42 protein-coding genes and 1 pseudogene (1 of these 43 cut by a window edge) are annotated in these 48,393 nt (G+C 66.8%); 22 read left to right on the top strand and 21 right to left on the bottom strand.

The features are described 5' to 3' along the window. The 5 genes and pseudogenes from HPC46_RS01925 to rfbA all read left to right on the top strand — a co-directional run. Positions 1-600: pseudogene (locus HPC46_RS01925) on the top strand (DUF7159 family protein); the annotation flags it as partial. 84 nt (positions 601-684) lie between these two features. Beyond that, positions 685-2,013, top strand: a complete 1,329-nt coding sequence (locus HPC46_RS01920) for a UDP-glucose dehydrogenase family protein (RefSeq protein ID WP_179466509.1) — start codon at positions 685-687, stop codon at positions 2,011-2,013. A gap of 10 nt (positions 2,014-2,023) precedes the next feature. After that, positions 2,024-2,788: a maleylpyruvate isomerase family mycothiol-dependent enzyme gene (locus HPC46_RS01915; protein WP_179466508.1), complete on the top strand. Its 765-nt coding sequence runs from the start codon at positions 2,024-2,026 to the stop codon at positions 2,786-2,788. Positions 2,789-2,806: 18 nt separating this feature from the next. Next, the gene (locus tag HPC46_RS01910; RefSeq protein ID WP_179466507.1) at positions 2,807-3,160 is read left to right on the top strand and encodes a nuclear transport factor 2 family protein; all 354 of its coding nucleotides are present in this window, start codon (positions 2,807-2,809) and stop codon (positions 3,158-3,160) included. Between the two features lie 5 nt (positions 3,161-3,165). After that, positions 3,166-4,032, top strand: coding sequence for a glucose-1-phosphate thymidylyltransferase RfbA (gene rfbA, locus HPC46_RS01905; RefSeq protein ID WP_179466506.1), 867 nt, complete (start codon positions 3,166-3,168; stop codon positions 4,030-4,032). Here the strand turns inward: rfbA and HPC46_RS01900 are convergent. Further along, a complete protein-coding gene (locus tag HPC46_RS01900; RefSeq protein WP_218893530.1) occupies positions 3,983-5,251 on the bottom strand; it encodes a YibE/F family protein in 1,269 nt (422 codons plus the stop codon). The two genes, rfbA and HPC46_RS01900, sit on opposite strands and share 50 nt — an antisense overlap. A gap of 115 nt (positions 5,252-5,366) precedes the next feature. Here HPC46_RS01900 and HPC46_RS01895 point away from each other — a divergent pair, with 115 nt between their 5' ends. After that, positions 5,367-6,752: an FAD-dependent oxidoreductase gene (locus tag HPC46_RS01895; RefSeq protein WP_179466504.1), complete on the top strand. Its 1,386-nt coding sequence runs from the start codon at positions 5,367-5,369 to the stop codon at positions 6,750-6,752. On the opposite strand, the gene HPC46_RS01890 is transcribed toward HPC46_RS01895, so the two are convergent. Next, complete coding sequence (locus HPC46_RS01890; RefSeq protein WP_005143074.1) at positions 6,720-8,012, bottom strand: pyridoxal phosphate-dependent aminotransferase; 1,293 nt, start codon at positions 8,010-8,012, stop codon at positions 6,720-6,722. The two genes, HPC46_RS01895 and HPC46_RS01890, sit on opposite strands and share 33 nt — an antisense overlap. Positions 8,013-8,180: 168 nt before the next feature. On the opposite strand from HPC46_RS01890, the gene HPC46_RS01885 reads away from it, so the two are divergent. The 3 genes from HPC46_RS01885 to HPC46_RS01875 all read left to right on the top strand — a co-directional run bounded on the left by HPC46_RS01885 (position 8,181) and on the right by HPC46_RS01875 (position 10,782). Beyond that, the gene (locus tag HPC46_RS01885; protein WP_325096536.1) at positions 8,181-8,597 is read left to right on the top strand and encodes a hypothetical protein; all 417 of its coding nucleotides are present in this window, start codon (positions 8,181-8,183) and stop codon (positions 8,595-8,597) included. A gap of 366 nt (positions 8,598-8,963) precedes the next feature. Next, a complete protein-coding gene (locus HPC46_RS01880; RefSeq protein WP_179466502.1) occupies positions 8,964-9,473 on the top strand; it encodes a hypothetical protein in 510 nt (169 codons plus the stop codon). Between the two features lie 400 nt (positions 9,474-9,873). Next, positions 9,874-10,782, top strand: a complete 909-nt coding sequence (locus HPC46_RS01875) for an acyl-ACP desaturase (protein ID WP_179466501.1) — start codon at positions 9,874-9,876, stop codon at positions 10,780-10,782. Between the two features lie 40 nt (positions 10,783-10,822). On the opposite strand, the gene HPC46_RS01870 is transcribed toward HPC46_RS01875, so the two are convergent. The 4 genes from HPC46_RS01870 to HPC46_RS01855 all read right to left on the bottom strand — a co-directional run bounded on the left by HPC46_RS01870 (position 10,823) and on the right by HPC46_RS01855 (position 19,690). Further along, positions 10,823-12,076 (bottom strand): IS30 family transposase, encoded by a 1,254-nt coding sequence (locus HPC46_RS01870; protein WP_218893529.1) that lies wholly within the window; start codon positions 12,074-12,076, stop codon positions 10,823-10,825. Positions 12,077-12,165: 89 nt separating this feature from the next. Next, positions 12,166-15,135 (bottom strand): (Fe-S)-binding protein, encoded by a 2,970-nt coding sequence (locus tag HPC46_RS01865; RefSeq protein WP_179466499.1) that lies wholly within the window; start codon positions 15,133-15,135, stop codon positions 12,166-12,168. 148 nt (positions 15,136-15,283) lie between these two features. After that, the gene (gene iniR / locus HPC46_RS01860) at positions 15,284-17,776 is read right to left on the bottom strand and encodes an isoniazid response ATPase/transcriptional regulator IniR (protein ID WP_179466498.1); all 2,493 of its coding nucleotides are present in this window, start codon (positions 17,774-17,776) and stop codon (positions 15,284-15,286) included. 6 nt (positions 17,777-17,782) lie between these two features. Beyond that, the gene (locus HPC46_RS01855) at positions 17,783-19,690 is read right to left on the bottom strand and encodes an Hsp70 family protein (protein ID WP_179466497.1); all 1,908 of its coding nucleotides are present in this window, start codon (positions 19,688-19,690) and stop codon (positions 17,783-17,785) included. 204 nt (positions 19,691-19,894) lie between these two features. Between HPC46_RS01855 and HPC46_RS01850 the strand changes: the two genes are divergently transcribed. The 3 genes from HPC46_RS01850 (at position 19,895) to HPC46_RS01840 (ending at position 23,572) form a co-directional block, all read left to right on the top strand. Continuing rightward, positions 19,895-20,440, top strand: a complete 546-nt coding sequence (locus HPC46_RS01850) for an Rv0340 family IniB-related protein (protein ID WP_179466496.1) — start codon at positions 19,895-19,897, stop codon at positions 20,438-20,440. 225 nt (positions 20,441-20,665) lie between these two features. After that, on the top strand, positions 20,666-21,646 hold the full coding sequence (locus HPC46_RS01845) for an IniB N-terminal domain-containing protein (protein WP_179466495.1): 981 nt from the start codon (positions 20,666-20,668) through the stop codon (positions 21,644-21,646). Between the two features lie 90 nt (positions 21,647-21,736). After that, entirely contained in the window at positions 21,737-23,572 is a 1,836-nt protein-coding gene (locus HPC46_RS01840; protein ID WP_179466494.1) for a dynamin family protein, read from the top strand. Here the strand turns inward: HPC46_RS01840 and HPC46_RS01835 are convergent. Further along, positions 23,562-23,972 carry a hypothetical protein gene (locus HPC46_RS01835; RefSeq protein WP_179466493.1) on the bottom strand — a complete coding sequence of 137 codons (411 nt, stop codon included), beginning with the start codon at positions 23,970-23,972 and terminating at the stop codon, positions 23,562-23,564. The two genes, HPC46_RS01840 and HPC46_RS01835, sit on opposite strands and share 11 nt — an antisense overlap. A gap of 57 nt (positions 23,973-24,029) precedes the next feature. Between HPC46_RS01835 and HPC46_RS01830 the strand changes: the two genes are divergently transcribed. After that, a complete protein-coding gene (locus HPC46_RS01830; protein ID WP_179466492.1) occupies positions 24,030-25,508 on the top strand; it encodes a dynamin family protein in 1,479 nt (492 codons plus the stop codon). Here HPC46_RS01830 and HPC46_RS01825 read toward each other — a convergent pair. The 4 genes from HPC46_RS01825 to HPC46_RS01810 are packed head-to-tail and all read right to left on the bottom strand — an operon-like array spanning position 25,505 to position 28,265. After that, positions 25,505-26,095 carry a hypothetical protein gene (locus HPC46_RS01825; RefSeq protein ID WP_179466491.1) on the bottom strand — a complete coding sequence of 197 codons (591 nt, stop codon included), beginning with the start codon at positions 26,093-26,095 and terminating at the stop codon, positions 25,505-25,507. The two genes, HPC46_RS01830 and HPC46_RS01825, sit on opposite strands and share 4 nt — an antisense overlap. An 18-nt stretch (positions 26,096-26,113) precedes the next feature. Further along, complete coding sequence (locus tag HPC46_RS01820) at positions 26,114-26,731, bottom strand: hypothetical protein (protein ID WP_179466490.1); 618 nt, start codon at positions 26,729-26,731, stop codon at positions 26,114-26,116. Between the two features lie 48 nt (positions 26,732-26,779). Beyond that, complete coding sequence (locus tag HPC46_RS01815) at positions 26,780-27,712, bottom strand: LLM class F420-dependent oxidoreductase (RefSeq protein WP_179466489.1); 933 nt, start codon at positions 27,710-27,712, stop codon at positions 26,780-26,782. 10 nt (positions 27,713-27,722) lie between these two features. Continuing rightward, complete coding sequence (locus HPC46_RS01810; protein ID WP_179466534.1) at positions 27,723-28,265, bottom strand: hypothetical protein; 543 nt, start codon at positions 28,263-28,265, stop codon at positions 27,723-27,725. 173 nt (positions 28,266-28,438) lie between these two features. Here HPC46_RS01810 and HPC46_RS01805 point away from each other — a divergent pair, with 173 nt between their 5' ends. After that, positions 28,439-30,178, top strand: a complete 1,740-nt coding sequence (locus HPC46_RS01805; RefSeq protein ID WP_179466488.1) for an acyl-CoA dehydrogenase family protein — start codon at positions 28,439-28,441, stop codon at positions 30,176-30,178. Here the strand turns inward: HPC46_RS01805 and HPC46_RS01800 are convergent. The 3 genes from HPC46_RS01800 to HPC46_RS01790 are packed head-to-tail and all read right to left on the bottom strand — an operon-like array spanning position 30,175 to position 33,129. Beyond that, complete coding sequence (locus HPC46_RS01800) at positions 30,175-30,600, bottom strand: protease inhibitor I42 family protein (RefSeq protein WP_179466487.1); 426 nt, start codon at positions 30,598-30,600, stop codon at positions 30,175-30,177. The two genes, HPC46_RS01805 and HPC46_RS01800, sit on opposite strands and share 4 nt — an antisense overlap. Then, positions 30,597-31,454 (bottom strand): SDR family oxidoreductase, encoded by an 858-nt coding sequence (locus HPC46_RS01795; protein WP_179466486.1) that lies wholly within the window; start codon positions 31,452-31,454, stop codon positions 30,597-30,599. The genes HPC46_RS01800 and HPC46_RS01795 overlap by 4 nt, the downstream gene beginning before the upstream one ends. A 31-nt stretch (positions 31,455-31,485) precedes the next feature. Continuing rightward, on the bottom strand, positions 31,486-33,129 hold the full coding sequence (locus HPC46_RS01790; RefSeq protein WP_179466485.1) for an alkaline phosphatase family protein: 1,644 nt from the start codon (positions 33,127-33,129) through the stop codon (positions 31,486-31,488). Positions 33,130-33,235: 106 nt separating this feature from the next. On the opposite strand from HPC46_RS01790, the gene HPC46_RS01785 reads away from it, so the two are divergent. From HPC46_RS01785 to HPC46_RS01775, 3 genes are read left to right on the top strand one after another with little or no spacing between them, the layout of a single operon-like run. Next, positions 33,236-34,261, top strand: a complete 1,026-nt coding sequence (locus HPC46_RS01785) for a TIGR03617 family F420-dependent LLM class oxidoreductase (protein WP_179466484.1) — start codon at positions 33,236-33,238, stop codon at positions 34,259-34,261. Continuing rightward, positions 34,194-35,060, top strand: coding sequence for a GAP family protein (locus HPC46_RS01780; RefSeq protein WP_325096535.1), 867 nt, complete (start codon positions 34,194-34,196; stop codon positions 35,058-35,060). The genes HPC46_RS01785 and HPC46_RS01780 overlap by 68 nt, the downstream gene beginning before the upstream one ends. A 5-nt stretch (positions 35,061-35,065) precedes the next feature. Further along, positions 35,066-36,283: an MFS transporter gene (locus HPC46_RS01775; RefSeq protein WP_179466482.1), complete on the top strand. Its 1,218-nt coding sequence runs from the start codon at positions 35,066-35,068 to the stop codon at positions 36,281-36,283. On the opposite strand, the gene HPC46_RS01770 is transcribed toward HPC46_RS01775, so the two are convergent. Further along, entirely contained in the window at positions 36,280-38,145 is a 1,866-nt protein-coding gene (locus tag HPC46_RS01770; protein ID WP_325096534.1) for a S15 peptidase family protein, read from the bottom strand. The two genes, HPC46_RS01775 and HPC46_RS01770, sit on opposite strands and share 4 nt — an antisense overlap. A gap of 407 nt (positions 38,146-38,552) precedes the next feature. Here HPC46_RS01770 and HPC46_RS01765 point away from each other — a divergent pair, with 407 nt between their 5' ends. After that, a complete protein-coding gene (locus HPC46_RS01765) occupies positions 38,553-38,873 on the top strand; it encodes a WXG100 family type VII secretion target (protein WP_179466480.1) in 321 nt (106 codons plus the stop codon). Between the two features lie 4 nt (positions 38,874-38,877). On the opposite strand, the gene HPC46_RS01760 is transcribed toward HPC46_RS01765, so the two are convergent. Together HPC46_RS01760 and HPC46_RS01755 are read right to left on the bottom strand one after the other, a co-directional pair. Further along, entirely contained in the window at positions 38,878-39,150 is a 273-nt protein-coding gene (locus tag HPC46_RS01760) for a hypothetical protein (RefSeq protein ID WP_179466479.1), read from the bottom strand. 436 nt (positions 39,151-39,586) lie between these two features. Beyond that, positions 39,587-41,062: a WXG100 family type VII secretion target gene (locus HPC46_RS01755; RefSeq protein WP_179466478.1), complete on the bottom strand. Its 1,476-nt coding sequence runs from the start codon at positions 41,060-41,062 to the stop codon at positions 39,587-39,589. 280 nt (positions 41,063-41,342) lie between these two features. On the opposite strand from HPC46_RS01755, the gene dnaK reads away from it, so the two are divergent. From dnaK to HPC46_RS01735, 4 genes are read left to right on the top strand one after another with little or no spacing between them, the layout of a single operon-like run. Further along, positions 41,343-43,190, top strand: coding sequence for a molecular chaperone DnaK (gene dnaK / locus HPC46_RS01750; RefSeq protein ID WP_005143114.1), 1,848 nt, complete (start codon positions 41,343-41,345; stop codon positions 43,188-43,190). Continuing rightward, the gene (grpE, locus tag HPC46_RS01745) at positions 43,187-43,858 is read left to right on the top strand and encodes a nucleotide exchange factor GrpE (RefSeq protein WP_179466477.1); all 672 of its coding nucleotides are present in this window, start codon (positions 43,187-43,189) and stop codon (positions 43,856-43,858) included. Before dnaK ends, grpE begins: the two co-directional genes overlap by 4 nt. 35 nt (positions 43,859-43,893) lie before the next feature. Then, positions 43,894-45,072 (top strand): molecular chaperone DnaJ, encoded by a 1,179-nt coding sequence (gene dnaJ / locus HPC46_RS01740; protein ID WP_179466476.1) that lies wholly within the window; start codon positions 43,894-43,896, stop codon positions 45,070-45,072. Beyond that, the gene (locus tag HPC46_RS01735; RefSeq protein ID WP_179466475.1) at positions 45,072-45,443 is read left to right on the top strand and encodes a heat shock protein transcriptional repressor HspR; all 372 of its coding nucleotides are present in this window, start codon (positions 45,072-45,074) and stop codon (positions 45,441-45,443) included. Before dnaJ ends, HPC46_RS01735 begins: the two co-directional genes overlap by 1 nt. A 72-nt stretch (positions 45,444-45,515) precedes the next feature. Here the strand turns inward: HPC46_RS01735 and HPC46_RS01730 are convergent, their stop codons facing one another. The 4 genes in view from HPC46_RS01730 to HPC46_RS01715 are tightly spaced (at most 12 nt apart) and all read right to left on the bottom strand, a layout consistent with a single transcriptional unit that may run on beyond the window. Continuing rightward, positions 45,516-46,418 carry an aldose 1-epimerase gene (locus HPC46_RS01730; RefSeq protein ID WP_179466474.1) on the bottom strand — a complete coding sequence of 301 codons (903 nt, stop codon included), beginning with the start codon at positions 46,416-46,418 and terminating at the stop codon, positions 45,516-45,518. Between the two features lie 9 nt (positions 46,419-46,427). Then, complete coding sequence (locus HPC46_RS01725; protein ID WP_179466473.1) at positions 46,428-46,670, bottom strand: acyl carrier protein; 243 nt, start codon at positions 46,668-46,670, stop codon at positions 46,428-46,430. 12 nt (positions 46,671-46,682) lie between these two features. Then, on the bottom strand, positions 46,683-47,909 hold the full coding sequence (locus HPC46_RS01720) for a dihydrolipoamide acetyltransferase family protein (RefSeq protein WP_179466472.1): 1,227 nt from the start codon (positions 47,907-47,909) through the stop codon (positions 46,683-46,685). Next, a protein-coding gene (locus HPC46_RS01715; protein WP_179466471.1) for an alpha-ketoacid dehydrogenase subunit beta crosses the window boundary here: on the bottom strand, positions 47,906-48,393 show its final stretch. It continues 493 nt past the right edge of the window; only the last 488 of its 981 coding nucleotides appear in the window; the start codon falls outside the window, past its right edge; its stop codon occupies positions 47,906-47,908. Before HPC46_RS01715 ends, HPC46_RS01720 begins: the two co-directional genes overlap by 4 nt.

The following is a 48,393-nucleotide window of genomic DNA, read 5'->3' as shown; positions in this document are numbered from 1 at the left end:
CCGCGGACCGTCTTCGTGACGCCCGCCCCGCAGGCTCCCGCGCCCGCCGCGCCCGCGCCTGCCGCCCCCGCGCCCGCCCCGGAGGCTCCGCCACCCGCCCCGGCGCCGGTCGCGCCGGTGATCCCGGCTCCGATCATCGCGCCGCCGGTGATCGTCCTGCCGCCGATCCTGCCGCCGTTCATCCGGCCGCCGCGGGCTCCGCACTACCCGACGTACCCGTCGTCGCCGAGCTATCCCACGCAGCCGTCCACGCCGACCCAACCGTCGACGCCCACCCAGCCCACGACACCGTCGACGCCGTCGGTGCCGCAAGAGCCGTCGTACCCCACCCAGTCCCCGCAACAGCCGTCGTCGCCGGTCATCACCGAGGTCCCACAGAGTCCCCCTAGCGCGGCCGCCGGTTCGGGCGGTTACGGCTCGGGTTCCGGCGGCTACGGCGGTGGCGGCTATGGATCGGGCGGTTCGAGCTCGAGCTCAGGGGGTTCGGGATCCTCAGGGTCTGAGGGCGGCTCGCGTTCGAGCGGATCCGGCGGATCGCGCAGCTCCGGCGGCAGTTCGGGCAGCAGCCCGTTGTGGCCCTGGCCTGGTATGGGGCACTGAACGAGGTCCGAGTTCACCGGGAGTTAGCCTCGCGCTAAGTGTCGCGATGCGGTCAGATCATCGTGGCTGCCTATAGAGGGCAGTATGCGATGCACAGTCTTTGGCACCGGTTATCTCGGCGCAACCCACGCCGCCGGGATGGCCGAGCTGGGTCATGAGGTGGTCGGGATCGATATCGATCCCGGCAAGATCGCCAAACTGTCCTCCGGCGACATCCCGTTCTACGAGCCCGGTCTGGCAAAGATGTTGCAGGACAATCTCTCTGCCGGTCGTCTGCAGTTCACCACCGACTACGACGCGGCCGCAGATTTCGCCGATGTACATTTCCTCGGCGTCGGAACCCCGCAGAAAAAGGGCGAATACGGCGCGGATCTGCGCCACGTCAACGCCGTGATCGACGAGCTGGTGCCCCGGTTGACCAGGCCCGCCGTGATCGTCGGCAAGTCGACGGTTCCGGTGGGCACTGCCGCCGAACTGGGCCGGCGGGCGAAATCGCTGGCACGTGATGGTGTGGATGTCGAAATCGCCTGGAATCCGGAGTTTCTCCGCGAGGGATTCGCCGTGCAGGACACCCTGCACCCGGACCGGATCGTCGTTGGCGTGCAGCCCGATTCGAGCCGCGCCGAGGCGGTGCTGCGGGAGATGTACGCCCCGCTGCTGGCCGAGGACATCCCGTTCCTGCTGACCGACCTGCAGACCGCCGAGCTCGTCAAGGTGTCGGCCAATGCCTTTCTGGCCACCAAGATCTCGTTCATCAACGCCATCTCCGAGGTGTGCGAGGCCGCCGGCGCGGACGTCCGCATGCTGGCCGACGCGCTGGGTCACGACCCGCGCATCGGGCGCCGATTCCTCAACGCGGGACTGGGTTTCGGCGGCGGCTGCCTGCCCAAAGACATTCGTGCCTTCATGGCCCGTGCCGGTGAGCTGGGCGCCAACCACGCGCTGACCTTCTTGCGCGAGGTCGACAGCATCAACATGCGCAGGCGCACCCGGATGGTCGAATTGGCCACCACCGCATGCGGTGGCTCGCTCCTGGGGGCCAACGTGGCGGTGCTCGGTGCGGCGTTCAAACCCGAGTCCGACGACGTACGGGATTCCCCGGCGCTCAACGTCGCCGGGCTGTTGCAGCTCAACGGCGCCACCGTGAACGTCTACGACCCCAAGGCGATGGAGAACTCGCAGCGCCTCTTCCCGACGCTGACCTACTCGACCTCTGCCCTGGAGGCCTGCGACCGCGCCGACGCCGTGCTGGTGGCCACCGAATGGCAGGAGTTCGTCGACCTCGACCCGGAGGAACTGGCGCAGCACGTTCGGACCAGAGTCATTGTGGACGGCCGCAATTGCCTCGACCTCGCGCGCTGGGCCGCGGCGGGATGGAACGTTTACGCCTTGGGTCGCCCGGTTCTGACGTAGGTTCTCCTTCGTGGACTTCACAACCGCACTGATCGCTGAAAACGCCGCATTCGCTGACCTTCTGCGCGACGCCGACCTCTCCACGCTGGTGCCGACCTGCCCGGAGTGGACGCTCGAACAATTGATGCGCCACGTCGGGCGCGGCGACCGGTGGTGCGCCCAGATCGTCGCCGAGCAGTCGATGGAGTTCATCGATCCGCGCACGGTCGCAGGCGGCAAGCCGCCGGAGGGCCGGGACAACGAGATCGAGTGGCTGCTCGACGGTCCGCGCAAGCTGATCGACGCCGTCGCGCAGACCGGCGCCGACACCGAGGTGTGGACGTTCCTGGGCCCGCGTCCTGCCACCTGGTGGATCCGGCGCCGCCTGCACGAGGTCGTCGTCCATCGCGCCGACGCCGCCATCGCGTTGGGTCGGTCGTTCGAGGTGGACCCCGCGGTGGCCGCCGACGCCGTCACCGAGTGGTTGGAGCGGGTGGTCATCCAGGCCGACGAGGAAGGTCCCGCCGGCGGTGACCGCCCGCTGGGTGACGGCCAGTCGCTGCACTTGCACGCCACCGAGCCCGACCTCGGCGAGGCCGGCGAGTGGACGATCTTGGGGCGTCCCGACGGCATCGCCCTCGACCACGAACACGGCAAGGCCACCACCGCGCTGAAGGGCCCGGCGCGCAGCCTGCTGTTGGCCGTCGTGCGCCGGAGCACTGCCGCGGGCGAGGGCCTGGAGGTATTCGGCGACGCGGGAGTCTGGGACACCTGGTTGGCCCGCACGCCCTTCTAGACCGGTAGTTTTAGCGAAATGAGCACTTCGGAGATCGCCACCGTCCTGGCCTGGCATGACGCGCTGAGCACCGCGGACCTCGACACCCTGGTCTCGCTGTCCAGCGACGACATCGAGATCGGCGATGCCGACGGCGCCGCTCAAGGTCATGCCGCGCTGCGGGACTGGGCGCAGCGTTCTGCGGGACCTGTCGAAGTCGGCGAGATCTACTACCGCGACGGCGTTGTCGTCGTCGAAGAGCGACGGCCCGCGGGTACCGCGGCGGCAGCCTTCCGAGTGGTGCACGATCACGTCACCTCGGCGTTCCGTCACGACGACCTGGCCGCGGCGCTGGCGGCCACCGACATGTCCGACGAAGACCTGCAGGCCTGACCGACTTGCGCGGAATCATCCTGGCGGGGGGGTCAGGCACGCGGCTGTATCCGATCACGATGGGGCCCAGCAAGCAGCTGCTGCCCGTGTTCGACAAGCCGATGATCTACTACCCGCTGTGCACGCTCATGATGGCGGGCATCCGAGACATCCTGGTGATCACCACCGGTCGCGACGCACCCGCCTTTCATCGACTGCTCGGTGACGGCTCGCGCCTGGGCATCAACCTCAGCTATGCGGTCCAGGATCGGCCCGATGGGCTGGCACAGGCGTTCCTGATCGGGGCCGACCACATCGGCACCGGTCCCGTCGCACTTGTGTTGGGCGACAACATCTTCTACGGACCTGGTGTCGGCACCAGCCTAAGCCGGTTCCGAAATATCCAGGGTGCGGCCATCTTCGCCTACCGGGTCGCCGATCCGTCGGCCTACGGTGTGATCGAGTTCGCCGCCGACGGCACCGCGCTGTCACTCGAGGAGAAGCCGGCGCGGCCGAAGTCGAACTACGCCGTGCCGGGGCTGTACTTCTACGACAACGACGTCATCGAGATCGCCCGCGGGCTGCGGCCCTCGTCGCGCGGCGAGCTGGAGATCACCGAAGTCAACCAGACCTATCTCGACCAGGGCCGACTGGTGGTCGAGGTGCTGCCGCGCGGAAGCGCCTGGCTGGACACCGGAACCTTCGACTCCCTCTTGGATGCAAGCGATTTCGTACGCACCATCGAATACCGCCAAGGGCTCAAGGTGTCCTGCCCGGAAGAGGTGGCCTGGCGGATGGGTTTCATCGACGACGAGCAACTGGCCCGCTGCGGCGCCGAACTGGTCAAGTCAGGCTATGGCGGTTACCTGTTGAAGCTGCTGGACCAGGGGTAGCCAAGACCGCGGCGATCGCGGTGGTCAGCGGTACCGACAAGGCCAGCGCGATACCACCCACCGCGGACCGGGCGATCTCGATGGCCACGCCCTCACTGGTCAGCACATCGAACAGCGAACGGTTGGCCACACTGAACAACAGCAGCAGCGGCAGCGAGCTGCCCGCATAGGCCAGCACCAGGGTGTACACCGTGCTGGCGATGTGATCGCTGCCGATGCGCATGGCGCGCAGGAAGATCTGGCGACGCGACCCGTGTCCGACGTTCGCGAGTTCGAACACCGCCGAGGCCTGGGTGATGGTCACGTCGTTGAGCACGCCCAGTGAGCCGATGATGAATCCGGCCAGCAGGAGGCCCTGGATCGACACGTGGCCCATGTACGCGGCGACCTCGTTGTTCTGGTCTTCGGACAGGCCGGTGAGATGAACGAGATCGATTGCCGCCCAGGACAGTCCCGCCGCGAACAGCATTGCGGTCAAGGTGCCCAGCAGGGCCGCGCTGGTACGCAGACTGACACCGTGCGCCAGATAGATGACGGCAAAGAGGATGACCGACGAGGCCACCAGTGCCGCGGGAACCGCCGGGGAGCCGTCGCGCAACGACGGGAGCAGGAAGACAACCAGCACCACGAAGGCCACGATGATCCCGACCAGCGCCCGCAGTCCACGCCAACGCGCCACTGCCACAATGACGATCGCGAACACTGCGGCCAGTGCGATCAGCGGCCAGGTGCGCTCGTAATCGTAGAACGCATAGCTGGTCGCACCCTGCTGGTCGACCTGTCGGAAGATGCGAATCGTGTCGCCCGCCGACAGATTCGGCTGACCTGGGCCGGGGGAGAACTCCAGCATCGTCGACGCACCCTGGTTCGGTCCGCTGTCGATCGCCACCATGGTCTGCACGCAGGTGCCGCTGCCGGACATGCCGGGGGCCGGTGATGCGGTGAGCACCTGGCCGGCCGACGGGCTGCCGCAGTCCGCCAGGCTACTCGAGGTCACATGCCCGCCCTCGGTGGTGACCGCACCGCCTGCACCGTTCTGGAACGGCAGCGGAATGTCGACCTTGGAGCCGCTCGGCCACAGCAGGACCGCCGCGATGACGGTTGCCAGCGCGATCACGCCCAGTGCGATGACCACGATCCGGGCCGCCAGTGGGCTCAGTGGAGCCGGCCCAGTGTGTGAATGCGAATGCGTCACCCGGACAGGGTAGAGCCGTTGCATGGGCGAAGGCTGGCGGGTGTGAGTCGCCACGGGCTGAAGAGTTAGGTAGTCGGCTACTCAACCACGCCTGCTGAAGTGCCCTCATTCTGACGTCAGCGAGCGTCAGGAGGAGCCGGTGGCCATAGTCGGGGACCATGCGATTGTGCTCGGGGCCAGCATGAGTGGTCTGCTGGCCGCGAGAGTGCTCAGCGAGTTCTACCGAACCGTCACGGTGGTAGAACGCGACGTACCGCCCGAGGGGCCACTGAATCGGCGCGGCGTACCCCAGGGCCGCCACGTGCATGCCCTGCTCGGTCGCGGTGGCCAGGTCATCGACGAGCTGTTTCCGGGTTTCCTGCGGGAACTCGCCGACGACGGTGCCGTCACGCTCGACGACGGCGATTTCTCCAAGATCTACATCTCCTTCGGTGGCCATGTGCTGGCCCGGTCGGGGTTTGCGCAACGAACCGACGCGCCGATGTACCTGTCGAGCAGGCCGTTCCTGGAATATCACGTTCGATGTCGCCTGCGGGCTGTCCCCAACGTGACGATCCTCGACGGGCACGATGTCGTCGACCTGATTGCGACCCCCGATCGGGCGCGGGTTGCCGGGGTGCTGGTGGCGAGTCGGGCCGGTGATTCCGAGCGGCGGTTGACCGGGGACCTGATCGTCGACGCGATGGGTCGAGGATCACGGACCCCTGCGTTCTTGGCGGGTGCCGGGTACGAACGTCCCGTCGAAGACCACGTCGTCGTGCGCACGACGTATGCCAGCCAGCTGATGCGGATACCCTCGGCAACCGTGGAACGCATGGTCGTGATCGGCGCCGCACCGGGGAGGCCGCGGGGACTGTTCCTGTCGAGCTACGAGAACGACCAGTGGATGTTCACCGTGTGGGGGATGTTGGGAAACGAGCCGCCCGGCGAGCTGGCCGGGATGCTGGATTTCGCAGCGGATTACGCGCCTGCCCACGTGTTGGCGGCGGCGCGGGCCGGCACACCGCTGGGCGAGGTGGTGCGCCATCGGATGCCGTCCAGCCAGTGGCGGCGGTACGACAAGCTGCGCCGGTTCCCGGACGGCCTCGTGGTGTGCGGGGATGCGATCTGCAGCTTCAATCCTGTTTACGGACAAGGGATGACGGTCGCGGCGCTGGATGCTCTTGCGCTGCGGGAGTGTCTACGCTCAGGCGGCCTAAACGATCTGCCACGGCGGTACTTCCGCAAGGCGGCGAAATCGATTGCCGTGGCATGGCAAATGGCGGCAGGCAATGACCTGGCTTTCCCCGAGGTCGAGGGGCGGCGTTCGATCGCGACGCGGGTGGCGAACCGGTGCTCGGACTGGGTGCTCGGAGTGTGTTCATACGACATCGTCGTCGCCGAGAAATTCTTCCGGGTCAACAACTTTCTCGACTCGCCATTGCGGCTTGCGCACCCGGCGTTCATCTTTCGGCTGGCGACGGCCAAGCTACGCCGGCGGCGCCGGGATGAGCTACTGCCGGTAGCTGGCCAGAAAGTTGCCTAGCCGTTCGATCGCCCTGGTCAGATCGCGCGACCACGGCAGCGTGACGATCCGCAGGTGATCAGGTGCCGGCCAGTTGAAGCCGGTGCCCTGGGTTACCAGGATCTTCTCTTGCAGAAGCAGATCCAACACCAGCTGCTCGTCGTCGCGGATGTCGTGCACCTCGGGGTCCAACCGCGGGAACGCATACAGCGCCCCGGCGGGCTTGACGCACGACACCCCGGGGATCTCGTTGAGCCTGCTCCAGGCGACGTCGCGCTGCTCGAGCAGCCGGCCACCCGGCAGGACGAGATCGTCGATGCTCTGGTGTCCACCCAACGCGACCTGAATGGCATGTTGCGCAGGCACATTCGGGCACAGCCGCATATTGGCCAACAGGCTGATGCCCTCGATGAAACTGCTGGCGTGTTCCTTGGGGCCGGTGATGACCAGCCAGCCCGAGCGATAGCCGGCCACCCGGTAGGCCTTGGACAGCCCGTTGAACGTCAGGGTCAGCAGGTCCGGCGCCAGCGAAGCCAGGCTGATGTGCTTGGCGTCGTCGTAGAGGATCTTGTCGTAGATCTCGTCGGCCAGCAGCAACAGTTGATGCTTGCGCGCCAATTCGACCATCTGCTGCAGGATTTCGCGGCTGTACACCGCGCCGGTCGGGTTGTTCGGGTTGATCACCACGAGCGCCTTGGTGCGGTCGGTGATCTTGGATTCCAGGTCGGCGACGTCGGGCATCCAGCCGTTGGTCTCGTCGCACAGGTAGTGCACCGGGGTGCCGCCGGCCAGCGCGGTCGATGCGGTCCACAGCGGATAGTCCGGCGCGGGGATGAGCACCTGGTCGCCGTTGTCGAGCAACGCCTGCAGGGTCATCGTGATGAGCTCGGAGACACCGTTGCCGAGGTAGACGTCGTCGATGTCGAAGCGGGGGAAGTTCTCGACCAGCTCGTAGCGGGTGAAGACCGCGCGGCGGGCGCTGACGATGCCCTTGGAGTCGGAGTAGCCCTGTGCGTCGGGCAACGCGGCGATCATGTCGCGCATGATCACGTCGGGCGCTTCGAAGCCGAACGGCGCGGGGTTGCCGATGTTCAGCTTGAGGATGCGGTGACCCTCGTTCTCCAGCCGGTTGGCGTGCTCGTGGATCGGCCCGCGGATCTCGTAGAGCACGTCCTGCAGCTTGGTCGACTGCGTGAACGTGCGCGGACGAGGATGCTGGCTCGTGCCGTGCCACGGTAACTGGTGAGTAGTCACGCCGATGATTGTCCCATTCTTTGGCAACCGGGTTTTCTCCGTGACCGATTGTGGCTTTGCTGCGCTGCGCGGAAGTCACGATTGAGGGACACCTCGGATACAACTGTGACTCTGCTGTGTAGTCGCGCTGGTTGGCGGTGAAATGACTGCTAGCTTGAGCCGTTACCACCGGCCCGACGGCGCAAAGGGATGACCGTGAAGATCACACGCTTGTTGACGACTGCTGCCGCGACGGCAGCCGCGCTGAGCTTTGCTGCTTCCGCATCTGCCGATCCAGCACTGATCAACGGCACCTACGCCGTCAAGGGTGGTGACGACGGGGCGGTGGTGACCGCGACGTCCACCTGCCCCGTGGCGGTCAACGGCTGCACCGCCAACCTGACCAGCACCGTTGGCTGGACCAGCGTGGCCACCTTTACCGACGGCCGCTGGAACTTCACCGTCACCAAGCCTGACGGGATCGTCTGTGACAACGGCAGCTACGCCCCAGTCCGGATCGCCTACTCGGTCGATGCCGCCACCATGACCGGGACCATCACCGCGGACTCCAACGGCGACTGCCCGGGCGGCCAGATCACGCAGGCGCCGTTCCAGCTCACCAAGGTCGGCTGACAGCTAATTTCTGGCTTGACATTCGATGTAATTTCTCGAAGCGCTGGACGTGCCCGGCTGCTTCCGGGCAGAGTTGCGAGCAACGAAACTGTGACATTGCTGTGAGGTGCGTTACCCGCATCGGATGATGTGATAAGCCGCTACGCTGGGCGAGTGATTGGTCACTCCAGTGTCTTTCAGCCCCTCCTCCGCTCGGCTGTCATCGGCGTGCTGACGGCGGCAATCCTAAGCCTCACCGCCTGCGGTTCATCGACGCCCTCTCAGTCGGGGGCCTCTTCGACACCAACGCCTTCTGACCAGACTCAGGCTTCTCCGTCGCCGGGAGCCCCAACGACTCCGCCACCGCCTGGGCCTCCAAAAGTCACAGTGCAGGGCGCTGTCGCCGCGATCGCCCAAAACAACGTCACGGTGACGACGAAGACTGGCCCCAGCAAGGTAGATATCCTGCCTACGACCAAGGTGTTGCAAGACACCCCAGGCCAACTCAGTGACATCACCAGCGGCAGCTGCGTCGCGATCAAGCGCGCGGCCGCCGCGCCTGGCGGACCGCCAGGGCCTGCCGCAAACGTCACCATCAGTGCCGCCCCGACGAACGGAAAGTGCTGGCAATCCAGCGACCCTAAAGCGTCGTCGGGTGCCGTGACCGCAGTTAATGGTCAGACTGTCTTGGTGGCTGACACCACCGGCGCGCCGACCGCGATTCCCGTCAACGATAAGACGAGGTACGTCAAGCGCGCCACCACCACTGCGTTGGCTATCACGCAGGGGTCGTGCATGATTGCGAGTGGAACTCAGGTCAACGCCGACGTCTTACAGGCGATCTCCGTTACGGTGAGCGCCGCTCCAGTCGCCGGGGTGTGCCCGGGCGTTAAGTAGCGAGCCCGGAGCTCTGATAACGCACCTTCAACATTCGCGCAACGAGTGCAACCTAGCGCTTGTGTGGTTGGCGCATGCTGTTTGCAATGCCATGACCAATAACCGGTAGTTCATCGGCATTGACTCCTCGGCGTTCGGCCGAGGCGCCGCGACGGGGTTCAGGTGCTACTGCAGGGTGCGTGCTGTAGGTGCGGCTCCGACACGAGTGGGTAACGCAGCTGGAGTCTGCGTGACACCGGGCGTCGGCGGCGATACTGGGACGCCCGGGCGGCCAGATCACGCAGGCGCCGTTCCAGCTCACCAAGGTCGGCTGACCTGACCTGGCCGCAACTCTCTTGTTGCACCCGGCAACCTACGGTACCGTAACCTACGGAACCGTAGGTTACCGGGAGGGCTACCCATGGACGCACAAGCGGCTGTGTTGCATGAATTGGAACCCGTCGTCGCGCAGAACATCGACCGCCATCTGTCGGTCGCGCGGGAATGGTTCCCGCACGACTATGTCCCGTGGGGCCGTGGACGTGATTTCGCATTTCTGGGCGGGGAGGACTGGCGGCCGGAGGATTCGCCCCTCGATCCCGTCGCCAAGGTCGCCATGACGGTGAATCTTCTCACCGAGGACAACCTGCCGTCCTATCACCGCGAGATCGCCACCCGGTTCACCCGCGACGGCGCATGGGGCACCTGGGTCGGGCAGTGGACCGCGGAGGAAGGTCGCCACAGCATCGCCCTGCGCGACTATCTGGTGGTCACTCGGGGCGTCGATCCCGTTGTGCTGGAACGCCTTCGGATGGAGCACACCGTCGCGGGCTACGACGCGGGCGACAAGTCGCCGTTGGCCGTGCTGGCCTACGTATCGTTCCAGGAGTTGGCCACCCGCATCTCGCACCGCAACACCGGCCGGGCATCAGGTTGCCCGCTCGCCGACCAGCTGCTGGCCCGCATCGCGGCCGACGAGAACCTGCACATGGTCTTCTACCGCAACCTGATGGGCGCCGCCCTCGATATCGATCCCGACGCCGCGATGGTGGCCATCCGCGACGAGGCGATCAATTTCGCAATGCCCGGCCAAGGTCTGACCGACTTCGCCAAGAACGCCGTCACCATCGCCAAAGCGGGGATCTACGACCTGCGCATCCATCACGACGACGTGCTGGTGCCGGTCCTGCGCTTCTGGAACGTGTTCGACCGCAACGACTTTGGCCCAGTTGGAGAAAAGGCCCGCGAGGAACTGATCGGGTTCTTGGGCCTGGTCGACGAACGCGCGCGGTACTACGAGGAGAAGGCCGAGCGCCGCGTTTCGGCGTAGCGCCGAAGCTGTAGTTATCGACGAAAAGTCCGAGGCGGATTCAAGGTTTGGTTGCAACAGTAGATTCTGTCGGCGGTGAGAGTAGTCGGTTGAGGACTTCGGCGGGGCTGTCCCAGTCGAAGCGTTTGCGTGGTCGTTCGTTGAGTTCGTCGGCGACCTCGGCAAGGTAGGCCGCAGAGTGCACTGATAGGTCGGTGCCTTTCGGAAAGTATTGGCGTGCCAAGCCATTGGTGTTTTCGTTGCTGCCGCGTTGCCACGGGGAATGTGGATCGCAGAAGAATACGTCGATGTCGGCGTCGATGCTGACCCGGCTGTGCTGGTGCATTTTGATGCCCTGATCCCACGTCAGCGACCGACGTAGCGCTTCGGGCAGGGTTTGGATGATCTGGGTCAAGGCGTCGGCGACGGTGGCGGCGTCGCGGCGTTGGGGTAGGTGCACGAACTGGACGAATCCGCTAGAGCGCTCCACGAGGGTGCCGATCTGGGAGGCTTGGTCCTTGCCAATAATCAGGTCGCCTTCCCAGTGCCCGGGCACGGCGCGGTCGTTGGCTTCGGCGGGACGCTCACTGATGTTGACCATGCCCTGGATGTGTCCACGGCCATCGGCCTGGCGGCGGTTGCGGGGTTTGCGCAGTGTGCGCCCGGTCCGCAGACATTTGGTCAGCTCGCGTCGTAGTTCGCCGCGTCCTTGCACGTAGAGGGCCTTATAGATGGTTTCGTGGGACACCAGCATCTCCGGGCGATCGGGATAGGTCTTGGCTAACCGTCCCGCGATCTGAGCAGGGCTGAACTTCTTGGTCAACAGCCTTTGTACTTCATCACTCAACGCCGGGCAGCGGCCGATCTTGCCGGTCTTGGGCCGGCGGGCTCGCGCTTCGCTGCGTTGTTGGGCCAGCACCGCTGAATACCCCGACTTGGCGTCCCAGCCGCCGCGGTTGGCGCCGAAGCGATGCAACGCCCGGTATCGGCCCGTCAAACCCCGCGCGCTGCCGTTGCGTTCGATCTCGCGCATGATCGTCGCCGGGGCGCGCCCCAACCGGCGCGCGATCGAGCGAATCGACTCTCCGGCCGACGTGCCGATCATGATCTGCTCACGCTCAGCGTGTGTCAGCCTTGGGCGTTTGACCCCGCGGGGTTGCTGCAACTGTGGATTCACACCGCCACATTGGCGAAACCACAAACCTCCAGTGCCTGCCGACACGCCCACCGTGATCCCAGCATCACCAGGCGTCATCCCAGCGGACACCAACTCCCAAAACCACACCTGAACCGACAACAACGGACTCCGCGGCATCAACACTCCAATCACGAAGTGTTGCAATCACCTCTTGAAGCCAACCGAGTAACGGTGTCGATAACTACAGGCTCGCCGACAGTGCCGGCCTAGCGCTTACCCGGTGGGCGTGCGCCCCTGGCGATGCCAAGACCCTTCACCGGCGGTGCGTCGGCCTCGGGCTCCTCGGCCTTGGGCTCAGGCGCTGCGGCGGGCTCAGGCTCGGCAGCCGGTGCCGCAGCTGCAGCCGGCGCCGCAGCCGGGGCCTTCTTGGCGCCCGGTCGACGGGCGCCGGCGGCGATACCCAGGCCCTTGACTTCCGGCTCGGCCTTGGCCGGCGCCTCCGCCGCGGGGGCGTCTGCGGCCGGTGCCGCGACCGGTGCTTCAGCCGCAGGGGCGGCTGCCTTCTTGGCGCCGGGTCGCTTTGCGCCCGCGGCGATACCCAGGCCCTTGACGGGAGCTTCGGCGGCGGGGGCCGCTGCTTCCGCGGCGGGTGCCTCCGCCGCGGGGGCGGCTGCCTTCTTGGCGCCGGGTCGCTTTGCGCCCGCGGCCATTCCGAGTCCCTTGACCGGCGCGGCGGCGGGGGCCTCGGCAGCAGGAGCTGCGGGTGCGGCGGCGGCCGGCTCGGCAGCCTTCTTGGCGCCGGGACGCTTGGCTCCGCCGGCGATACCCAGACCCTTGACCGGCTGGGCTTCCTTGGCCGGTGCGGCCGGCGCAGACGGTGCGGCCGCCTCGGCGGCGGGAGCCTCGGCCTCTGCCTCGGGTGCCGGGGGCGCCTGAGCCGGTGCCGCGGCCGCGGCAGCTTCGGCTTCGCGTGCGGCGGTGCCCTTTTCGGGCAGCGTGACCGTGCTGAGGTCCAGCGAGCCCAGCAGCAGCTGCGCGACGTCGAGCACCTCGACCTTCTCGATATCGCGCGCGGCGGCGACCTCGTCGACGCCGTCGGTGATCATGACCCGGCAGAAGGGGCAGCCGGTGGCGACCTTGGAGGCGCCGGTGTCGATGGCCTCCTCGGTGCGTTCGGTGTTGACGCGCTTGCCGATGTGCTCTTCCATCCACATCCGCGCGCCGCCGGCGCCGCAACACAGGCCGCGGTCGGCGTGGCGGGGCATCTCGGTCAGCTTCGCGCCGGATGCGCCGATCAGCTCACGCGGTGCGTCGTAGACCTTGTTGTGCCGGCCGAGGTAGCAGGGGTCGTGGTAGGTGATGTCCTGCCCGACGGGCTTGACCGAGACCAGCTTCTTGTCCCGCACCAGGCGGTTGAGCAGCTGCGTGTGGTGCAGCACCGTGAAATTGCCGCCCACTTGCGGGTATTCGCGGCCCAGTGTGTTGAAGCAGTGCGGGCAGGTGACGACGATCTTGCGGTCGACCCGCTCCACACCTTCGAACAGATCGTTGAGGGTCTCGACGTTCTGCGCGGCCAGCTGCTGGAACAGGAATTCGTTGCCCGAGCGCCGCGCCGAGTCGCCGGTGCAGGTTTCGCCGGTGCCCAGCACCAGAAACTTCACGCCCGCGACCGCCAGCAGCTCGGCGACGGCCTTGGTGGTCTTCTTGGCCCGGTCCTCGTAGGCGCCTGCGCAGCCGACCCAGAACAGGTACTCGAAGCCGGCGAAGCTCTCGACGTCCTGGCCGAACACCGGGACGTCGAAGTCGACCTCGTCGATCCAGTTCGTCCGGTCGGAGGCGTTCTGCCCCCAGGGGTTGCCCTTGTTCTCCAGGTTCTTGAACAGCACGCCGAGTTCGGAGGGGAACTCGGACTCCATCATCACCTGGTAGCGACGCATGTCGACGATGTGGTCGATGTGCTCGATGTCCACCGGGCACTGCTCGACGCAGGCACCGCAGGTGGTGCAGGACCACAGCACGTCAGGGTCGATGACGCCGCCCTGCTCCAGGGTGCCGACCAGCGGACGCGTGGCCTGCTCCGGGCCGGAACCCATCACACGCTCGAAACCGGATTCCGGAACGGCGTGATGCTCGTCGTGCTTGGTCTCGAGGAAACCGCCCTCGGTTGAGACGAGCTGTTCGGCCTCGTTCTCGCCGTCGGGCATCGGCTTACCGCCGATGATGTAGGGCGCCTTCGCGAACAGGTGGTCGCGCAGGTTCATGATCACGAGCTTGGGAGACAACGGCTTTCCGGTGTTCCACGCCGGACATTGCGACTGGCAGCGACCACACTCGGTACAGGTGGTGAAGTCGAGGTAGCCCTTCCAGGTGAAGTCCTCGATCTTGCCGCGGCCGAGCACGGCATCCTCGGCGGGATCCTCGAAGTTGATCGGCTCGCCCTTGTACTCGACCGGGAGCAGCGGGCCCAGTGCGTTCGGCAGTCGCTTGAACGTGACGTTGATCGGTGCCAGGCCGATGTGCAGGTGCTTGGAGTGCAACACGATCAGCAGGAACGCCAGCATGACGCCGATGTGAGCCAACAGCGCGATGGTTTCGATCCAGATATTGGCGGTGTCACCCAGCGGCCTCAGCAGGACGGCCATCCCGTCGGAGAAGAAGGCTCCGCTCTGATACGGGAAGTGCTCCTTGAGGACGTTGACAGCGGCACCGCGGAAGATGGCGAAGGTGAGGATGACCAGGAAGATCATGAACAGGATCAGCCAGGCACCGCCGGTGTGCGAGCCGTAGAACCGCGAATCGCGACCGTAATCCTTGGGCTCGGAGCGCAGCCGAATGATGGCGAAGACGATGATGCCGACAAGCACCGCGGCCGCGAAGAAGTCCTGAAGGAAGCCCAGTGCCGGCCAGCGGCCGACGAGCGGAATGTGAAATTCAGGGTTGAACAGAACGCCATACGCCTCGAGATACACGCTGGCGAGAATGAAAAAGCCCCACATGGTGAAGAAATGCGCGAGGCCCGGGATCGACCATTTCAGCAGCTTCTTCTGACCGAAGACTTCGGTGAATTGCGCCTTGATCCGATCGGGGATGTCGTCCTTGCGCCCGCTCTCGTCGCTGACCGGCTGACCTGACCGAATCAGCTTGGTCAGAAACTGCACACGGCGTGCGGCGAACACCAGCACGATCGCGGTGGCCAACAGGCCAACCACCAGCCTGCCCCAGTCGAGAGCGGTCACGGACTGCCTCCCTGTCGTAAGTTACCCAATGGTAACTTAGTGCAAGTTACCGACCGGTAACTTTACTCCAATCCAGCTCATAGTTGCATCCCGGCCATTAGCCTCGCTACAAAGGCTGACCTAACTTGCGGCAGGAGTGGCCGAGGTCTCAGCCCTCCGGCGTCACAATGGCCCGCAACATCGACAGCATTTCCGAGCGGGATTCCGCGCCGAGCCGGCGGCGAATGCGTGCGACGTGGTGTTCGACGGTCTTGGCGGAGATGAACAGCTGCGCGCCGATATCGCGGTAGGGCATGCCCAGCAACAAGAGCTCGGCCACCTCACGCTCGCGGTCCGACAGCGGCGACGACATCGGCCGGGCACCGGCAGAGGCGGACCCGCCGGACTCGGGTGCCTGCGGTTGGCCGTCGTCCGCGCTGTCGCCCACCGACAGCTTCAGATCACGCGCCACCTGCAGCATCCACCCGGACACCTTGGGGTCGGAGGTCTGCAGCGCCGCTTGCCCCGCCAGCCGGGTGGCATCCGCGGTGAGACCGAACTGGGCCAGGCCCCGCGCTGCGGTACCCACCTCGTCGGCGTCGACCTGCCCGGCGAGCACCCGCAGCCAGGTCCGTCCGGCCACCGCCAGCGCCTTGGCGAACGGGCTGTGGGCGGCGGCCGCCGACAGCGCCTGCCCGTGCGGGGCGACCGCAGCGGGGTCGCCTGCCAGGATGCCGGCATGCACGCCCGCCCAGTGCAGGGGCACCGACCAGGTGAGTGGAGTGCCCAGCGAGTCGAGCAACCCGAATGCCTGCTCGAGCGCGGGCGCCAGCCGGTCCTGCTGGCCGATCCGCGCTGACGCCACCCATAGCTCGCCCAACGGCAGCAGGGAGAACAGGTCGACCGAGTATTCGACCAACACCTCCATGGCCGCATACCAATGCTTCTGCAGCGCGCCGGCGTCGCCGCCGCGTCGCGCCAACGCGGTTCGCAGCGCCGCCGTCCACAGCGCATCCCGGCGATACTGGCCGTCGATCCCGGTGATGTCGGAGGCGGCGGCAGCCAGCTGGCCGTCCTGCATCTTGGTCCACGCCAGCAGCAACCGGTGCCGATGCCCATAGAGCGCGGCATCGCTGTCCCGGTCGGTGCGCACCGCCCTGGCGATCACGCTGCGCGCGCGGACCGGATCGCCGCCGTGCAGCGCCGCCAGCGTGACCAACGCCGCGGGGCTGTCGGGCAGTACCTGTGCGGCCGAATACTCGGCCGCCATGGCCGCACCGAGTTTGACCGCCGCGGTGGCGTACGGCGCCTGCAACGTCGCCAGCAGGCCCTCGGCCAGACTGCGTGCCGCGCGCGAGGCAGCGGTCGGCGGGCCGGCGCTGTCGACGGCCAGTGCGCGTTCGGCCGCAGTGGCGTCGCCGGTCGCGGTCAATGCGATCGCCGCTGCGGCACTGACCGCGGCATCGGGGTAGGGCCCCAGCCAGCCGAACAGGTCGCCGGCCTGTGCCGAGTTCCCGTTGTGCATGGCCACGCTCGCCGCGATCCGCACGGCTGCCGCGCGCTCGGCGAGGTCCTCGGACGTGAGCAGATCGTCGGCCTCGGTGGCCGCATCCGAACACTCCCCGGCCAGGGCCAGTGAATCAGCCAGCTGCGCACGTAGTTCCACCGCGCCGGCGTCGACCGCGGCACGGTAGAGCTGTGCCGACGATGCCGGGTCGGTTCGGCTGCCGGCCGCCTGGCGCCGCAAGACGTCGGCCAGTTGCTCGTCGCGCACACCGTGCTCGGCCAGCCGCAGCGCGAGATCCGGTGAGAGCGTGGACATCGCGATCTGCGAGCGCAGAAGTGCGGTTTCGATGTCGTGATGTCGTGCGGTGCCCAGGATCTGCGCCGTCGCGCGGTGCACCGAGCGCAGGAAGTGCGGGCTGTGCGCCGGCTCGACCAGTCCGGTGGCTCGGGCCCGATCGATCAGCAGCCTGGCCTCGTCGGCTGGAATATCCAGTGCCGCAGCCAGATCTGCTGCACCCAGGTCGCGGCTGAGGGAGGCGATCAAGAGTGCGTCGAGCTCGGGTTCGCCGAGCCGGCGTAACCGCTCGATGAGGGCGAACACCGCGGCTTGGGTGATGGACCCCGCCGAGTAGGGCCGTGCGGACGCCAGCGCCGCGTCGACCAGAAACGGGATGCCCGCCGTCGCGACGAGGATGTTGCTCACCAACTCGGAGCGGGGCGGATGTCCGGACGGATCGGTCATCATCCGGGACAGTTCGCCAGAGGACATCGGCGCCAAGGTGATTCGAGGCTGTTGGCGCTCGATCGTAGTGATCAGCGCCTGTAGATCCTCGTTGTGGTCGCGCGGCTGGACCGCCACGACAACCGTCGAGGACGGCTCACCGGCCAGCTCAGTGAGCAGACGTAACTCGTTGTCTGTCAAGAGGTGTGCGTCGTCGACCACTACGGCGGCGGCCGCGGGGTCGCCGGCTGCGGGCGGGCGGGTCAGGACGGCGGAACCGGCGTTGCGCAGGGTATCTCGGGCCGCAGCCAGGAGCGTGCTCTTTCCGCTGCCGATGCCACCGGTCACGAGAAGCTTCACCGGCGCCGACCCCAGCGCGCCGACCGCATCTCTGGCGGACTGCGAAAGATTCTGTACCGGAATCGGATCGGCCACTGGCACTCAGTTGGTCGGCGGTGCGGTCACGCCGGTGAGAACTGCTTGCGTCGTGGTGGGCGGTGGGGCGACGGTGGTGGTGGGCGGGGCCACCGTCGTCGTCGGGGGCTGAGTCGTTGTCGTCGGCGGCTGCGCGGTCGTGGTCGGGGGCTGCGTGGTCGTGGTCGGGGGCTGAGTGGTCGTGGTGGTGGTGGTGGTCGGCGGAGTCGTGGTTGTGGTGGTTGTCGTCGTCGTGGTGGTGGTCGTGGTTGTCGTCGTGGTCGACGGGGTGGTCGTGGTTGTCGTTGTGGTCGACGGCGTCGTCGTCGGCACGACGGTGGTGGTCGCGGGAATCGTCGACTCGGTCGGGACCCCGTCCGAACCGGTGACCGTAACCGTCTGCGGCGGTATGACACTCGTGACCGAGGGCTGCTCGCCGGGCTTCGTCACCCGGGTGGTCGTCGTAGTGGGCGTGCTGTCGGCACTGGTCAACGTGATCGCCAGCCCGCCGACCGCCACCGCCGCGAGGGCCGCGGCGATGCCGAACAGCAGCGGCGGGCGCCGGTACCACGGCACCGGCGCGTCGACCAGTTCGGTCTCGGCGGTCTCCTGCTCGAACTCGATCATCGGGCGTTGGCCGGTGGCGCCCTGCGCCTGCTGGGCGTAATCGAAGGTGTAGTCCTCACCCGAATACGGCACCGGTTCCGCGCCGGGCACATCGTCCTGCGACCACGCCAGTGCGCGGAACGTCGCCGACGGTGAGCCGTCAGTCGCCGATTCCGTGGCGGCAGCGCCGGCCGTCCCGGCCGCCCAAGCCGCCGGGGCCAGCCCGGTCGGCGCGTCAGCGGCGGCAACCGCCATGCCGGTCGGTGCATCCGGTGCGCCGCCGCGCGCGGCAATCACCGCGGAGCCGATCGCCGCGTTCAGCCCGGCCAGGGGCGTGGTGATCACCGGAACCCGCAGTTCCTCGGAAAGTCGTTGGGTGAGAAGCGGTATCGCCGCACCGCCGCCGACAGTGGCGACCGCGGACAGGTTGACCGCCGGAATCCTGTTGCGTTCCAGCGCATCCCCGAGCGCATCGAGGAATCCCGCGAGCGGCTCGGCGATCAGGGCTTCCAATTCGGGTCGGGTCACCCGGATATCGGAGCGGAAGCCAGGCAGGTCGGCAGGCACCACCGTGGCGGTCTCCGAGGACAGCCGCTCCTTGGCCTGCCGGCATTCATCTCGAAGCCGGGTCAGGGCGCCGACCGCGTTGGTGCTGGCCGGATCGAGATCGGCGGAGTCGCGGATACCCGCGAGCACCTGGGTCAGCAGTGCCTGATCGATCTGATCGCCGGAGAACTCGGCGAAACGCACTGTCTCGCCGATCTGCTGAAGGTTCGCACCGGCATCGGCCAGCGTGATGTTGGCGCCGCTGCCGCCGAAGTCGCACAACGCGATCACGCCGTGCGCGGGCAGTCCCGGATCGGCTTGCAGGGCGGCCAGCGCGGCGGTCGCATCCGAGATCAGCGTCGGCGGCACACCGCCCGGCGACAGGGCGGGCCGGGTGCGCAGCGCACCGCGCAGCGATCCGACCGCTCCCGGGCCCCAATACGCCGGCACGGCGACCACCAGGCTGGACGGCGGCGAGCCGTCATCGACCGTGCGGGCCATCGCTTCGAGCGCCTCCGCGATCAGGTCATCGCTGCGATGCGGCGACCCGTCGGCGGCCACCAGCGGCACCGGGTCACCCACTCGCTCGACGAACCCGCGGAACACCTGGCCGGCCTCAGTGAGGTTCGGGCTGGTCAACTCCGGATTCTGGGACGGGACCCCGACTTCGGCGGGCCGGTTGCCCCACAACGTGAGCACCGATCGACGGGTCACCGGCTGCCGGCCCGGGCGGGCCGCACCCAGGTTGGTCGCGCCGATCGACAACCCCAGCGATTCGCTCAATTCGCACATCCCTTCGCCGCCGCGTCGGCGGGCGGCCTTCACCATATCCCCTAATGACGCCGGAACCCCTAAGGCCACACCCCCTAACGGTGCCGCGGATCGGGTGGCTTCGACACCGATCACGGCGACCCCGTCCGCCGATAACATTCTTGGCAGCAGCTGGGATTCCACTGTGACTATCGGCGGTAGGGGAGAAGGCGTTCCATGGCAAACTCGTTGCTCGACTTCGTGATGTCGCTCGTGCGGGATCCCGACGCCGCCGCGCGGTATGCCGCCGACCCGGCCGGCGCCATCGCCGATGCGCATCTGCCCGACGTGACCAGCGCCGACGTCAATAACCTGATTCCGATGGTGGCAGACTCGCTGAACGGTCCGGTATCGGCAGGTGGCTTCGGGCCGATGGCCGGTGCGGGCGGGGACGGCAACGTATGGGCGAGTGGGGCTGCGACGGCCGCATTCGACGCGTTCGATGCGTTCGACGCTCACCTGCCTGCCGCCGTGTCCGACTCGCACCCGGTGATCACCGAGGTCGCCCAGCATGCCGGCCTCGACCCGGCAGTGATCACCGATCCGGGATTCGACTCCGCGGTGACGGCCCTTCCGGACACGTTGACGCAGGTCACCGATGTTGCATTCGAGCACGATCCAGGTGCCGACGCCGGCACGGACTGGAGCGACCACACCACCTTCGACCACACGCACGTCGACGACACCCACGGCACCCACGACCCCGGCTTCGACCTGTTCTGAGACCCCTCCCGCGAAACCCCACGTCAGTTGTGACGTGGGGTTTCTTCATCTCCACTGGCCGCCCTAGGGATCCCCTATGCCCCTAGGAGAGCGCCCCTAGTGATCCCTAGTAGGGGCTTGGTGAAGAGGGGTTTCGACCCCGTTTTCGGCTGACGACGGCGTCCATAACGTGGTCTCCAGATCGCCGGACAGGCCGGCGAGCACCTGGACTGAAAGGTCTCGACCATGCTCACTCTCCTTGACTGGATCCTCGACCTGTTCCGCAACGAAGACGCCGCCCGCGCGTTCGTCAACGCTCCGGAGCAGACGATGCGCGACGCCGGCTTTGCCGGTGTGTCGGCCGCTCAGGTCTCGACCGTCGCAGCCACCGCGGTCCCGGGCCTGGTGCTCGGCGGCGGCGACCCGATCGTCGGGCTGCAGCGCGCAGTGTCCAACAATTACGGCTTCGCCCCGGCCTACGAGCCGACGTTCCAGCCGGTGTACGCACCGTCGCCGACGTTCGCTCCGCAGACCGACACCTCGCTGCTGAGCCCGGACCAGAATGCCGGCGCCAACGCCCAGCAGGGTGCCTTCAACCTCGGCTTCGGCGATATCACCTTCGGCAACAAGACCACCAACACGGCCACCGACGGCGGCGTGGTCGTCGACGGGAACAACCACGGCGACATCGTCAGCGGTGACGGCGCGGTGCTGGGCAACGGCAACGACGTCAACAACGGCGATGTGCTGGCCGGCGCCGGATCGAACGTTGCGGTGGGGCACAGCCACATCCACGACAACGGCACCACCGCCACCGGCGGCAGCACCGTGATCAAGGACAACGGCGCACCTGTCTTCAACGACGTCGACGCCAGTGGCGGCAACGGCGGCGGAGCGTCGGCCGGTGGCAGCCTGATCGGCCTCGGTGGTGGACACGCCTCGGGTGGCAACGCCGGTGGTGGCGGTATCACCATCATCGACAGCCAGACGTCGACCAACAGCGCCAATCACGCCAGCTCGCCGGTCTACACCCAGACCGACACCCACGCGACGACCACGGTCACCGACCACTCCGACAACTCGGTGCACTCGGTCGTCGACAGCTCGACCCACGAGTCCAGCCACACCTCGCTGGACGCCAGCCACGACACCACCCTGGTCAACAGCCACCTCGACGCCAGCCACGACCTGGCGCTCGCATCAGGCAATCACCTGCTGGGTTTCTGAGGAAGGGACGGCGGGGATCTCCACCAGTGTGTGGAGGTCCCCGCCGCTCGACTGCGCCTACGGTGTTAAACGCGAGTATTGGGAGGGCATGTGACGCAACCGGAGGACCCGCGCCGGGTCAAAGTGATCGTCGAGCTGATCGATCACACCAGCGCTATCGCCGACCTCAACGACCGTGGCGATCTGGTGACGCGGCTGGCCATCGCCAAGGAGCGCATCACCGACCCGCAGATCCGCGTGGTCATCGCCGGCCAGCTCAAGCAGGGCAAGAGCCAGCTGCTCAACTCGCTGCTCAACATGCCGGTGGCCCGCGTCGGTGACGACGAGACCACCGCACTGGTGACCGTGATCAGCTATGCCGACCAGCCGTCGGCCCGGTTGATCGTCTCGGTGGGAGAAGGGGTTCCGCCGCAGGAGATCGACATCCCGATCGACGACATCCGGCACGACCTGCGCCGCGCGCCGCAGGCCCAGGGCCGGGAAGTGTTGCGTGTCGAGGTCGGTGCGCCCAGCCCGCTGCTCAAGGGCGGCCTGGCATTCATCGACACACCCGGCGTCGGCGGGCACGGCCAGCCGCATCTGTCGTCGACTCTCGGGTTGCTGCCCGACGCCGACGCGATGCTGATGATCAGTGACACCAGCCAGGAGTTCACCGAACCGGAGATGCGGTTCATCCGCCAGGCGCACGAGATCTGCCCGACGGGCGCGATCGTGGCCACCAAGACCGACCTGTATCCGTTCTGGCGCGAGATCGTCGCGACCAACGCCGGCCATCTGCAGCGGGCCGGCCTTGCGCTGCCGGTCATTCCGGCGTCGTCGCTGCTGCGCAGCCACGCCATCGAGCTCAACGACTCCGAACTCAACGACGAGTCGAACTTCCCGGCGATCGTCGCCTTCCTCTCCGAGAAGGTGCTGTCCCGGGAGAGCGACCAGGTGCGCGATCATGTGGTCGCTGAAATCCGTTCGGCAGCAGAACATCTCAGCATGGCGGTGAACTCGGAGCTGGCGGCTCTGAGTGATCCCGACGAGGCGCGCAAGCTCACCGAGGACCTGGAACGGCGCAAGCTGGAAGCCCAGGACGCACTGCAGCAGACCGCGCTGTGGCAACAGGTCCTCAACGACGGCATCGCGGATCTGACCGCCGACGTCGAACACGACCTGCGGGCCCGGTTCCGCGCCATCACCCAGCACATCGAGGGAGTCATCGACGACTGCGACCCCACCCAGCACTGGGCGGAGATCGGCGCGGAGGTCGAGGACAGCGTCGCCAACGCCGTCGGCGACAACTTCGTGTGGGCCTATCAGCGGGCCGAGGCGCTGGCCGAAGAGGTCGGCCGGACCTTCGTCGAAGCCGGCCTGAACGCCATCCAGATGCCGGAGGTGAGCGCGGCCGAGATGGGTGCCGGGGTGGGCCGGCTCAAATCGATGGCCCGTCTGGAAGCCAAGCCGATCGGCAAGGGCCACAAGGTGATCACCAGCATGCGAGGCTCGTACGGCGGTGTCTTGATGTTCGGCATGCTCACCTCGGTGGCGGGCCTGGGCATGTTCAACCCGCTGTCATTGGGGGCGGGCCTGCTGTTGGGGCGCAAAGCCTACAAGGAGGACATGGAGAACCGCATGATGCGGGTGCGCGGGGAGGCGAAGACGAACTTGCGCCGCTTCATCGACGACGTGCTGTTCGTCGTGTCCAAGGAATCGCGCGACCGGCTCAAGAATGTCCAGCGCCAGTTGCGCGACCACTACCGCGGCATCGCCAACCAGACCACCCGCTCGCTCAACGAGTCACTGCAGTCCACCATCGCCGCCGCGCGGATGGAGGAGGCCGACCGCAACAGCCGCATCCATGAACTCGAGCGACAGGTCAATATCCTGACGCAGGTCATCGACAACGCCGAAAAGCTCTCTCCCCGTGGTGCTATCGGCTAGGGCGGGTGGCACGCGGACCCGGCGGATTGGTGACGCGGGTCGGGAACGTGCCGGGGAAGGTCGGCGCCGTCCGCTCCGCCGGGGGGATGGTGGACTGGTCGCCGGTCGTGGTCGGCGTCCCGCTGGTGGTAGTGCTTTCGCCGGGCAGCCCGATATCGGTGGTAGACAGCCGCACCGGCGGATACGACGTGCTCGTCGAGCCCTTGGTGGTGCCGGCGACGTGCGGGGCCTCGGGCACATAGGTTCCGGGCGGTGGGACGGTCTCGGTCTCCGAGTTGCTCCACTTGCTCGACATCGTCACCACGGCGTAGACGAGAATCGCGATCAGCGCCAGCCCGAGCAGTCCCGCAGCGGACGTCGCGGCCGGGGTTCGGTACCACGGCGTGTTCTGCGGAGGCATGGCGGCTGATCCTAGCTGCGATGCGCGCAGCCCGCCGAACCGTAGACTCGTCGTTCGATGAGCACCAGCGATCAGGTTCGCGCGATCCTGGGCGGCACCCGTCGCGCGTACCAGGGTGAACCGGCGTACCGCGAGCGGCCCGACGTCTGGGGCGAGCTGGACCGCATTGCCGGGCGGCTCAACCAGCCGATCCGGATCGCCCTGGCCGGAACCCTCAAAGCCGGGAAATCCACCCTGGTCAACGCCCTGGTCGGGGAGAACATCGCGCCCACCGATGCCACCGAGGCCACCCGCATCGTCACCTGGTTCCGGAACGGCCCGATCCCGAAGGTGACCGCCAATCACGTGGGCGGGCGACGCTCCAATGTGCCGATCGCCCGCGATAGGGGTCTGACCTTCGACTTCGGCCGCCTTGACGCCGACGACATCGTCGACCTCGACGTGGAGTGGCCTGCCCCGGAGTTGATCGACGCCACCATCATCGACACGCCCGGCACGTCCTCGCTGTCGCGGGACGTCTCCGAACGCACGCTGCGCCTGCTGGTACCCGAGGACGGGGTGCCCCGCGTCGATGCGGTGGTCTTCCTGCTCCGTACGCTCAACGCCGCCGACATCGCCTTGCTCAAGCAGATCGGCGAGCTGGTCGGCGGGTCATCCGGGGCGCTCGGGGTGATCGGGGTGGCGTCGCGGGCCGACGAGATCGGCGCGGGACGCCTCGACGCGATGCTGTCGGCCAAGGACGTCGCGCAGCGATTCACCGCGGAGCTGGACCGGACCGGTATCTGCCAGGCGGTGGTGCCCGTCTCGGGTCTGCTGGCGCTGACCGCCCGCACGCTGCGGCAGAGCGAGTTCGCCGCACTGGAGAAGTTGGCGGCGGTCGACACCGCCGAGCTGAACAAGGCAATGCTCAGCGTGGATCGCTTTGTCCGCGAAGACAGTTCACTGCCGGTGGACGCCCAGACCCGGGCGCAGCTGCTGGACCGATTCGGCATGTTCGGGATCCGGATCTCCATTGCGGTATTACGTTCGGGGATAACCGATTCCGTCAGGCTGGCCGACGAGCTGCTGGAACGCAGCGGGCTGGTCGCACTGCGTGATGTGATCGACCAGCAGTTCGCTCAGCGATCCGAACTGCTCAAGGCGCATACCGCACTGGTGTCGCTGCGCCGGTTCGTGGAGCTGCACCCGATCACCGCGACGCCCTACATCATCGCCGACATCGACCCGCTGCTCGCCGATACCCACGCCTTCGAGGAACTCCGGCTGCTCAGCCAACTTCGTTCGCGCCCAACAACTCTGACCGAAGACGAGATGGTGTCCCTGCGCCGGATGATCGGCGGATCGGGAACCGATCCGGCCAGCCGGCTGGGGTTGGCCCCCGAAGCCCGAGACGACGGACCCCGCGCGGCCTTCGCCGCGGCTCAGCGCTGGCGCCGTCGTTCAGAACATCCGCTCAACGACCCGTTCACCACCAGGGCGTGTCGGGCCGCGGTGCGCAGCGCCGAAGCGCTGGTCGCGATGTACGCAGCCCGCTAGCCGCCCGGGCGCGGGAGCGGGAACGTCGGCATGAACTGCTCCCGGGTGGTGGGAGTCACCGTCTCGGTCACCGTGCTCACCGAGGTCGACACCGTCGTAGTGGTGCTTGTGCTTGTGCTGGTGCTCGTCGACGGGGCCGCGGTGGTCGTCGTCGTGGTCGGCGCCTCGGTCGTCGTCGTGGTGGTCGGGGCCTCCGATGTCGCGGTCGGGGACTGGGTCACCGTCTGGGTGACGCCGGGCTGGGGGACGACCGATGCCGACTGCTCCGCCGAGCTGGGGCTGGTCGGGGCCGTCGTTGTCGTGGTGGCCGGACCTGAGCCACCACTGCCGGTGAACTTCACGATCGCGTAGACGAGCAGAGCCAGGATGACCGCGGTCAGCACCCCGAGGCCGACGAGCGCCGCCGGCTTCCGGTACCACGGGGCGGGCTCAGGCGGCGGCGGGTGGTGGCCGTAACCGGTCGGTGCGCCGTAGGCGGGCTGCTGGTAATCGCTGTAGGCCTCGCCGCCGGTCGCGCCGTAGTTCGCGTACTGCGTCGGCTCGCTGTCGGAATAGTTGTTCGGGTCGTCTGAACCGTCACGTGCCATGGGTTCCGATGGTAGCCGTCAGCCTCCGCCGGGCTGGCCCGGGAAGGCCGGACGGTGGGTCGGGCGCACGCTGATCTGGGGCGGCCTGGTCTGCGGTGTGGTCACGTTCGGACGGTCGCTGTTGCCGCGCGGATATTGCGGGTATTGCGGCACCCAGGTGTTCTGCGTCTGCGCCGGGGTCTCCGGCGGCGGTGGTGGCGGCGGCGGTTCCGGCGGCGGTGAACTGGTCAAACCGGTGGTCGTCGGTTCGGTGGTCACGGTCGACGACGGGGCGTTCTTGGACCGGTCGGAATCGCCGGAATCCAGCGACACCAGCAGCACCGCGGCCACCAGGATCGCCACGACCGCCGCCCCGATGGCGCCCATCGCGAGCGTGGCCTGCTTCTTGCGGTACCAGGGCCGTTCCGGGAACCAGAATGCGTCGGGAGCGAACGGGTCGAAGCCCTCGTCGAGGTTGACCACGGGCAGTGCCGGGTCGGTCGGCGGATCCAGGTCCTCGCCGGGGGAGGTCGCGGGCGCCTCGGCTGGCAGCACTGACCCAGGGTACGGCTCCTCCGGATAGGGGCCGAACGGATCGCCGACGGTGACGGGCGCGGCGGCCTCGTCGATATCCCCGGCAGGGTCCTGCTTGCGCATGGCTACCTATGCTAAATGCCTTGCCAGGGCGGATGCAGTTTTCCGCAATCAGGCGAGTTGACGAACCACGTCGGTGGCGAACAATTCCAGGTGGTCAAGGTCGGACATGTCCAGCAGTTGGAGGTACACCCGCTGTACCCCTGCCTCGATGAAAGGTCCGAGCTGGTCGACGATTTCGGTGGGCGTGCCGACCAGCGGAGTGTTGGTGTGTAGCTCGTCGACCTCCCGCGAAATGGCGTCTGCCCGCCTGCTGATTTCGGCGTCGTTGCGCCCAGCGCACACCACGAACGCCGCCGAGTAGACGAAGTCGTCGGGATCGCGGCCGGCGTCCTGCAGCGCTGCCCGAACCCGGGCGTACTGCGGTGCGACGAAGTCGAAGGCCGGGAACGCCAGGTTGTATTCCGCGGCGAACTGCGCGGCCAGGGCCGGGGTGCGCTTGGCGCCGTTGCCGCCGATGATGATCGGCGGATGGGGGTTCTGCGCCGGTTTCGGCAGCGCGGGGGAGTCCTTGACGGTGTAGTAGGTGCCGTCGTAGTCGAAGGTCTGGCCGTCCGGGGTGGTCCACAGCCCGGTGATGATGTCGAGCTGTTCGTGCAACCGGTTGAATCGCTCACCGAGGGGCGGGAACGGGATCGCGTAAGCCAGGTGTTCCTCGTCGAACCAGCCCGCCCCGATCCCGAGGTCGACCCGGCCCGAGCTCATCGCATCCACCTGGGCCACCGAGATCGCCAGCGGCCCCGGATAGCGGAATGTGGCAGAGGTGACCAGCGTGCCGAGCCGGATGGTCGACGTCTCCCGAGCGATGCCGGCCAGCGTCACCCAGGAGTCGGTCGGTCCGGGCATCCCGTCACCGCTCATCGCGAGATAGTGGTCGGAACGGAAAAACGCGGAGTAGCCGAGGGATTCGGCGGCCTGAGCGACCGCGAGTTGGTCGGTGTAGCCGGCGCCTTGCTGAGGTTCGACGAAGACACGGAAGTCCATGGGAGCCAGCTTAGAAAACCTTGACCCCTTCGGTACTGATGAACAATCCATGGCCGGTGCCGTCGTTGGTGAACTGAGTGCCGTCGGGGCTGGCATCGATGGTCCAGCCGACTGCGTGATAGGTCGCGTAATCCAGCGGGGTGGTGGGGATGTCGCCGAGGTTTCCGGCGATCCATCGCACACTGCCGCTGGCGGTCACCTCGACGCCGTTGGCTGGCTCGCCGTTGACGACGGGCGGGTTGGTGAAGTCCGATTCGCAGCCGACCGTCTGGGAATTGAGCTGGCAGCGGGTCTGGCCCGACTTGGTTTCGATGTACACGTAGCCGCTGTCGCTGGGCGCCAGGTTCTGGCCGCCGCCCGGGTTGGGGACCGTGGTGGGGGTCGGGGTGGCCGGCGTCGTCGGCGTCGAGACGGTCGGCTTGCTGGTGGGAAAGCTCGGCTCGCCGCCCGGCCCGCAGCCGGGGCAGCGGGCCGCACCGTCGGTGGTGGTGCTGCACCCGGTCGCGGCGGCGCCCGCTGCCAGCAGCCACAGCACTGCAACACCGGCTTTCATGCCGTTGGATATCCGCACACCGAACTCCTGCCGTCGACTGCCAGGGTACGCATGCAGTGACGGAAGTGACTTGAGTGACTCGCGGGCTCGCGGCCGGCGGGCATCCCGCGAACCGCCGATCCGGCGACGGCGATCGCGTTAGATTCGACCCCTCGATATGGGGAGGGCACGCCATGACAGGCACCGGCGAGCTGTTGTTCAATCCAAACACCTACGACCCGCGACGGTTCGATCCGGTGACGCGGCGCCAGCTGCGGGCACTGATCGACTGGTTCGAGGAGCGCGGCAAGACGCGACTGCTGCAGGACGACCTGGACGCGGTGTGGGTGGCGGACTTCCTCGACTTCATCAAGCGCGAGCGGATCTTCGCGACCTTCCTCACCCCGTCGGAATTCGGCGCCGGTGACGACAACAAGCGTTGGGACACCTCGCGTAACGCCGCGCTCAGCGAGATCCTCGGGTTCTACGGGCTTGCGTACTGGTACGCCGAGCAGGTCACCATCCTGGGTCTGGGCCCGATCTGGCAGAGCGACAACATCAAGGCCAAGCAACGCGCCGCCGACCAACTCGAAGCGGGCGGCGTCATGGCCTTCGCGCTCTCCGAACGCGAGCACGGCGCCGACATCTACAACACCGACATGATCCTGACCCCCGCCGAGGCTGACGCGGAAGGTGTCGTCTTCCGTGCGACCGGCCAGAAGTACTACATCGGCAACGGCAACGTGGCGGGCATGGTTTCGGTGTTCTCCCGCCGGGCCGATATCGACGGCCCCGAGGGTTACGTGTGGTTCGTCGCCGACAGTTCGCACCCGGCGTACCAGCTGATCGGCAATGTCGTACATGGCCAGATGTTCGTGAGTAGCTTTGCGCTGCAGGATTATCCGGTTCACACCGAGGACATCCTGTGCACCGGTCCGGAGGCGTTCTCGGTGGCGCTCAACACGGTCAACATCGGCAAGTTCAACCTGTGCACCGCCTCGATCGGGATGTGTGAGCACGCGTTCTACGAGGCGATCACCCACGCCAACAACCGCATCCTGTACGGCAATCCGGTCACCGACTTCCCTCATGTCCGGGCCAGCTTCGTCGACGCCTACGCCCGGCTGATCGCGATGAAACTGTTCAGCGATCGCGCGATCGACTACTTCCGCACCGCCAGCCTCGATGATCGTCGCTACCTGCTGTTCAACCCGGTGACCAAGGCCAAGGTGACCTCTGAGGGTGAGACTGTGGTGAGGATCCTCTGGGATGTTCTGGCCGCCAAGGGTTTCGAACGCACCACGTATTTTTCCGAAGTCCGCCAGATGATCGGTGCGCTGCCCCGACTGGAGGGTACGGTGCATGTCAACGTCGCGCAGATCCTCAAGTTCATGCCCAATTACCTGTTCAACCCGGGTTCGTACCCGCAGATCGGCACCCGCGACGACCCGGCCGACGACGTGTTCTTCTGGGCGCAGGGGCCGGCCAAGGGGGCTTCGAAGGTCCAATTCGCCGATTGGGTTCCGGTGTTCGAGAGAGCCTCGGGCATACCGAATGTCGCACGCTTCACCGAGCAGATACGCGCCTTGCAGGCGTTGCTCACCACCGCGGCACCCGACGCCGAGCAGCAGCGCGACCTCGATTTCATGCTCGTCATCGGGCACTTGTTCACGCTGGTGGTCTACGGTCAGCTGATTCTCGAGCAGGCCGAATTGCGGGGACTCGACCGCGACTTGGTGGACCAGATCTTCGACGTCCAGGTCAGAGATTTCTCCGGCTACGCTGTGGCGCTGCATGGGAAGGCGAGTTCAACTCCAGCGCAACAGGACTGGGCGATATCGGCGGTGCGGAAGCCGGTCGCCGACGCCGAGCGCTTCAACCGGGTATGGCAGCAGGTGCGGGCCTACGACGGTGCCTATGAGATGCGTCCCTAGTGAACGGTCACCGTCGCGGTGAACGTCCAGGCATCCTTGACGCCGCCCGGCCACGGCTGGCCGTAGGTCGTGGCCACGGTGGTGGTGCCGGGCTTGAGCGCCTCGAAGGTCCACGTTGCGGTTCCCGGGGCGCCCGGCAGATGGACCCCCGACGGTCCGGAGTCGTAGTGGTCACGTTGGACGATAACCGCGGGATCGCTGATCTGGGCTTGGGCCGCCCACTGGTACCCGGTAGACGGGTTGGTCGCCAGATTCAGCCGCAATGTGCCACCCGCGCCGAGAGTGATGTCGAGTGTCGGGTGGTTCTCCTTCAGCAGATCGTCGTAAGTCAGGTCGATGTTCGTTGTTCCCGGTGGCTTCTTGATGTCGCCGCACCCGGCCAATGACAGTGCCAATGCGAGTACCGCTATCAGTCGGATCATGGCGCGACGCCCTTGTATCGCATGAACTTGCGCAGGTAGGGCACCAGCCGCCGGGCCGGCACGGAGCCCGGCCAGTCGTCGGCACGAAAATACGCGTCGGACCCGCCGTCGACGAAAATGACGCTGCCGCAAAGAAAATCGGCCGCGTCGGACAACATGAACACCACCCAGTCGGCCAGTTTCCCGGCGTCGCCGAAACCACCGATCGGCACCGGGAAGGAATGGATCGCCTTGGCCTCCGCCGGCGTGGACAGCTGCTTCTCCAGCAGTGGCGTGAGGATCGCACCGGGCGCGATGGCGTTGAGCCGGATTCCCGCACCGGCCCAGTCGCGGGTCACCGCGTGGCGCCGGACCCAGCGGCTGAGCGCGACCTTCGAGGCCCCGTAGGCCATCGACGAGGCAGCCTTGCCGAACCAGCGAAGGGTCCGCACCGCCTTGTCGCCGTCGCCGGCCAGCAGGGCACGGATGGCCCGGCCGGGTATCGCCGGAATCGTCGTCGTCGAGTTACTGGAGAAGACAACGACTTTCGCCCGCTCCCCGGCGGCCAGCGCGGGCCGCCACGCCTGCAGCAGGTCCACCGCACCAAAGTAGTTGACCTCTGTGATCAGCCTGGGCTGGTCGGGCCCGGGGGTAGGCCCGAGCCCGGCCGCCAGTACTGCGCCGTCGAGTCGCCCGCCACAGGCAGTTCGGACCGCGTCGGCGGCGGCCCGGCGGCCGGCCGGGGTCGACAAGTCGGCCACCACATCGGCGGAATGGATGTCGACCCCGATCACGGTGTGCCCGTTGGCGCGCAGCCTCTCGACGACGGCCTTTCCCATGCCAGATGCTGAGCCGGTGACGGCGTAGGTACCCATCGAAGCGAGTATGGCCTACCGGTGTCGGTTGTCAGGCCACCAGCACCGGGGGTGTCTCGGGTTCGGTCGCCACCGATGGCGGCGGCAGCGGATGCCCCGCCGAGAAGATGTCGACCCCGGTCATCCAGGCAACCAGTTCGGCGAGCGCGCTGGTGGCCGCCACGCCCACGTCGCCGAGGACTTGCACCACGACCTTGGACACCGCGGCCAGTTGGCTGATCAGGAAGATGTTCTGATCCACGATCCCCTGCAGAGCGGTGTTGATGCTGTTGATTCCGCCATCCAGGAAGTACGGGATGCTGGCGAAGATGGTCCGCGCGCTCAGCGCCACGTTGGTGGGGATGTCCGGCCACCCGTTACGGGCGATGGCGTCGAGCAGGGCTTGATCCAGGTCGTCCGGGAGGACGTTGCTCGAGCCCAGCGTGGTCAGGGACACCCCGGGTGAACCTGTCGGCGGCGGTCCGCCGAACAACGACAGCACGGTGGGCGTGACGTCGATGATCGAGTAGGCCAGGTTCATCCGGCCCGGGTCGAAGCCGTCACCGTTGGCGATGACCCAGGTCGAGGTCTCGTCGGGGGACTGGAAGCCGTGCCCGAAGCCCAGCTGCGGCTGGTGGCCGTGGTCGGTGACCACGATGACCGTCCAGTTCTCGCCGGAGGTGTTCACCGCGTCCATGATCGCGCCGATATTGGTGTCGGTGCGGTTGATGGCCGCCGCGTATTGCGGTGAGGCGCCGCCGTATTGGTGCCCGGCCTCGTCGACCTGCACCAGATAGGAGAACAGGAAGTTCGGCGGGTCGCCGCTCCCGATCGCCGCCACCGTCTGCGCGGTGACCTCGGCGTCGGTCAGTGACCAGTTGCTGTCACCGGGCACCTGCGGGACGAAGGAGTAGAGGTCGACGGGGTACTGGCCGGCCTGGGCGATATCGGTGATGACGTCCCAGTCCGCGATCACCATCGTGTCGATCTCGGAGTTGAAGTACTCGAGCTGGTTGATCACCGTCGGCCACTTCATGTAGGTGTCGGCCGTGAAGATGTTGTTGATGACGCCGGTCTGGTTGTCCCACGCCCCGGTCAGGATCGCGGTCCACGACGGGTTGGAGATGGTGGTGTGGCCGACGATGCTGGCCACCCCGGTGACGCTGTCGCCCATCAGCGCATCGAAGTTCGGGTTGTCGCCGGCGATCACGCGGCGCAGATTGGTGCCGTCGACACCGATCACCAGAACATGGACGTCGGTCGGGTTGACCGCGTCGTTGACGACGTTGATGACCGTCACGCCGGCGGTGCGGGCGCGCAGGGAAGTGCCGGTGGTGACGCTGCCTGCCGGGGCCAGTGGCAGCGGCGGAGCCGGGAGCGGGGCCGGAAGGGTCAGCCCCGCTGCGAGTTTCATCGGCGCGATGGTCCGGCGTGCGGTCGGTGCGGCCGTCGATGCGGCGGGTGCGGCTGTGCTGGCGGCGCTGCGGCGCGGCCCGGTGACGAGGCCGGTCTTCGCCGCCGGCTTGCGTGACCGGGCGGTCGATGCCGAGGGCGACGAACCCGACGATTTGGTCGCGCTCTGAGAATCCGGTGACCCGGAATCGGCGTAGGCGACGGCCGTCGCGACCGCCGAACCGCCGCCGGCCACCACGCCGGCGACCGCAACACCTAGACATACCTGCTTGATCGTCGCCACGTCGTCGTCCCCGATCCTTCGCCACAGCTATTTGACAGCTGTGTCACAGACTAAATCCAGGAATAGCCCGCGCATGGCGTTTCGGCGTGCCCGCTACATTCGTTTGGTGGACGTCGACGTCATGACCACTGCCCTCCCGCTGGGACAGATCGGCGGGCTGGCGCAGCGCACGCTGGCCGCCGGATTCTCCGGGATGTTGTTCACCGAGACCGGCCGCACCCCCTACCTCAACGCAGCGGTGGCGGCACAAGCCGCACCAGGCCTCGCGTTGTCGACCGGTGTCGCTGTTGCCTTTCCACGCAGCCCGTTCATCACGGCGGCCACTGCGTGGGAACTCCAGGAGGCGACCGGCGGACACTTCCGGCTCGGACTGGGCACCCAGGTCCGAACCCACGTGACCCGGCGCTACGGGATGCCGTTCGAACGGCCCGGCCCGCGCCTGCGGGACTACGTGCTGGCCGTCAAGGCCTGCTTCGCCGCCTTTCGCGGTGGCACGCTCGATCACCACGGCGAGTTCTACAACCTCGACTTCATCACGCCGCAGTGGAGCGCAGGCCCCATCGATGAGCCCGATCCGAAAGTCGACATCGCCGCAGTGAACCCATGGATGCTGCGGATGGCCGGTGAGGTGGCCGACGGCGTGCACGTCCACCCGATCGGCGAGCCCGGCTATATCGCCCGCCACGTGGTGCCGAAAGTGGCTGAGGGAGCGGAAAAATCGGGGCGATCGCCATCCGAAATCGCGTTGATCGTGCCGGTGATGACGATCGTCGGCGACACCGAGGAGGAGCGCGCGGCGGAACGGGAACGGGTCCGGTTTTCCATGAGCTTCTACGGCAGCACGCCCAACTACGCGTTCATCTGGGATGAGGCGGGCTTCGAGGGCACCACGGCCCGCATCCGGGAAAACCAGAAGGCCGGCGACATTCCCGGGATGGCCGCCCAGATCACCGACGACCACATCGCCAGGTTCGCCACCGAGTCGACCTGGGACGGGCTGGCCGGCGCGCTCGAACACAAATACCAGGGGACCGCGAGCCGCATCGTGCTCTACAACGCACTCGGTGACGACGAGCGCTTCGAACGCTACGGCGAGGTGGCGCGCCAGCTTTCCCAGGGGGCTGCGCGCTAGCGCGGGCGGCGCGTTAATCTACCGCCATGCCAGCGCGGAGGTGCACGTGAGCACACACCTCGCCGTTATCGCGACCCTCGCGCTCGCGTTGCTGTTCAGCCCCGAGACGCTGGTCCTGGGCCTGGTCGTCGCCAGCGACAAGGTGGTGCCCCGGCAGGCGACGCTCGCCTTCTCCGGCGGCGCCGTTGTCGGCATTGCCTTCGCCACCGGTATCGGCGTGGGGATCGCGGCCTTGACGGGCTCGGCGGCCGGGGCGGACGCCCATCACACCTCCTGGCCCGGCTTCATCGTGCGCCTACTGATCGCGATCGCGCTACTGGCGATCGGTCTGCGCCGGGCGCTCGGCGCAATCCGGCACAGGCCGATCGTCGACGTCTCCAAACCCGAGAGCCAGCGTCGCAAGCTACCGGCAAAACTGGTCGAACGCTTCCCGGGGCTCGATCTGAAGGCGGATCTACCTGCGCGCCAACGTATTACCCGCGCCGCGCTGGCGGGCTTCACCATCTGCGGATTGCACCCGAAAGTGTTCCCGATCGCCATCGCCGCCGGGCATCAGATACTGCAGATCGCCGGCCGCGGTGAACGCACGCTCGCTGCCGTGGTGTTCGCGGTGATCGCGGTGATCCCCGCGCTGGCACCGACGGTCATCGAGATCGTGCGACCGGGGGCCGCCGGCGCGATCAAGGAGGGCTACGAGCGCATCATGAAGGTTCATGGTCGCTGGATCGTGGCCGTACTCCTGTTGGCCGCCGCCGCCTTCGTCGGCCACGGGGCCTTCGAGCACATGCCGGGTCGCTGACGTTCATGAGCTCGGCGACCGATACCGATTCGGTCCGCCTCGGCGGGTTGCTCAGCGGAGTCCTTCTGACCCAGATCGTCAACAGTGCCGTCCATCTGGCGCAGCCACTCCTGGTCGCCGACATGTCCGGATCGTTGGGCAGCGCCGCGTTCTTTGCCGCCTTCGGCACCGGAATCCACATGCTCGGCACCTTCCTGGGCGGTTGGCCGACCGATCGGTGGGGTGCCCGGCTGGTCCTGGTCTTCTCGACGCTCCTGCGGGGTGTCGTCCTGGCCGGCATACCGATCGCGATGATCTTCGGGTTCGCGACCCTGCCCGTGGTGATGGGGTGCTACACACTCGAGGCGCTGGTCCGCGGGTACGTGGACACCGCGGTGCACACCGTTCCGCTCGATCTGGTCGGGCACCGGCGAGATCTGTTGGACCGGATCAACTCTCGGTATGAAGTGGCTTTCGAGGTGGGCGCGGTGGCCGGGCCGCTGATGCTCGGCGGTCTCATGGTGTGGGCGGGTGGCGTCGTTCCGCACATCGTCATCCCGATCGGGTTCGTGGTCTCGGCAGGCTGCTATCTGCTGATCCCGAGAACGATGGCGTCGGGGGCCGCGTCTGACGTCAAGCCGCACGGCGGATCCTGGGAAGGGCTGAAATACATTCTCGCCCACCCGTATCTGTTGCTGGTCGTCGTCGGGCTGATGCTGTTCCACCTCTACGAACTGCGCAAGATCCTCAGCGCGTTCTTCGCCAAGGGACTGCTTCACCATCCCGCCGTCGTCGGTCACATCGGGTCGGCGTTCGCTCTCGGCGGGGTCGCGGGGGCGCTGCTGTACGCGGTGACCCGGCACAGGGGAACCGGGATCGGCTGGGTGGTCGGCGGCGCGCTGGGGACGCTGGTGCTCGCAGTGGGCTGGATACCGGTGAACCTGCCCGTCATGGTCGTGGCGGTGTTCCTGTTCGGCGTCAGTAATGTGTGCGCCCGACTGGTCATGACGCGGTGGCGCCAGGAACTGACCCCGCTCGAACACGCCGGCGGCGTCACGGCCGCCTCGGAGTTCGGCCGGACAGCGGTGTCGGTGGGCATCAACAGCGCTGTGGGCGGGGCGTTTTCGTCAGGAGCCAGCGCCTATGGCGCCTTCGGGATCGTCGGCGGCATCCTTGGGGTTTTCGCCCTGGCGCAGCTGGCGTTGGCCCGGGTCTACGCGCGCAGGGGAGACCCGAAACTCTAGGCCGCGTCGACGGTGATGGTCGACGGATCCACGGTCGGCAGGGACAGTTCCACGTTCGACAGGGTGACCGTGCCCAGCGCCCCGACCGCGCGGTACGAGGCCGAGGAGCCGAACACCTGCAGGGTGACCTTCTGGCCGGGCTTGAGCGTTTGGGCCACCATCTCGAGGTCGATGTCGGCGACGCGCTCGGTTCCGTCCAGCGTCACCTTGATCGGGGTCACCTGGTTGCCCAGCACCTGCCCGGTCGAGTTGTCGACGAGCTGGGCGTACAGGTGGTCTCCTGAGCCCGTGCCCGAGTAGGTGAAGCTCAGATGCGGTGCGCCGACGACATAGGTGGTCGTCGTGACGGCCGGCGTGGAGTAGTTCAGTGCGTCGATCGCCCGCGACGATCCGATCGGCAGCACCCCGAACAGTCCGCCCGCCCCGAGGAAGGGCACCAGTGGCAGCGTCCGGGACTTGGCGCTGGACAACACGACCGGGTCGCTTGGCGTGAGCTCATATGAGGCGGATGAAAGGTGTTGACCCCGTTGGTCTACCCACTCGAACTGCGGGCCGGTCGGCACTGAGGCGTCATCTTTGACGTACCGGCCGAGCCACTCCAGGGTCCGCTTCTCGATGAGGACGCCGCCGGTGTTGAACAGATCGTTGGTGCACAGGCCGTGTCCGCCACAGAACCAGATCACCTTGGTGTCAACGTTGTTCATGAGCGCCTGTGCGTTGGCGTTGGCCTCGGCCAGGGTGAACAGGGTGTCGACGGTGCCTTCGATCAGCAGTGTGGGGGCGGTGATCTGGGAGAGCAGATAGTCTGGGCCCCGCTCGGCCAGTAGGTCCTGGTCCGCCTGCGTCAGTGACCCGGTGAGATCGCCGAAGACGGTGGCGGGAAGGATCTTCGGGTTCGTGCGCGCCAGCGTGAGGACCAGCACCGCGGACAACAGCGTGCCCCAGCCACTCTTGAACGACTGCGATTTGTAGAGCGAAGTGTTCAGGCTGTTCCACGCGATCGTGGGCACGATTGCGTCGACCCGGTGATCGGTTGCAGCCGTGACCAATTGGATGCCGCCGCCGTAAGACGCTCCCACCATACCCATCCGAGGGTCGAGATCGCTGTCTTGGCCGTCGAGCAGGACCTCCGGTTGTGTTGCGACCCAACTGATGATCGCCGACACGTCGCGGGCCTCGTACTCCGGTGAGTCGATCTGCAGTTGGCCGCCCGAGCTGTATTCACCGCGCGGGTCCCACGTGACGACGTTGTAGCCCGCGTTGCGCAACGCAAGAATGCTCGGCATACCCAGGGCATTGGTGAGCACGCCATCCACCACGCTGCCGTAGATGCTCGTCTGGCCGGGCATCCCCAATCCCGGGCCGTAGAAGATCGTCGGCGCCTGGCTGCCTTCCTGCAGTCCGGTGGCAGGCATGAAGTGCACGTAGATCTGCGCGCCGTCGAACGAGACCACCTTGACGTCCCGCGGCCGCGCGGCATCCGACGGTGTGCCCGGGTACTCCGGATAGCCGAACAGCGGATGGAGCACGTCGCCGAGAACCGGGACCTGATGCATGGCCGCCACGATCGGGGTGAACAGCACCGGTCCGAGGACCGGGATGCGTTGCAGGAAGGCCAGCGGCGCCTGCTGCGGGATGGCCACCACCGATGATGGGGTGCTGGGTACTGCGGCGGCGGTCACCGGTGTCGTGGTCGTGGCGACGGGCGCCACGAGGGTGCGTTGGGTGTTGCCCAACGCCTCTCGGCGCGATGCGGCCGCCAGCGCCAGGGTCAGCGGGTTGTCGGCCGGTACCGCCGGTTCGTCACCCGTGGTGCGGATCACGGTGGCGGTCGCCGTCGGCTTGATCCGGGCCGAGGTCACCGATCGAACGGATGCTCGCGGCGTCGTAGCCTTGCTGACCGACCTGGTGTTGTGCTGGGCCGAGGGCCGTGGCGCAGCATTTCCGGTCGCCGATGAACCTGTTGAGCCCCCTGGCGCGGCCGCGGCCTCTCCGGCGCCGGAGACGATCGCGACCCCGATTCCCAGCGCTACCGCAAGTCCACCGATTCGACCGACAAACGCCCCTGCACCCATACGTCTATAGGTAGCGGGGCTCGCCCGCTCGTGTCTGGCGGTTGGGCCAACCTGTGACAAGTCTGACGGTTCCGCCAAAAGAGTGACTCGCAGGCGTGGCCGTGGTGCTCCGAGCGTCGGGGTGTGCAGACCGACTACCGCGGGTCGAGCCGGCAGCCTAAAATTTGGTTGATCAATTTGCTGTGGAGGGGCGCGTGGCCGACAACCTGAAGGTGGATGTCGACGGGCTGATCCGCGGCGGATCCGCCATCACCGAGCAGGCAACAGCGCTGTCGGCGTCCCACCGGCAGTCCATGGTCGACCTCAGCGACTCGGAGTCCGGATGGGTGGGTTGGTCGGCCGATGCGCTGGTGCGCATGTCTAACGCCTGGCAGCGGGTGGCCGACACACACCACACCGCCCTCGCTGAGCAGGCGGCGCATGTTGTAGAAGCTGCCCGGGCGTTCGAATCCATGGACGAGCGCGGCGCTGCTGAACTCGAGCGGCTTGGCGACCAAGCGGACGCCGTCCGTTAGATCGTCAGCGCAGCAGAAGAATCAGTACAAAAACCACTTCGAATGCCACAACCCCTAGGCATGCATAGAACGCGCCACGGGCGACCTGCCAATGGTTCTTGAACGGGAGCACCGAAGCGACAGCGGCGACCGCAGCGGGGAACAGTGGGGCCAACGGCCACAAGAAGCCCAAGGTCAGAATCACCGAAGCGAAGCCGACAAACAGCCCGGCCAGCAGCGCGATCGGATGCTGTTCCTGAAGTGCCGGAGATTCGGGATTGTGCGGCGGCGTACCCATGGGTCGGTCGTCACCCTTTCCAAGAGGTTGCGTGGGTGAAGAGGCCCGGGAGCCAAACGGCAAGCACTGGTGCAAGACCCGTGAGCGGGGCTAGGACCAGGCCGATCCCGACGGCGCGATTGCGCGGGCTAATGCTGCGGCGGTAGATGAATGCGCCAACGACCGCCAGGACAGCCGCGCTGATACAGATCGCGATGACAGCCGTTGCAGAGGCTTTCGAGACCAATATCGCCCCTGCGGCCAGCCCCCAGAACACTCCACCAGAAACAGCGCCAACGAACGTAGCTCTCTGCCAGTCAACGACCGGACGTGCCATGTTTAGCCCCTCAGTGGCCTTGCTAGCGATGGGTACAAGTCTTCCCGTCGCAAATCGACTGTAGGACTTGCCATTGTCGATCCTCCCCGGCTGACCTCAAACAATGCGCGCACGGCGCGGTCAGGGTGAGGGAAGGAATTCGGTGCCCTGTAACGGTGTGAACGTCCGGATGACCGGGGCCTCACCTCCCGTCGCCGGTCCGAAGGGGGTGAAGTTGCCCGGGGGCACAATGGACATCGGCGGCGCTATCGGCACGGAATGTGGGCTGTGTACTGGCCCGAGCTGTGGTGGCTCGAACTGCGGAATGACACTGTTGAAGCTGGTGATGACGGTGCCGTCGCCCACGGCTTTGTGGGGCAGCAGACCGAGCATCGGCCCGGAAGCGTCGTCGGTAAGGCTGGGCCACGATTGCAATAGCGGCGTCGTCGTGCCACCACGGTCGCCGTAGATCTCGAGCGCAGGGAAGGTGGTGACCTCGCCGCCGACGCGCGGGCCGTCGACACCTGGGCTGATGCCCAATGTTCCGTTGACGCTGAACGGAATGGCCTTCGCGGGAGCCTCGCCACCCGGCGAGAACGGATCGGCTGCGTTGTAGCGGAGGAGAACTGCACCGTTCGACTGTTGGACCGCGGAGACATCGGGTGTGCCGGCCCGTACCTGGCCGGTGTCGGCATTCACTGACGGATTTTGGCGGGCGACGATGATCCCGTTTTCGAAGTCGGTGTAGATGGCAACACGGGAATCCTCGGGGCCGGTGTACGGGCTAAAGCCCCGGTTGTCGCCGACGTTGTTGTCGTAAGGGAGCAAGTGGTCGTTGTCGAACGGTGGGAGTTCGAGGGCAGGTGCCCAGACGTCCTTGCTGGGAATGAACAGATTCGTGCGGACGACACCTTGACCCGGTACCGGCGTGATGCGAGCGACGACGATATTCGCTTCAACGCCTTTGTTCTTCGGGTTGTAGCTGTGCGGATCCAGTGCCGCAGCCGTCTCCCAGTCACTTACAGTGACGGGGTCGCGGCCGAACGTCCTACGGAACGCATCGATTTGGTTGCGCTTCTGGATTGGGTCGGGAGCCACGGGCGATTCGGCGCTGTCACCGTCGGTCATTTCAGATGTCGCGTTGCCGACGGCTTTTGCGAGGTGCTGATCGGCGGAATCGGCGCGCCGCAGCAGATCGACAATCGCATCGTGGACGATCTGCAGGTGGCGTTCGTTCTCGGCCTCTTGCTCGGGATCGGTCGAATGAAAGGATGACAATGAACTCGTGGCGATATCGATCGTGATTCCCCATCTGTCTGCCATCCGCTGAATACGCGTCCATTCAGATTTGACGGACTCCACTTCGGAGGCAGCAGACGCGACGTCACGTGCCGCTTGATCACACTCGTCGGCGTGCTTGAGCAGGCTGTTGCTGATCGCCTGAGCTCGGGCAACAGCTGCCTCCTTGGAGGCGCCCTCCCACTCCAGCTTTGCGATGATCGCACCTTGATTGTGTGCGACATCGCGAAAGTGAATCGCGCGGTTGCTGGTCGCGGTAGCGACACCACGAATTGAGCCCGGGTCCCACCGGTCCAGATCCGCCAGTGAAATCCCCACAGGTAGCAAACGTACTGGTATTGGTGTGTCCCCGGTATTCACCAGACTCTCGTGCCGATATCGACGTGGTCGTGTGAACGTCCGAGAGCGGGCCACGCTGACGTCGATCTGGGCGGTGTCGAGAGGGCCCACGGGAACAAATGTGAAAGGCCTGCCGTTGACCGTCTCGACAACTTGAGTGAATCAGACTCAACTCTGGCTTGACAACCGCCGCCTGGCGGGGGCAGTCTTGAGCCTGGTTCGCTCAGACCCAAAGACGTAACTAGCAGGAGGAATCAACATGGCTCGTGCGGTCGGCATCGACCTCGGGACCACCAACTCCGTCGTGGCGGTACTGGAGGGTGGCGACCCTGTCGTCGTCGCCAACTCCGAAGGGTCCCGCACCACGCCTTCGGTGGTCGCCTTTGCACGTAACGGCGAAGTGCTGGTCGGCCAGCCCGCCAAGAACCAGGCGGTGACCAATGTCGACCGGACGATCCGTTCGGTGAAGCGGCACATGGGCACCGACTGGTCCGTCGAGATCGACGGCAAGGACTACACCTCCCAGGAGATCAGCGCCCGCGTGCTGATGAAGCTGAAGCGGGACGCCGAAAGCTACCTCGGCGAGGACATCACCGACGCGGTCATCACCGTGCCCGCGTACTTCAACGACGCACAGCGTCAGGCCACCAAGGAGGCCGGCCAGATCGCCGGCCTGAACGTGCTGCGCATCGTCAACGAACCGACGGCCGCGGCCCTGGCCTACGGCCTGGACAAGGGCAGCAAGGAACAGACCATCCTGGTCTTCGACCTCGGTGGCGGCACCTTCGACGTCTCGCTGCTGGAGATCGGGGACGGAGTCGTCGAGGTCCGTGCGACCTCCGGTGACAACCACCTCGGTGGCGACGACTGGGACGACCGGATCGTCGACTGGCTCGTGGACAAGTTCAAGGGCACCAGCGGCATCGACCTGACCAAGGACAAGATGGCCATGCAGCGGCTTCGTGAGGCCGCCGAGAAGGCCAAGATCGAGCTGAGCTCCAGTGGCAGCACCTCGATCAACCTGCCCTACATCACCGTCGACGCGGACAAGAACCCGCTGTTCCTCGACGAGCAGCTGACCCGCTCGGAGTTCCAGAAGATCACCCAGGATCTGCTCGACCGCACGCGTGCGCCGTTCCAACAGGTGATCAAGGACGCCGGCATCTCGGTGTCCGACATCGACCACGTGGTGCTGGTGGGTGGCTCCACCCGCATGCCCGCGGTGACCGATCTGGTCAAGGAACTCACCGGTGGCCAGGAGCCCAACAAGGGCGTCAACCCCGACGAGGTCGTCGCGGTCGGTGCTGCTTTGCAGGCCGGCGTGCTCAAGGGTGAGGTGAAAGACGTTCTGCTGCTTGATGTCACACCGCTGAGTCTCGGCATCGAGACCAAGGGGGGCGTGATGACGAAGCTCATCGAACGCAACACCACGATCCCGACCAAGCGCTCGGAGACCTTCACCACGGCCGACGACAATCAGCCGTCGGTGCAGATCCAGGTCTATCAGGGTGAGCGCGAGATCGCGGCCCACAACAAGCTGCTCGGCTCCTTCGAGCTGACCGGCCTGCCGCCGGCTCCCCGCGGTGTGCCCCAGGTCGAGGTGACCTTCGACATCGACGCCAACGGCATCGTGCACGTGACCGCCAAGGACAAGGGCACCGGCAAGGAAAACACGATCAAGATCCAGGAAGGCTCGGGCCTGTCCAAGGAAGAGATCGACCGGATGATCAAGGACGCCGAGGCGCACGCCGAGGAAGACCGCAAGCGTCGCGAAGAGGCCGACGTCCGCAACCAGGCCGAGTCGCTGGTCTATCAGACGGAGAAGTTCGTTTCCGAACAGCGCAGTGCCGAAGGCGGATCGAAGGTCCCCGAGGACACCTTGGCCAAGGTCGAGGCCGCCGTCACCGACGCCAAGACGGCGCTGGCCGGCAGCGACATCGGTGCGATCAAGTCCGCCATGGAGAAGCTGGGCCAGGAGAGCCAAGCGCTGGCTTCCGCCATCTATGAATCCAGCCAGGCCGACCAAGCCGACGGTGGATCGGCCCGTCCGTCCGACGACGACGTCGTGGACGCGGAGGTCGTTGACGATGAGCAGGAGAACAAGTGAGTGAAGGTCGCGAGGACGAACCGGTAACTGTCACCGACAAGCGCCGTGTCGACCCCCAGACCGGAGCGGTTCGCGAGGCCCCCGGAGGGCAGGAGCGAAGCGACCCGGGATATGGCACCGGCCCGGCCCCCAGTGGGCCGGGACCGGCGGGGTTCGCGGGCGAAACGCCGGAGGAGGCTGACAAGGCCGCTGAGCTGCTGGGTGACCTGCAGCGGGTGCAAGCCGATTTCGCCAACTACCGCAAGCGCGCGCTGCGCGATCAACAGGTCGCCGGCGAGCGGGCCAAGGCTGCCGTGGTCAGCCAGTTGCTCCCGATCCTCGATGATCTCGACCGCGCCCGCAGCCACGGCGACCTCGAGACGAGTCCGCTGAAGTCGGTTGCCGACAAGCTCACGGCCGCACTGGCCGGGCTGGGCCTGACGGCCTTCGGCGCCGAGGGCGACGAGTTCGACCCGTCCTTGCACGAGGCCGTGCAGCACGAGGGGGAGGGCTCCAAACCGGTGCTCGGCACGGTCATGCGGCAGGGCTACAAACTCGGCGACCTGGTGCTGCGGCACGCGCTCGTCGGGGTGGTCGACACCGTGGCGGACGAGCCGACGGGACCTAAGACGGCCGACACGCCCGTCAACGGCGGGCAGAGCGGCGCGCAGAACGCAGAATCGAACTAACGGCATGACAATTGGTGCAGAGGAGGTGACGCGGCATGGTTCAACGGGAATGGGTTGAGAAGGATTTCTACAAGGTGCTCGGCGTCTCCTCCGACGCCAGCGAGGACGAGATCAAGCGGGTGGCCCGCAAGCTGCTCGCCGAGAATCACCCTGACCGCAACCCGGACAACAAGACGGCCGACGAGCGCTACAAGGAAGTCGGCGAAGCCCGGGACGTGCTGACGGATCCGGCCAAGCGCAAGGAGTACGACGAGACCAGGCGGATGTTCGCCGGCGGCGGCTTCGGTCGTCGCGGCAACGGCGGTGGTTTCGGCGGCTTCAGTAGCTATGGCTCCGACGGCGGCGAGTTCAACCTGAACGATCTGTTCGACAACGCCGGCCAAACCGGCGGGACGAACATCGGCGACCTGTTCGGTGGCCTGTTCGGCCGTGGCGCCCCGCCGCGGCCCAGCCGGCCGCGGCGCGGTAAGGACCTCGAGACCGAGACCGAACTCGACTTCCTGGAGGCGACGAAGGGTGCTCAGGTCGCTCTGAGGCTGACCAGCCCTGCGCCGTGTACGAATTGCCATGGCAGCGGCGCACGTCCGGGCACCAGCCCGAAGGTGTGCCCGTCGTGCAACGGCTCCGGGGTGATCAACCGCAACCAGGGCGCGTTCGGGTTCTCCGAGCCGTGCACCGACTGCCGGGGTAGTGGCTCGATCATCGAGAACCCCTGCGACGAGTGCCACGGCACCGGGGCGACCACCCGGACCCGCACGATCAACGTTCGTATCCCCGCGGGCGTCGAGGACGGCCAGCGCATTCGGCTGGCCGGTCAGGGTGAAGCCGGGCTGCGCGGTGCGCCCTCAGGCGATCTGTACGTGACTGTGCACTTGCGGCCGGACAAGGTATTCGGCCGTGACGGCGATGACCTGACCGTGACGGTTCCGGTGAGTTTCACCGAACTGGCTTTGGGGACAACGCTTTCCGTTCCGACCCTGGAGGGTAAGGTCGGTGTGCGGGTGCCCAAGGGCACTGCGGACGGCCGGATCCTGCGGGTGCGCGGGCGCGGTGTGCCCAAGCGCGACGGCGGCCACGGCGACCTGTTGGTCACCGTGAAGGTCGCCGTGCCGCCCAACCTCGAAGGCCAGGCGCTGGAGGCGTTGGAGGCTTACGCGACCGCCGAGCGGGCCAGTGGTTTCGACCCGCGCGCCGGATGGGCAGGTAATCGCTGATGGCCGCGGCAGACGAAGCACGGACGTTTTTGATTTCGGTGGCCGCCGAGCTGGCCGGCATGCATGCGCAGACGCTGCGCACCTACGATCGGCTCGGTCTGGTCAGCCCCCAGCGCAGTTCCGGTGGGGGACGGCGGTATTCGGAACGCGACGTCGAGCTGCTGCGCGAGGTGCAGCGGCTCTCCCAGGACGAGGGCGTCAACCTGGCCGGGATCAAGCGGATCATCGAGCTGACCAATCAGGTCGAGGCGCTGCAGTCCCGCGTCGAAGAGATGATGCGCGAGCTGGAGTCGTTGCGCAACAACCAGCGTCGCGATCTGGCGGTCGTACCGAAGAGCACGGCGCTGGTGGTCTGGAAGCCGCGCCGCTGACGATCTCGTGCCGAGATCGACGAAATGCTGGGATCTACTCGGACTTTCGCGGCGAATCGTCGGTTTGGGCGATTAGGCGACGCGAACGGTGAACACCGCGACGTCGGGCTGTCCGGGTTGGGCCGAGCGGTAGCCACCCGCGCGTAATGCGTTGGTGGGCGCGGCCATCGGCTCGATCGCGATCAGATCATCGGTGGCCGGGGCGAAGATCTGCGCCGCCGGATAACCCTGGTCCATGACCACGTCGAGACGACGGTCACCGCCCGCGAGCGTGAAGATCGCGCCGGGCGAAACCTCGTCAAAGCCGTCGTCAAATATCTTGTTGCCCAAGCTTTCCGAGAAGGCGGGCCAGACCTCAAAATCTCCGGTCGGAATGCCCTGCTCGTCCACCAGTAGGCGGCGAAGCCGCGGAGTCTGCAGTGTCCACTCCGATCGGGGAACGCCGGGAATGGTGAAGTACGGATGGAAGCCGTAGCACAGCGGCACCGATACCGCCGTCGTCGGCGTGACGGTTGTCGTCACGATGAGAACCCGGTCGGCCAGCGTGGCGTCGAGCGTGACGACGTGAGGGAACGGAAAGACGGCCAGCAAGGCCGGCCGGCTGCCGAAGTCGAGCTCGGCCGTCAACCGGTTCTCGGACTGCTCGGTGATCACCCAGCCCGGGTAGGCGGAGAGCACGCCGTGAATCGGCAGGTCGTTCGCGTCGGTGCGAACGCCGCCCACCCCGGGGGTCAGGGTCACCGCGCCGCCGTCGACATCATATCCGTTGGCGCCCAACCGATTCGCCCAGGGGTACAGGATGGGGATACCCATCGTCTTAGCGTCTGACAGGTAGGCGGCAAGCCCGCGGCGCTGCCCCAGCAGTTCGACCCCGTCGTCGGACAGCGAGGTGCAGATCATCCCCGCCGACGGCACGTAGGTGGCGGTCAGTGGGGAAGACGGATCTTTTAGAACGACAGACGGCAGCTCGGCCACCGTCGGAGTCTAGCGCTGCGCGCCGATGTAGTTCGTCAGATCCTCGATCGTGCGCAGCGAGGCGTACTGCGACTCCGGGATGTCGACCTCGAAGCGCTTGTGCAACCGGACCAGAAAGTTCAGCCAGTCCATCGAGTCGAGGTCGACTTGATCACGCAGCAATTCAGTATCGGACAGCTCACCCTCTTCGATCTCCGGTGCGATCGCCAGCAGTTCGTCGACAACCTGATCGCGGATTCCGGTATCGCTCATGTCGATCCCCTTCTACAACTCGTCAGGCTGCTGCAACAGCCGGTTGACTTCGGCCAGGAACAGCGCGCCCCGATGGCCGTCGCTGGCGCGATGATCTGCGGCCAGACTGGCCTGCACCGTCGTGGCGACCCGGATGCCACCGTCGACCACAATGACGCGCTGTGCTGGCCGGCCGAACCCCACGATGGCGACCTGTGGCGGGTAGATGACGCCGAACACCGAGTCGACACCCTTGTCACCCAGGTTGGTGACGGTGATGGTCGGGTCCGACATCTCCGAGCTGCGCAGCGAGCCGGCCCTGGCCCGGGCAACCAAATCCGTCAGGTCAGCCATCAACTCGTCGAGCTTCTTTTCGGCCACGTCGTGGATCGCCGGGGCCACCAGCCCGCCGCCGCGCAGCGAGATCGCCACGCCGACATGCACAGCCGGGTGCGGTTCGTAGCCTTCATCGCGCCAGAACCCGCTGAACTCGGTGAACCGTTGCGCGGCCAGTGCCACTGCTTTGAGCTGCAACACGGCCGGCAGCAATCGCTCGGTGATCGGCCGGTTCATATTTTGTTCGGTCAGCCAGGCCAGCGCCGTGTCCAGGATGACTTCGTCGGCCAGGTAGTAGTGCGGAATCTCGCGTTTGGACCGGCTCATCGCCGCGGCGATCGAGGCGCGCATGGCCGCACCGCGCTCCTTGGCCTTCTCGGCGGCGGACTTCGGTTCCGAACTCGCGGCGGGCGCGGCGGCCGCGGCGGGCTTGGGCTCGGCGTGATGCCTGGTGGCCGCGGCATGCTCGACATCGCTCAGCGTGATCGCCCCTTGGGGGCCGGTTCCGGTGACGGCTTGCAGATCGACGTTGAGCGCGGCCGCCGTCCGCCGGGCCACTGGGGACACCCACAGCCGATGACCGATGGGCGCCGCGATGGCGGATGGCTGCGCGACGGTGCGCGGGTCGGTGTGCGCGGCGGGGACGGGCGTGGCAGCCGGTGAGGCGGTGCGCGGTGGCACCGCCTCACCGGGCTCCACCAGGGTTGCCAATGGTGCGCCGACGGCCACCGTCTGCCCGACCGGGACAAGTAGCTCGTTGACTACGCCCTCGTGCCAGCACTCGATTTCCACTGCGGCCTTGGTGGTTTCGACGACGGCGACGATCTGCCCGCGCGTGACCGTGTCGCCGGGTTTGATCAGCCACTCGTCGAGGGTGCCTTCGTCCATGTCCGCGCCAAGGGCGGGCATCGTGAACTCGATCACTGTTCCTCCACCCCGAACAAGCCACGTGCGGCGGCGACGATCTTGTCGGGTTGCGGCAGCGCCGCCTCCTCGAGGTGCTTGGCGTACGGGATCGGCACTTCGTCCGTGCAGACCCGGGCGATCGGGGCGTCGAGATCGTAGAACGCGCCCTCGACGATGCGCGCACTGATCTCACCGGCGAAGCTGCCGGTACGCCACATCTCGTCGACGACGACGGCCCGGTGCGTCTTGCGCACTGATTCCAGGATCGTCTCGTCGTCCAGCGGCCGCAGTACCCGCAGATCGATCACCTCACAGTCGATTCCCGCGAGCGAGAGCTGGTCGGCGGCGTCCAGCGTCTTCGGCAGGCAGCCGCCGTAGGTGATCAGGGTGACGTCGGATCCGCTGCGCCGCACCGCAGCCCGGGTGATGTCGGTCGGCTCGAGGGTGTCGACGTCGACCGATGTGTTGTACAGCTGGACGTGTTCGAAGATGACGGTCGGGT

The organism is Mycolicibacterium vinylchloridicum, from assembly GCF_013404075.1.
GTDB classification, from domain to species: Bacteria; Actinomycetota; Actinomycetes; order Mycobacteriales; family Mycobacteriaceae; genus Mycobacterium; species Mycobacterium vinylchloridicum.
This window is presented reverse-complemented; position numbering and strand designations above follow the sequence as displayed.

What these genes read in the sequence shown, in the direction of transcription:
- HPC46_RS01815 (WP_179466489.1), bottom strand. Translation starts at nt 27,712, where the DNA reads ATGGACTTCCGTGTCTTCGTCGAACCTCAGCAAGGCGCCGGCTACACC.
- HPC46_RS01875 (WP_179466501.1), top strand. Translation starts at nt 9,874, where the DNA reads ATGGACGCACAAGCGGCTGTGTTGCATGAATTGGAACCCGTCGTCGCG.
- HPC46_RS01760 (WP_179466479.1), bottom strand. Translation starts at nt 39,150, where the DNA reads ATGGGTACGCCGCCGCACAATCCCGAATCTCCGGCACTTCAGGAACAG.
- HPC46_RS01775 (WP_179466482.1), top strand. Translation starts at nt 35,066, where the DNA reads ATGAGCTCGGCGACCGATACCGATTCGGTCCGCCTCGGCGGGTTGCTC.
- HPC46_RS01835 (WP_179466493.1), bottom strand. Translation starts at nt 23,972, where the DNA reads ATGCCTCCGCAGAACACGCCGTGGTACCGAACCCCGGCCGCGACGTCC.
- HPC46_RS01845 (WP_179466495.1), top strand. Translation starts at nt 20,666, where the DNA reads ATGCTCACTCTCCTTGACTGGATCCTCGACCTGTTCCGCAACGAAGAC.
- HPC46_RS01805 (WP_179466488.1), top strand. Translation starts at nt 28,439, where the DNA reads ATGACAGGCACCGGCGAGCTGTTGTTCAATCCAAACACCTACGACCCG.
- HPC46_RS01800 (WP_179466487.1), bottom strand. Translation starts at nt 30,600, where the DNA reads ATGATCCGACTGATAGCGGTACTCGCATTGGCACTGTCATTGGCCGGG.
- HPC46_RS01850 (WP_179466496.1), top strand. Translation starts at nt 19,895, where the DNA reads ATGGCAAACTCGTTGCTCGACTTCGTGATGTCGCTCGTGCGGGATCCC.
- HPC46_RS01900 (WP_218893530.1), bottom strand. Translation starts at nt 5,251, where the DNA reads ATGCAACGGCTCTACCCTGTCCGGGTGACGCATTCGCATTCACACACT.
- HPC46_RS01735 (WP_179466475.1), top strand. Translation starts at nt 45,072, where the DNA reads ATGGCCGCGGCAGACGAAGCACGGACGTTTTTGATTTCGGTGGCCGCC.
- HPC46_RS01830 (WP_179466492.1), top strand. Translation starts at nt 24,030, where the DNA reads ATGAGCACCAGCGATCAGGTTCGCGCGATCCTGGGCGGCACCCGTCGC.
- HPC46_RS01725 (WP_179466473.1), bottom strand. Translation starts at nt 46,670, where the DNA reads ATGAGCGATACCGGAATCCGCGATCAGGTTGTCGACGAACTGCTGGCG.
- HPC46_RS01820 (WP_179466490.1), bottom strand. Translation starts at nt 26,731, where the DNA reads ATGCGCAAGCAGGACCCTGCCGGGGATATCGACGAGGCCGCCGCGCCC.
- HPC46_RS01825 (WP_179466491.1), bottom strand. Translation starts at nt 26,095, where the DNA reads ATGGCACGTGACGGTTCAGACGACCCGAACAACTATTCCGACAGCGAG.
- HPC46_RS01810 (WP_179466534.1), bottom strand. Translation starts at nt 28,265, where the DNA reads ATGAAAGCCGGTGTTGCAGTGCTGTGGCTGCTGGCAGCGGGCGCCGCC.
- HPC46_RS01910 (WP_179466507.1), top strand. Translation starts at nt 2,807, where the DNA reads ATGAGCACTTCGGAGATCGCCACCGTCCTGGCCTGGCATGACGCGCTG.
- HPC46_RS01795 (WP_179466486.1), bottom strand. Translation starts at nt 31,454, where the DNA reads ATGGGTACCTACGCCGTCACCGGCTCAGCATCTGGCATGGGAAAGGCC.
- HPC46_RS01870 (WP_218893529.1), bottom strand. Translation starts at nt 12,076, where the DNA reads ATGCCGCGGAGTCCGTTGTTGTCGGTTCAGGTGTGGTTTTGGGAGTTG.
- HPC46_RS01920 (WP_179466509.1), top strand. Translation starts at nt 685, where the DNA reads ATGCGATGCACAGTCTTTGGCACCGGTTATCTCGGCGCAACCCACGCC.
- dnaJ (WP_179466476.1), top strand. Translation starts at nt 43,894, where the DNA reads ATGGTTCAACGGGAATGGGTTGAGAAGGATTTCTACAAGGTGCTCGGC.
- dnaK (WP_005143114.1), top strand. Translation starts at nt 41,343, where the DNA reads ATGGCTCGTGCGGTCGGCATCGACCTCGGGACCACCAACTCCGTCGTG.